This is a genomic window from Streptomyces sp. NPDC056347 (genome assembly GCF_042262625.1).
Taxonomy (GTDB): Bacteria; Actinomycetota; Actinomycetes; order Streptomycetales; family Streptomycetaceae; genus Streptomyces.
In genome coordinates this window covers 1-50007 of the sequence record NZ_JBHJQP010000035.1, presented here as the reverse complement: position 1 = coordinate 50007, position 50007 = coordinate 1, and the positions used below count along the sequence as shown (strand labels likewise).

42 protein-coding genes are annotated in these 50007 nt (G+C 71.4%); 26 read left to right on the top strand and 16 right to left on the bottom strand.

What is annotated here, in order from left to right; genetic code table 11:
* Positions 1-158: 158 nt before the first annotated feature.
* The 8 genes from ACFCV8_RS11370 to ACFCV8_RS11335 form a co-directional block, all read right to left on the bottom strand.
* Complete coding sequence (locus ACFCV8_RS11370; protein WP_376685068.1) at positions 159-584, bottom strand: rhodanese-like domain-containing protein; 426 nt, start codon at positions 582-584, stop codon at positions 159-161.
* The gene (locus tag ACFCV8_RS11365; protein WP_376685067.1) at positions 581-1168 is read right to left on the bottom strand and encodes a cysteine dioxygenase; all 588 of its coding nucleotides are present in this window, start codon (positions 1166-1168) and stop codon (positions 581-583) included. Before ACFCV8_RS11365 ends, ACFCV8_RS11370 begins: the two co-directional genes overlap by 4 nt.
* Positions 1169-1271: 103 nt before the next feature.
* Positions 1272-1343, bottom strand: coding sequence for a putative leader peptide (locus ACFCV8_RS11360; protein ID WP_309544753.1), 72 nt, complete (start codon positions 1341-1343; stop codon positions 1272-1274).
* Between the two features lie 47 nt (positions 1344-1390).
* Positions 1391-3004: an FAD-dependent monooxygenase gene (locus ACFCV8_RS11355; protein ID WP_376685066.1), complete on the bottom strand. Its 1614-nt coding sequence runs from the start codon at positions 3002-3004 to the stop codon at positions 1391-1393.
* Positions 3005-3213: 209 nt separating this feature from the next.
* On the bottom strand, positions 3214-4113 hold the full coding sequence (locus ACFCV8_RS11350) for an amino acid ABC transporter permease (protein ID WP_376685065.1): 900 nt from the start codon (positions 4111-4113) through the stop codon (positions 3214-3216).
* Entirely contained in the window at positions 4110-4775 is a 666-nt protein-coding gene (locus ACFCV8_RS11345; RefSeq protein WP_376685064.1) for an amino acid ABC transporter permease, read from the bottom strand. Before ACFCV8_RS11345 ends, ACFCV8_RS11350 begins: the two co-directional genes overlap by 4 nt.
* Positions 4776-4850: 75 nt before the next feature.
* Positions 4851-5684 (bottom strand): glutamate ABC transporter substrate-binding protein, encoded by an 834-nt coding sequence (locus ACFCV8_RS11340; protein ID WP_376685063.1) that lies wholly within the window; start codon positions 5682-5684, stop codon positions 4851-4853.
* 70 nt (positions 5685-5754) lie between these two features.
* Positions 5755-6540: an amino acid ABC transporter ATP-binding protein gene (locus tag ACFCV8_RS11335; protein WP_376685062.1), complete on the bottom strand. Its 786-nt coding sequence runs from the start codon at positions 6538-6540 to the stop codon at positions 5755-5757.
* A gap of 359 nt (positions 6541-6899) precedes the next feature.
* Between ACFCV8_RS11335 and ACFCV8_RS11330 the strand changes: the two genes are divergently transcribed.
* Positions 6900-7592, top strand: coding sequence for a response regulator transcription factor (locus tag ACFCV8_RS11330; protein WP_376685061.1), 693 nt, complete (start codon positions 6900-6902; stop codon positions 7590-7592).
* Between the two features lie 15 nt (positions 7593-7607).
* Positions 7608-9002, top strand: coding sequence for an ATP-binding protein (locus ACFCV8_RS11325; RefSeq protein WP_376685060.1), 1395 nt, complete (start codon positions 7608-7610; stop codon positions 9000-9002).
* 6 nt (positions 9003-9008) lie between these two features.
* On the opposite strand, the gene ACFCV8_RS11320 is transcribed toward ACFCV8_RS11325, so the two are convergent.
* Positions 9009-10007, bottom strand: coding sequence for a TAXI family TRAP transporter solute-binding subunit (locus tag ACFCV8_RS11320; protein WP_376685059.1), 999 nt, complete (start codon positions 10005-10007; stop codon positions 9009-9011).
* Between the two features lie 129 nt (positions 10008-10136).
* Here ACFCV8_RS11320 and miaB point away from each other — a divergent pair, with 129 nt between their 5' ends.
* Both miaB and ACFCV8_RS11310 read left to right on the top strand, forming a co-directional pair.
* Complete coding sequence (gene miaB, locus ACFCV8_RS11315; protein WP_376685070.1) at positions 10137-11630, top strand: tRNA (N6-isopentenyl adenosine(37)-C2)-methylthiotransferase MiaB; 1494 nt, start codon at positions 10137-10139, stop codon at positions 11628-11630.
* Between the two features lie 54 nt (positions 11631-11684).
* Positions 11685-12401, top strand: a complete 717-nt coding sequence (locus ACFCV8_RS11310; protein ID WP_376685058.1) for a class III extradiol dioxygenase subunit B-like domain-containing protein — start codon at positions 11685-11687, stop codon at positions 12399-12401.
* Positions 12402-12500: 99 nt separating this feature from the next.
* Here the strand turns inward: ACFCV8_RS11310 and ACFCV8_RS11305 are convergent, their stop codons facing one another.
* A complete protein-coding gene (locus ACFCV8_RS11305) occupies positions 12501-12737 on the bottom strand; it encodes an antitoxin (RefSeq protein ID WP_376685057.1) in 237 nt (78 codons plus the stop codon).
* A 182-nt stretch (positions 12738-12919) separates the two neighbouring features.
* Between ACFCV8_RS11305 and miaA the strand changes: the two genes are divergently transcribed.
* The 6 genes from miaA to hflX all read left to right on the top strand — a co-directional run bounded on the left by miaA (position 12920) and on the right by hflX (position 20921).
* Positions 12920-13858 (top strand): tRNA (adenosine(37)-N6)-dimethylallyltransferase MiaA, encoded by a 939-nt coding sequence (gene miaA, locus ACFCV8_RS11300; protein WP_376685056.1) that lies wholly within the window; start codon positions 12920-12922, stop codon positions 13856-13858.
* A gap of 107 nt (positions 13859-13965) precedes the next feature.
* Positions 13966-14403, top strand: coding sequence for a hypothetical protein (locus ACFCV8_RS11295; protein WP_376685069.1), 438 nt, complete (start codon positions 13966-13968; stop codon positions 14401-14403).
* A gap of 76 nt (positions 14404-14479) precedes the next feature.
* Entirely contained in the window at positions 14480-15352 is an 873-nt protein-coding gene (gene dapF / locus ACFCV8_RS11290) for a diaminopimelate epimerase (RefSeq protein WP_376685055.1), read from the top strand.
* A gap of 188 nt (positions 15353-15540) precedes the next feature.
* Positions 15541-17688: a RelA/SpoT family protein gene (locus ACFCV8_RS11285; protein WP_376685054.1), complete on the top strand. Its 2148-nt coding sequence runs from the start codon at positions 15541-15543 to the stop codon at positions 17686-17688.
* A gap of 115 nt (positions 17689-17803) precedes the next feature.
* Complete coding sequence (locus tag ACFCV8_RS11280; protein WP_376685053.1) at positions 17804-19258, top strand: M1 family metallopeptidase; 1455 nt, start codon at positions 17804-17806, stop codon at positions 19256-19258.
* A 142-nt stretch (positions 19259-19400) separates the two neighbouring features.
* Entirely contained in the window at positions 19401-20921 is a 1521-nt protein-coding gene (gene hflX / locus ACFCV8_RS11275) for a GTPase HflX (protein ID WP_376685052.1), read from the top strand.
* Positions 20922-21003: 82 nt separating this feature from the next.
* On the opposite strand, the gene ACFCV8_RS11270 is transcribed toward hflX, so the two are convergent.
* Together ACFCV8_RS11270 and ACFCV8_RS11265 are read right to left on the bottom strand one after the other, a co-directional pair.
* Positions 21004-22173, bottom strand: coding sequence for a trypsin-like serine peptidase (locus tag ACFCV8_RS11270; protein WP_376685051.1), 1170 nt, complete (start codon positions 22171-22173; stop codon positions 21004-21006).
* Positions 22174-22405: 232 nt separating this feature from the next.
* Positions 22406-23617, bottom strand: a complete 1212-nt coding sequence (locus ACFCV8_RS11265) for a trypsin-like serine peptidase (protein WP_376685050.1) — start codon at positions 23615-23617, stop codon at positions 22406-22408.
* A 330-nt stretch (positions 23618-23947) separates the two neighbouring features.
* Between ACFCV8_RS11265 and ACFCV8_RS11260 the strand changes: the two genes are divergently transcribed.
* From ACFCV8_RS11260 to ACFCV8_RS11240, 5 genes are read left to right on the top strand one after another with little or no spacing between them, the layout of a single operon-like run.
* The gene (locus ACFCV8_RS11260) at positions 23948-25327 is read left to right on the top strand and encodes a diaminobutyrate--2-oxoglutarate transaminase family protein (protein WP_376685049.1); all 1380 of its coding nucleotides are present in this window, start codon (positions 23948-23950) and stop codon (positions 25325-25327) included.
* Between the two features lie 29 nt (positions 25328-25356).
* Positions 25357-27252, top strand: a complete 1896-nt coding sequence (locus ACFCV8_RS11255; protein WP_376685048.1) for an IucA/IucC family protein — start codon at positions 25357-25359, stop codon at positions 27250-27252.
* A 42-nt stretch (positions 27253-27294) separates the two neighbouring features.
* Complete coding sequence (locus ACFCV8_RS11250) at positions 27295-28050, top strand: GNAT family N-acetyltransferase (protein ID WP_376685047.1); 756 nt, start codon at positions 27295-27297, stop codon at positions 28048-28050.
* 60 nt (positions 28051-28110) lie between these two features.
* Positions 28111-29970: an IucA/IucC family protein gene (locus ACFCV8_RS11245; RefSeq protein ID WP_376685046.1), complete on the top strand. Its 1860-nt coding sequence runs from the start codon at positions 28111-28113 to the stop codon at positions 29968-29970.
* 38 nt (positions 29971-30008) lie between these two features.
* Positions 30009-31979, top strand: coding sequence for an ATP-dependent DNA helicase (locus ACFCV8_RS11240; RefSeq protein WP_376685045.1), 1971 nt, complete (start codon positions 30009-30011; stop codon positions 31977-31979).
* A gap of 99 nt (positions 31980-32078) precedes the next feature.
* On the opposite strand, the gene lexA is transcribed toward ACFCV8_RS11240, so the two are convergent.
* Positions 32079-32873, bottom strand: coding sequence for a transcriptional repressor LexA (gene lexA, locus ACFCV8_RS11235; protein WP_376685044.1), 795 nt, complete (start codon positions 32871-32873; stop codon positions 32079-32081).
* Positions 32874-33363: 490 nt separating this feature from the next.
* Here lexA and nrdR point away from each other — a divergent pair, with 490 nt between their 5' ends.
* From nrdR to ACFCV8_RS11215, 4 genes are all read left to right on the top strand, one after another.
* A complete protein-coding gene (nrdR, locus tag ACFCV8_RS11230) occupies positions 33364-33870 on the top strand; it encodes a transcriptional regulator NrdR (protein WP_376685043.1) in 507 nt (168 codons plus the stop codon).
* A 161-nt stretch (positions 33871-34031) separates the two neighbouring features.
* Positions 34032-36926 (top strand): vitamin B12-dependent ribonucleotide reductase, encoded by a 2895-nt coding sequence (locus ACFCV8_RS11225; RefSeq protein ID WP_376685042.1) that lies wholly within the window; start codon positions 34032-34034, stop codon positions 36924-36926.
* 126 nt (positions 36927-37052) lie between these two features.
* Positions 37053-37496 carry a helix-turn-helix transcriptional regulator gene (locus ACFCV8_RS11220; protein WP_376685041.1) on the top strand — a complete coding sequence of 148 codons (444 nt, stop codon included), beginning with the start codon at positions 37053-37055 and terminating at the stop codon, positions 37494-37496.
* A gap of 85 nt (positions 37497-37581) precedes the next feature.
* Positions 37582-39972 (top strand): ATP-binding cassette domain-containing protein, encoded by a 2391-nt coding sequence (locus tag ACFCV8_RS11215; RefSeq protein WP_376685040.1) that lies wholly within the window; start codon positions 37582-37584, stop codon positions 39970-39972.
* A 69-nt stretch (positions 39973-40041) separates the two neighbouring features.
* On the opposite strand, the gene ACFCV8_RS11210 is transcribed toward ACFCV8_RS11215, so the two are convergent.
* Positions 40042-40578, bottom strand: coding sequence for a TerD family protein (locus tag ACFCV8_RS11210; protein WP_376685039.1), 537 nt, complete (start codon positions 40576-40578; stop codon positions 40042-40044).
* 167 nt (positions 40579-40745) lie between these two features.
* Entirely contained in the window at positions 40746-41702 is a 957-nt protein-coding gene (locus ACFCV8_RS11205) for a DUF1152 domain-containing protein (RefSeq protein WP_376685038.1), read from the bottom strand.
* An 89-nt stretch (positions 41703-41791) separates the two neighbouring features.
* On the opposite strand from ACFCV8_RS11205, the gene ACFCV8_RS11200 reads away from it, so the two are divergent.
* Positions 41792-42397: a YdbC family protein gene (locus ACFCV8_RS11200; RefSeq protein WP_376685037.1), complete on the top strand. Its 606-nt coding sequence runs from the start codon at positions 41792-41794 to the stop codon at positions 42395-42397.
* Positions 42398-42456: 59 nt separating this feature from the next.
* Here ACFCV8_RS11200 and ACFCV8_RS11195 read toward each other — a convergent pair whose 3' ends face one another.
* Positions 42457-43128: a TetR/AcrR family transcriptional regulator gene (locus tag ACFCV8_RS11195; protein WP_376685036.1), complete on the bottom strand. Its 672-nt coding sequence runs from the start codon at positions 43126-43128 to the stop codon at positions 42457-42459.
* A gap of 83 nt (positions 43129-43211) precedes the next feature.
* Here ACFCV8_RS11195 and ACFCV8_RS11190 point away from each other — a divergent pair, with 83 nt between their 5' ends.
* From ACFCV8_RS11190 to ACFCV8_RS11165, 6 genes are all read left to right on the top strand, one after another.
* Entirely contained in the window at positions 43212-44822 is a 1611-nt protein-coding gene (locus ACFCV8_RS11190; RefSeq protein ID WP_376685035.1) for an ABC-F family ATP-binding cassette domain-containing protein, read from the top strand.
* A 55-nt stretch (positions 44823-44877) separates the two neighbouring features.
* Entirely contained in the window at positions 44878-45537 is a 660-nt protein-coding gene (locus ACFCV8_RS11185) for a histidine phosphatase family protein (protein ID WP_376685034.1), read from the top strand.
* A 12-nt stretch (positions 45538-45549) separates the two neighbouring features.
* Positions 45550-46452: an ADP-ribosylglycohydrolase family protein gene (locus tag ACFCV8_RS11180; protein WP_376685033.1), complete on the top strand. Its 903-nt coding sequence runs from the start codon at positions 45550-45552 to the stop codon at positions 46450-46452.
* 223 nt (positions 46453-46675) lie between these two features.
* Positions 46676-48397, top strand: a complete 1722-nt coding sequence (locus tag ACFCV8_RS11175; protein WP_376685032.1) for a DUF4153 domain-containing protein — start codon at positions 46676-46678, stop codon at positions 48395-48397.
* A gap of 50 nt (positions 48398-48447) precedes the next feature.
* On the top strand, positions 48448-49158 hold the full coding sequence (locus ACFCV8_RS11170; protein ID WP_376685031.1) for a ribonuclease HII: 711 nt from the start codon (positions 48448-48450) through the stop codon (positions 49156-49158).
* 59 nt (positions 49159-49217) lie between these two features.
* The gene (locus tag ACFCV8_RS11165) at positions 49218-49814 is read left to right on the top strand and encodes a hypothetical protein (RefSeq protein ID WP_376685030.1); all 597 of its coding nucleotides are present in this window, start codon (positions 49218-49220) and stop codon (positions 49812-49814) included.
* The last annotated feature ends 193 nt before the right edge of the window (positions 49815-50007 follow it).

Genomic DNA, 50007 nt, shown 5'->3' with positions numbered 1-50007 from the left:
GGAGCGGGCCGGACCTCGGGGGCCCGGCCCGCTCCGTCGCGTACCGGTTCTCGTGTACCGGCCTTCACGTACCGCTCCGTCACGCACCGGCTCTGCGCATCTGCTCTGCGCATCGGCTCTCGCGTACCGGCCCTTGCGCGCCGGTTACGAACCGGCCGTCACGTCTCGACGACGGGGAGGCCTGCCGCGCGCCAGGCCTGGAAGCCGCCGATCAGGTCGGTCGCCCGGTGCAGTCCCAGCCGGTGCAGGGAGGCGGCGGCGAGGCTCGACGCGTACCCCTCGTTGCAGATGATCACGATCGGGAGATCATGCCCGACCGCCTGCCGCGCCCGGTGGCTGCCCTGCGGATCGAGCCGCCATTCCAGCTCGTTGCGCTCGACGACCAGCGCGCCCGGGATCAGACCGTCGCGTTCCCGCAGCTCCGCGTACCGGATGTCCACGAGCAGCGCACCGTCGTGGGCGGCGGCCGCCGCCTCCCGCGGACCGACCCTGACGAATCCGGACCGGACCCGTTCCAGCAGCTCGTCGATCCCGACCGGCTCCGGGCCGTCCCGGCGTCCGTCGTCGTTCACCCCGTCGCTCATCGCCAGTCCTCCGGCTGCTCGATCTGCTCAAGCCGGAGCAGATCGCCCGTGCGGCTGTAGCGCCGGATCCGCGGCAGCGGCGGATAGTACGCGTGGACGGAGACGGCGTGCTTCGCGGCGGACTCGTTCAGCACCTCATGGACGTGGTGGCGGCCGAACGCACGCCCCTGCCCGGCGGCCAGCTCCCGTGTGCGGTCGATGCCCTCGGTCAGTTCCAGCGTCTTCCAGCCGTCGGTGGGCAGCCGGGCGGCCAGCGACCGTTCCCTGAGGGTGCCCGCCGCCGTGATGAAGGCGCCGATCGAGTCGGCGTGGTCGTGCCAGCCGGTGCCCGTCCCCGGCGGCCAGCCGATCAGCCAGGCCTCGCTGCCACCGGGGCCGTCGAGCTGCACCCAGGTACGGCCCTCGGGAGCGAGGGGGAGCGAGGCGACGATCGCGGGGTCGGCGGCGACGCGGCGTACGAAGTCGAGCAGCTCCGCAGCCGTCGGACCGGCACCGGCACCGGAATCGCTGTCCGCGTTCCCGGCGGCGGGAGCGGACGTCGGCCGGGGCACAGCGGTCACGGAGGCGGCACCGGACGCGGGCATGGCTACGGAAGGTGATGCGGAAGAAGACACGGAGACCGTCCTGAGGGTTCGCGAAGACACCCGCCCGTACGGCAGCACGTACGGCGGGGCGAGGAAGGGCGATTCAGCAGGACGGACGACACACGCAGCCCGCATAGCGGACCAGGTCCATATGGACCCTCCGCCACAGGCGCACATCGGTGTCGGTCACGTTCCGGAGTACACCATGCGTCTCCGCACCGGTCAATCGATGTCCGCGGTCTGGTCGGGACGTACGGGAGAGGGCTCCGCCGCGCCGCGCACTGCTTCCGCCGCCGCGGCGAGCTCCCGGGGCAGCACCCCGCCGAACGAGGCGACCAGGTGGCCGTCCGGCCTCACCAGCAGGACGGTGTGGGCCGATGCCCCCGGGTAGCTCTCGGTCACCAGCAGTTCCCCCTTCATCGGCAGCGCGCCGACCGCCTCGGCCAGGCGGGGCATGACACCGGCCGTCATCCAGTGGCGCCGGTCCCACACCCCGGTGCCGGGAGCCACCAGCACGACCAGCAGCCGTCCCTGCCCCAGCCGTTCCCTCAGCCGCGCCGTCGTACCGTCGGGAGCCGTGACCCGTACATCGGTCACCGGCGCACCGGGGGGCGTACTCACAGAGATGTGCGCCTCCGTGCGCGGGGGCGCGAGGGGCGAATGCGAGTACGAAGGGGGCGCTCCGAGAGCGCCGCAGCCCAGGTGTCCGTCGGTGAGCAGCGAGTCGTGTCCCCGCGTGCTGCCCGGGACCAGGGTCCGCAGCCCTCCGCCGCCGCGCAGTATCGGCAGCGACTGGTCCGCGGCGCGCAGCCGGGCGGCGACCGCCGCCCGGCGCTCGGCCTGGTAGCTGTCGAGCAGCACGTCGGAGTCGCCGTGGTGCCAGACCTCGGCCAGCTTCCAGGCCAGGTTCTCGACGTCCCGCAGCCCCTCGTCGAGTCCCTGGGTGCCCAGCGCACCCAGCAGATGCGCGGCGTCCCCGGCCAGGAACGCCCGGTCGGCCCGCCAGCGCAGGGCGAGCCGGTGGTGCAGCGTGTACACGCCGGTGTCCAGCAGCTCGTACGGAGGTGTCTCCCCGCACCAGCCCGCCAGGGTGTCCCGGACCCGGGTGATCAGCGCGTCCGGGGTGACCAGTTCACCGCGCGGCGGAAGCAGCCAGTCCAGTCGCCAGAGGCCGTCCGGCAGCGGCCGCGCCGTCACCTCGGCGCCGCCGCCGCGCCACGGGGGCAGCCGGTGCAGCACGGCCCGCCCCGGCCAGGGAAGCTCGGTGCGCAGTGCGGCCACGGCATGCCGCTCCACCGCCGTACGGCCCGGGAACCGGATGCCGAGGAGCTTGCGGACGGTGGACCGGGCGCCGTCGCAGCCCACCAGATGGCTTCCGCGCCACCAGGTCGCGTTGGGCTCCCTGGTATGCACCGTGACCCCGGTCGCGTCCTGCTCCAGGGTGTCGATCCGGCTGTACGGGGCCACCTGTACCAGTTCGTGCGCGGTGACCGCGTCCCGCAGCCCGCGCGTCAGGAAGTGCTGCGGCAGATGGACGGGGGCCGGGATCCGGCCGCCCTCGGGGGCGTCCTCGCCGATCGTCAGCTCGCGTACCAGCTGCTTGCGGCGCATCGACCGCCACCCCGACCAGCGCGCGCCTTCCTGCCCCAGCGCCTTGCCGCCCAGACGCTCCACCAGCGCCGCGGTGTCCTCGCGCAGCACGACGGTGCGCGCGGGCCTGGTCTCGTCCCTGCCCGGGTCCTCGTCGAGCAGCACACAGCGCACCCCCTGCGCCGCGAGCGCCAGCGACAGCGCGAGGCCGACGGGCCCGGCGCCGACGATGATCACCGGGTCCACGGGGCACCTCCTCGGATCCGTACGGACGGTGCCGGGGAGACAGGGCGAACAGGGTCGGCGGGCGACGGCGGTGTGGCGGTGGGTGCGGGGGGCGCGATCACAGAACGTATGCAACCTACTGCCGGTTCCCGCGTCAAGCGACACCGGACGGCGCAGAGGGGCGGCGGCCGACCGGCCACCGCCCCTCGGGCACAGCGTGCGACGGAACGTCAGGCGGCGTGCCCTTCATCGGCGATGAGCGACGGCTCGCCGACAGTCGGGGACGCGCCCCCCGGTGCGGTGCCCTTGTTCTTCTTCGCGCGCCGGAGCCACCGCTCCAGCCAGCTGGCGAAGGAGGTGAGCGCGAAGTTCACCAGCACGAAGATCACAGCGACGACGGTGAAGCACGCGATGGTGTTGGCGCCGTAGTTCGCGCTCATCGGGCGGACCGAGGCCAGCAGCTCGCTGAAGGTCATCATGGCGCCACCGAGCGCGGTGTCCTTCATGATGACGACGAGCTGGCTGACGATCGCCGGCAGCATGGCCGTCACCGCCTGCGGCAGCAGCACGGACATCATGATCTGGCTCTTGCGCATGCCGAGCGCCTTGGCGGCCTCCGCCTGGCCCTTCGGCAGGGTCTCGATCCCGGCCCGCACGATCTCCGCGAGCACCGAGAAGTTGTACAGCACCAGACCGGTCACCACGGCGTACAGCGGGCGCACATCGGTGTCGATGGTGGTGTACTCCGCGTACACGGCGTTCGCGACGATCATCAGGATGAGCACCGGGACGGCGCGGAAGAGTTCCACGACGATTCCGGCCGGAACCCGCACCCAGCGGTGCTCCGACAGGCGGCCGACACCGAACAGGGCACCCAGCGGCAGCGCGATGAGCAGCGCGAAGAACGCCGCCTTGAGCGTGTTCTGGAGCCCCGGCCAGATGTACGTCTCCCACGGCTGGACGCTGGTGAAGAACGGCTTCCACTTGATCCAGTCGAGCTGGTGCTTCTCGTCCAGGCTGGTGTAGACCCACCACAGCAGGGCGGCGGCGGCCAGTACGAACAGCACCGTGTAGAGGATGTTGCGCTGCTTGGCGCGCGGTCCCTGGGCGTCGTAGAGGACGGAACTCATCGCTTCACCGCCACCTTCTTGCTCACCCAGCCGAGGATCAGGCCGGTCGGGAGGGTCAGGACGACGAAGCCCAGCGCGAAGACCAGCGAGATCAGGATCAGCTGGGCCTCGTTCTCGATCATGCCCTTCATCAGGTACGAGGCCTCGGCGACACCGATCGCGGAGGCGACCGTGGTGTTCTTCGTCAGCGCGATCAGTACGTTGGACAACGGGTTGACCACCGCACGGAACGCCTGGGGAAGAATGATCAGCCGCAGCACCTGGGTGAAGCTCAGCCCGAGCGCACGTGCCGCCTCGGCCTGGCCGACCGGCACCGTGTTGATGCCGGAACGCAGCGCCTCGCAGACGAAGGCGGCCGTGTAGGCGATCATGGCGAGCACGGCCAGCCGGAAGTTGATGGTGTCGGTGTCGTCGCCACCGAGCGCGACGCCCAGCGTCTGGTACAGGCCGAGCGACGAGAACACGATGAGCACGGTCAGCGGAATGTTCCGGACCACGTTCACGTACGCGGTGGCGAAGCCGCGCATCAGGGGGACCGGGCTGACCTTCATTCCGGCCAGTAGCGTTCCCCATATCAGGGAGCCGAGGGCGGAGAGGACGGTGAGCTGCACCGTCACCCAGAAGGCCCCCAGCAGGTCATAACCTTCAAGAAAGTCGAACACGATCTCCCGCGCTTCCGCGTGTCGGAGGGCACGGCGCGCCGTCGTTCAAGGACGGCGCGCCCGGTCAGCCCTGCATCACTTGACGATGTTGCCGATCTTCGGGGCGGGCTCGTTCTTGTAGTTCGCCGGGCCGAAGTTGTCCTTCACGGCCTTCTCCCACGAACCGTCCGAGACCATCTTGGTGAGGGCGTCGTTGATCTTCTTCTTGAGGTCGGCGTCGCCCTTCTTCAGGCCGATGCCGTAGTTCTCGTTGGTCATCTTGAAGCCGGCCAGCTTGAACTTGCCCTGGAAATCCTTCTGCGAGGCATAGCCCGCCAGGATGCTGTCATCGGTCGTCAGGGCGTCGATGACCTTGTTCTCCAGGCCGGTCAGGCACTCCGAGTAGCCGCCGTACGTCTGGAGGTCGGCCTTCGGGGCCAGCTTGTCCTTGACGTTCTGGGCCGAGGTCGAGCCGGCGACCGAACACAGCTTCTTGTTGTTCAGGTCGGCCGGCGACTTGATCGAGTCGTCGTCGGCGCGGACCAGGATGTCCTGGTGGGCGAGGAGGTACGGGCCCGCGAAGTCGACCTTCTTCAGACGCTCGTCGTTGATCGAGTAGGAGGCGGCGATGAACTTCACGTCACCGCGGTCGATCGCGGTCTCGCGGTCGGCGCTCTTGGTCTCCTTGAAGACGATGTCCTCGGCCTTGTAGCCGAGCTCCTTGGCGACGTACGTGGCGACGTCGACGTCGAAGCCGGCGTACTTGCCGTCGGGGGTCTTCAGGCCGAGACCGGGCTGGTCGATCTTGATGCCGATGGTGATCTTCTTGCTGTCGCCCGAGCCGCCGTCCTTGTCGGATCCACAGGCGGTGGCGGTGACGGCGAGAGCGAGCACGGCGGCCGAGGCGGCGGTGACCTTACGAAGCTGCATGGTGGATTTCCCTAGGTTTTGACGCGATGTGAGTGATCAGCCGGTGCGGGCCCGGTGGGCGCGGGAGCGATCAGTGATGCAGGATCTTCGAGAGGAAGTCCTTGGCCCGGTCGCTGCGCGGGTTGCTGAAGAACTGGTCGGGCGTGGCCTCTTCGACGATCTTTCCGTCGGCCATGAAGACGACCCGGTTCGCGGCCGAACGCGCGAAGCCCATCTCATGGGTGACGACGACCATCGTCATGCCGTCCCGCGCGAGCTGCTGCATGACCTCCAGCACCTCGTTGATCATCTCCGGGTCGAGAGCCGACGTCGGCTCGTCGAAGAGGATCACCTTCGGGTCCATCGCCAGCGCCCGCGCGATGGCCACACGTTGCTGCTGTCCGCCGGAGAGCTGGGCGGGGTACTTGTCGGCCTGAGTGGCCACGCCCACCCGCTCCAGCAGCGAACGGGCCTTCTCCTCGGCGGCCTTCTTGTCGGTCTTGCGGACCTTGATCTGACCCAGCATCACGTTCTCGAGCACGGTCTTGTGCGCGAAGAGATTGAACGACTGGAAGACCATGCCGACATCGGCACGCAGCTTGGCCAGCTCCCTGCCCTCCTGGGGCAGCGGCTTGCCGTCGATCGTGATGGCGCCCGAGTCGATCGTCTCCAAGCGGTTGATCGTGCGGCACAGTGTGGACTTCCCGGACCCGGAGGGCCCGATGACGACCACGACCTCGCCACGGGCGATGGTCAGATCGATGTCCTGGAGCACATGCAGCGCGCCGAAGTGCTTGTTGATGTTGCTCAGTACGACAAGGTCGTCCGCCGCGGGCGCGGCGTCCTCGGCGCCCTTCGTGACTGAAACTCCGCTCATCGGCTTCTTGCTCCGTCCTCCTCGGTTGGAAGGACCATAGGGAGGCGGTGCTACCACCGTCATTACATCTGAGCGGAAATTGAGGATAACAATGAGGACAACGATCCGGGGGCGGACGGACACGGGGCGTGAACGAGCGACCCCTGGCCGCTTTCCCGGCGTACCGGCTGGATAACAGATGGCCGGAAGCGGCGGGCGGCTCTTGACTGGGTGGCCCCTCATCGGAGTGGATGCCCTGGTACGTCCTGCCGTGAAACACCCCGGTACGGGGAAGTGACGAGGAACGTACCGAGACCGCACCGATCATCAGCCGGCCCCCGCCGGCCCCCCGTGCATCGGCACACCCGGAGGAGGAGGCCATGAGACTGCTGCTCGTCGAGGACGACAACCACGTCGCGGCGGCCCTCTCCGCCATCCTGGCCCGGCACGGCTTCCGGGTCGTGCACGCACGCAGCGGCGAGGAGGCGCTCCAGGCGCTGCTGCCCGCCGAGACGGAGCCGTTCGGAGTGGTCCTGCTCGACCTCGGCCTGCCCGACCAGGACGGATACGAGGTGTGCGGGAAGATCCGCAAGCGCACCTCCACCCCGGTCATCATGGTGACCGCGCGCTCCGACGTGCGCTCACGCATCCACGGCCTCAACCTCGGCGCCGACGACTACGTCGTCAAGCCGTACGACACCGGCGAGCTCCTCGCCCGCATCCACGCCGTCAGCCGGCGCAACACGAGCGGCGAGGACACCGCCTCGACGCCCGTCGCCGCGCTGCGACTGGGCCATGTGCAGATCGAGCTGCCGACCCGCCGGGTCAGCGTCGGCGGGGTCGAAGTCCAGCTCACCCGCAAGGAGTTCGACCTGCTCGCGCTGCTCGCCCAGCGTCCCGGCGTGGTGTTCCGCCGGGAGCAGATCATCAGCGAGGTGTGGCGTACGAGCTGGGAGGGCACGGGGCGCACGCTCGAAGTGCACGTCGCCTCCCTGCGCTCCAAGCTGCGGCTGCCCGCACTGATCGAGACGGTGCGCGGGGTCGGCTACCGGCTCGTCGCGCCGCCCGGGTAGAGGCGTACGTCCCAGGTGCGTACCCGGCTCCTTCCCCTGCTCATCGTGCTCATGGCGGGCGTGCTGCTCGCCCTCGGCTTCCCGCTGGCCGCGAGCGTGGCGGGGGCCCAGCAGCAGAGCGTCGTCATCGACCGCATCGACGACACGGCACGCTTCGCCGCGCTCGCGCAGTTCATCACCGAACGCGGGGACGGGTACGACGAACGCCGCCGCACCCTGCGCAACGAACTCGACACCTACGCCGCGGTCTACGGCATCCGCGCCGGGGTCTTCTACCGCGACGACTCCGCCATGGCCAAGGCCCCGGCCGGCTGGCAGCTCCCGATCGAGGGGGAGGGGCGGGAGGCGTTCAAGGAGGCCCTGCTCGGGCGGCGCAGCCACGATCCGCCGCAGGTCTGGCCGTGGCAGGACGGCCGGGTCGTGGTCGCCTCACCCGTCGTACGGGACGGCGACGTCGTCGCCGTCGTGGTCCTCGACTCGCCCGCCGCCGAGCTGCGCGCCCGCACCCTGCGCGGCTGGCTGGTGATCGCGGCGGGCGAGGCGGTCGCGATGCTGGTGGCGGTGGGAGCCGCGATACGGCTCACCGGCTGGGTGCTGCTGCCGGTGCGGACCCTGGACGCGGCCACCCACGACATCGCCAGCGGGCGGATGCGCTCGCGGGTGGTGTCCTCCGGCGGCCCGCCGGAACTCAGGCGCCTGGCGCGGTCGTTCAACGAGATGGCGGACAACGTCGAGAACGTGCTGGAGCAGCAGCGCGCCTTCGTCGCCGACGCCTCGCACCAGCTGCGCAACCCCCTTGCCGCGCTGCTGCTGCGGATCGAGCTCCTCGCGCTCGAACTGCCCGAGGGCAACGAGGAGATCGCCTCCGTGCGCACCGAGGGCAAGCGCCTGGCCCAGGTCCTCGACGACCTGCTCGACCTGGCGCTGGCCGAGCACGCCGCGGCCGACCTGCAGCTCACGGACATCGGTGCGCTCACCGCGGAGCGCGTCGCCTCCTGGCGGCCGCTCGCCGACGAGAAGGGCGTACGGCTCCGGGCGGAGGGCTCGTCCGCGGTGACCGCGTGGATGGACCCCATCGCCCTGTCCAGCGCCCTGGACGCGATCATCGACAACGCCCTGAAGTTCACCCCCGCGAAGGAGGAGGTCGTCGTCACGGTCTCCTCCGGCCCCGACGACGTCACGGTCGTCGTCGCCGACCGCGGCCCCGGCCTCACCGCCCAGGAGATGGAGCGCATCGGCGACCGCTTCTGGCGCAGCACCCGGCACCAGAACATCCGGGGGTCCGGCCTCGGGCTCTCCATCGCGCAGGCGCTCCTGGCGGCGGGCGGCGGCTTCGTCGGCTACGCGGCCCACGAGCCGCACGGGCTGCGCGTGACGGTCACGGTGCCCCGCAACGGTCCGCGGGGCTGAGCCGGATCAGGGCTTGACCGAGCGGTAGTAGCGGCTGGCGCCCTCGTGCAGCGGCAGCGGATCCGTGTAGATCGCCGTACGCAGGTCCACCAGCTGGGCCGCGTGCACCTCGCGCCCGATCCGGTCCCGGCTGTCGATCACGGTCCGGGTGAACGCCTCGGTCAGCGCCGGGTTCGAACGCTCCGTGGTCACCAGCACATTGGCGACCGCGACCGTCGGCACCGCCTGGCCCTGCTGCACATTGCGGTACGCGTCGGCGGGCATCGTGGCCGAACGGTAGTAGCGCGCGGAGCCGCCCACCGCCTGAAGCTCCTTGATCAGCGAGGCCTCCAGCGGCACCAGCCGGATCCTGAACCGGTTCGACAGCTCCTGCACGGCGGTGGTGGGCAGCCCGCCGGACCAGAAGAAGGCCTGCAGCCGCCCGCTCTCCAGCTCGGCCGGCATGGTGTCGATGCCCGAGGGCACCGGGACGACGTCGTCGGCGGGGTCGAGCCCCGCCGCCGTCATCAGCCGGTCGGCCACGAGCCGCACCCCCGAGCCCTGCTGCCCCACCCCGACCCGCTTGCCGCGCAGATCGGCGACCCGGTGCACGTCGGAGTCGCGGGGCACGACCAGCTGGATGTAGTCGTCGTACAGCCGCACACAGCCCCGCAGCGTGTTGGCGCCGGGCTTGCCGTCGCGCAGATAGGTGGCGAGGGCGTCGGCGGTGGCGATGGTGAAATCGGCCTTTCCGGTGGCCACCCGTGCGATGTTCTGCTGCGAGCCCTCACTGGTCTGCAGCTCTATCGACACCTTCGGCAGATCCCGGGCGAGATCCCCCATGAGGCGCTCGCCGTAGCGCTGGTAGACGCCGCTGCGTACGCCGGTGCTGAAGGTCACCGTGCCGGTCGGCTCGGGCGTCCCGAACGGCGACACCCACCACAGCAGCAGCCCGGACACCACGGCGACGGCGGCGCACGCCTGGAGAACACGTCGTCCGCCGACGCGGGAGAGGGCCTGGAGCATGGCGCGATCCTGCCAGCCCGCCCCCGCGATGACCAGGGCTGCCGCCCGACGGTCGGGTATCCCACACGGGGCCCCCGGCGCAGCCCTTACCCTGGACGGGTGAGCGGCAACGACGTGGCTGGTGGAGTAGTGGACGGTTTGAAAACGTACGAGGTGCGCACCTACGGGTGCCAGATGAACGTCCACGACTCCGAGCGGCTGTCGGGGCTGCTGGAGGGCGCCGGTTACGTACGCGCCGCCGAGGGCTCCGACGGCGACGCGGACGTCGTCGTCTTCAACACCTGCGCGGTCCGGGAGAACGCCGACAACAAGCTCTACGGGAACCTCGGCCGGCTCGCCCCGATGAAGACCAGGCGCCCCGGCATGCAGATCGCCGTCGGCGGCTGCCTGGCGCAGAAGGACCGCGACACCATCGTCCGGCGTGCCCCCTGGGTCGACGTCGTCTTCGGTACGCACAACATCGGCAAGCTGCCCGTGCTGCTGGAGCGCGCCCGGATCCAGGAGGAGGCGCAGATCGAGATCGCCGAGTCCCTGGAGGCCTTCCCCTCCACGCTCCCCACCCGGCGCGAGTCCGCCTACGCGGCGTGGGTCTCGATCTCCGTCGGCTGCAACAACACCTGCACCTTCTGCATCGTCCCCGCACTGCGCGGCAAGGAGAAGGACCGTCGCACCGGCGACATCCTCGCCGAGATCGAGGCCCTGGTGTCCGAGGGCGTCTCGGAGATCACCCTGCTCGGCCAGAACGTCAACGCGTACGGCTCCGACATCGGCGACCGCGAGGCCTTCTCCAAGCTGCTGCGCGCCTGCGGGAGGATCGAAGGACTGGAACGGGTCCGCTTCACCTCGCCGCACCCCCGCGACTTCACGGACGACGTGATCGCCGCGATGGCCGAGACCCCCAACGTGATGCCGCAGCTGCACATGCCGCTGCAGTCCGGCTCCGACACGGTGCTGCGGGCGATGCGCCGCTCCTACCGGCAGGAACGCTTCCTCGGCATCATCGAGAAGGTGCGCGCCGCGATGCCCGACGCCGCCATCTCCACCGACATCATCGTGGGCTTCCCCGGCGAGACCGAGGAGGACTTCGAGCAGACCATGCACACGGTCCGCGAGGCGCGGTTCGCCAACGCCTTCACCTTCCAGTACTCCAAGCGGCCCGGGACGCCCGCCGCCGAGATGGAGGGGCAGATCCCCAAGGAGGTCGTGCAGGAGCGCTACATGCGCCTGTCGGCCCTCCAGGAGGAGATCTCCTGGGAGGAGAACAAGAAGCAGGTCGGCCGGACGCTGGAGATCATGGTCGCGGAGGGCGAGGGCCGCAAGGACGGCGCCACCCACCGCCTCTCCGGCCGGGCCCCCGACAACCGACTGGTCCACTTCACCAAGCCGGAGCAGGAGGTGCGGCCCGGCGACGTGGTGACCGTCAAGATCACCTACGCCGCCCCGCACCACCTGCTCGCCGAAGGCACGCCGGTGGCCGTGCGGCGGACCCGCGCCGGGGACGCCTGGGAGAAGCGCAACGCGGCCGAGGCCGCCAAGCCGGCCGGCGTGATGCTCGGGCTGCCTGGCATCGGGGCCCCCGCGCCGCTGCCCGCCGCCGCGGCCCCCGGCTGCGGCTGCGACTGACCCCGCGGGACGCGGCGGCGGAGCGCGCCGGGGCCACGCAGTACGCTGCCCCCCATGCTTGTCGCCGCCGCAGTCTGCCCCTGCCCGCCCCTGCTGGTACCCGAGGTCGCCGCCGGCGCCGCGCCCGAGCTCGACGCCGTGCGGGACGCCTGCGCCGAGGCAGTCGGTGTGCTGGCCGCCGCGCGCCCAGGGCTGCTGGTCGTGGTGGGGCCCGCCGGCCCCTCGGGACGCGGTCCGCACGCGGAAGGGGTCACCGGCAGCTTCCGGGGCTTCGGCGTCGACCTCGGCGTACGGCTCGGTCGCGATCCGGGTGGGGCGGCGCCGGATTCGCTCCCGCCGTCCCTCGCGGTCGGTGCCTGGCTGCTGTCCCGTGCGCGGTGGGAGGGCGTTCCGGTCGAGGGGCTGGGCGTGGAGGAGACGCTGGAGACCGGTCGCTGCGTGGCGGCGGGACGCGACCTGGCCGCCCGGGCGGACCGGGTGGCGCTGCTGGTGATGGGCGACGGCAGTGCCTGCCGCACGCTGAAGGCCCCCGGATATCTGGACGAGCGCGCCGAGGCCTTCGACGCGGCCGCCGCCCGCGCGCTGGGCGCCGCGGACCCCGAGGCGCTGATCGCGCTGGACGCGGCGCTGGCGCACGAACTCAAGGCGGCGGGCCGGGCACCCTGGCAGGTGCTCGCGGGGGCGGCACAGGGGGCGGCCGGGCCGACCGGGCGGCTGCTGTGCGAGGAGGCGCCGTACGGCGTGGGCTACCTGGTCGCTGCCTGGTCCTGAGTCCGAGGCGCCCGGGAACGCCCGGCGGACGGCCGCGCGGACCATCGCCGCCGGGCCGTCCGCCGGTCCTGCCCGGCTCGTGGCCGGTTCGTGCCGGGATCAGGAGGCCGGTGGCGTGCCGCCCTCGTTCTTGTGGGCCAGGCGCTCGACCGCGTCCTTGGCCTTCCGCGTGCCGGACTCGATCTTCTCGCTGTACTTGCCCTTGGTCTTTTCGTCGACCGTCCGTGCGGCCTTGTCGAGCCCCTGGTCGATCTTGCCCCCGTGCTGATGCGCGAGTTCGCCGACCTTTTCCTTGGCGGGGCCCAGCTTCGCCTTCAAAGTGTCCAGGAAGCCCATCGGGCACCTTCTCTGCTGGGGGACCACGGTCGAGTGCTTCTTCAAAACTGTGAAAAAACACCCATATGTAGTTGTGATTCTACTGGTGCGTGCAGGTGAGCGCGTCATCCGGGGGTTCAGGGGGGAGGGCGAAGAAGCTCACTCGTTCGGGAAGCGGCCCGGAGGTTTGCGAGACTGTGGCGGTGAGAAGCTCAGCTCCCGCACCGCGGGTCATCACCGTCGTCGGCCCCACGGCGGCCGGAAAGTCCGACCTGGGGGTATTCCTCGCCCAGCAGCTCGACGGCGAGGTCGTCAACGCCGACTCCATGCAGCTCTACCGCGGAATGGACATCGGCACCGCGAAGCTGACCCTCGCCGAGCGGGCCTCGGTCCCGCACCACCTGCTGGACATCTGGGACGTCACCCAGGCCGCCAGCGTCGCCGAGTACCAGCGGCTGGCCCGGGCCGAGATCGACCGGCTGCTCGCCGCGGGCCGCACCCCCGTCCTGGTCGGCGGCTCCGGCCTCTACGTGAAGGGCACCATCGACGCCCTGGAGTTCCCCGGTACGGACCCGGAGGTCCGGGCCGCGCTGGAGGCCGAGCTGGCCGAACACGGCTCCGGCGCCCTGCACGCCCGCCTCACCGCCGCCGACCCCGAGGCGGGCCGCGCCATCCTGCCGGGCAACGGCCGCCGCATCGTCCGGGCCCTCGAAGTCATCGAGATCACCGGCAAACCCTTCACCGCCAACCTTCCCGGCGAGGAGCCGGTCTACGACACCGTCCAGATCGGCGTCGACGTGGCCCGCCCCGAGCTCGACGAACGGATCACCCTCAGGGTCGACCGGATGTGGGCCGCCGGACTCGTGGACGAGGTACGCGCGCTGGAGGCGCGGGGCCTGCGCGAGGGGCGGACCGCCTCCCGGGCGCTGGGCTACCAGCAGGTGCTCGCCGCCCTGGCCGGGGAGTGCACCGAGGAAGAGGCGCGGGCCGAGACCGTGCGCGCCACCAAACGGTTCGCCCGCCGCCAGGACTCCTGGTTCCGCCGCGACCCGCGGGTCCACTGGCTCAGCGGCGCCGCCGAGGACCGCGGGGAACTCCCGGGCAAGGCGCTGGCGTTGGTCGAACGAGCGGTTACAGCCTGATCACGTGATGGCATCGGGAAGCCCTGCCCGTCATTTCGGTGCCCCGGAGCGTGCCATCATCGAGCATCGATCGACCAGTGGAGTCCGAGTTGGGAGGGCGCGTGGCGATGGAGGCCGGCCCTCGCGACACAGAGCAGGACGCACCGGACGCGTTGCACGGAGCGGACCGTCTGAGCCCCGACGGGCCGGACGAGATCGAGGCGACCCCCGAGGTCGAGGTCGAGCTGCGGCCGGCGCGCCGGCTGCGTATCTGGCAGCTGGCCCCGATCGTCATGCTCGCCGCGGTGGGCTCACTGATGTTCGCCTTCCCGCTGGCCTTCGAGTTCGGCGACGGCGGCGCGGTCGTGGCCATGCTGGGCCTGCTGATCAGCTGCTGCGCCGCGGGCTGGGGCATGATGGCCGCCCGCCGGGTGGGGTACACCTGGCCCGGACTGCCGGAGCGGGGCTCCGGTGAGCGGCCCGACTGGCGGGTGATCGCCCTGTACGTGGCCGTCTGCGGCACGCTGGTCGCGCTGGCGATCTGGCGCGTGGCCCGGCTGCGCTGACAGGCGCGCACGGCCCCTGCCGCGGCCGGGCGGACCGACGTCGGCATCGTCCGTCGAGGTTTCGTACAGTTGCTCCGTGAGCACCTCGCAGATCGCCTTCCTCAAGGGTCACGGCACCGAGAACGACTTCGTGATCATTCCCGACCCGGACAACGCCCTCGACCTGCCCGCGTCCGCGGTCGCCCGGCTCTGCGACCGCCGCGCCGGAATCGGCGGCGACGGTCTGCTGCACGTCGTACGGTCCGCCGCGCACCCGGAGGCGCGGGACATGGCGGACGAGGCCGAGTGGTTCATGGACTACCGCAATGCCGACGGCTCGATCGCCGAGATGTGCGGCAACGGTGTACGGGTCTTCGCCGGCTACCTCCAGCGCGCCGGACATGCCGGGGCGGGCGACCTCGCCGTGGCGACCCGGGGCGGCGTGAAGCGGGTCCACATCGCCAAGGACGGCGCCATCACGGTCTCCATGGGGCGCGCGCGGCTGCCCGGGGACGGGGTCACCGTCAGCCTCGACGGCCGCAGCTGGGCCACCCGTAACGTGAACATGGGCAACCCCCACGCGGTCGCCTTCGTCGAGGACCTGGCACACGCCGGGGACCTGCTCTCCGTGCCGCCCTACAGCCCCGCGGCGGTCTACCCCGAGGGCGTGAACATCGAGTTCGTGGTGGACCGCGGGCCGCGTCACGTCGCGATGCGGGTCCATGAGCGGGGCTCCGGCGAGACCCGCTCCTGCGGCACGGGCGCCTGCGCCGTGGCCGTCGCCGCCGCCCGCAGGGACGGCGCCGACCCCGCGCTGACCGGCACCCCCGTCACGTACACCGTCGACCTGCCCGGCGGTACGCTCGTGATCACCGAGCGGCCCGACGGCGAGATCGAGATGACCGGTCCGGCCGAGATCGTCGCCGAGGGCCACCTCGACCCCGCCTGGGCCGAGGCACTGACCGGCTGACGGGAGCGGCCGACGAGCCCGGTCCGGACCAAACAACGGGCTTTGGATCTTCGCTCGAACGGGTGATCCGTTTCACGCTGGGCGAGAGCGGGACTCCGCCACGTGGTGGGCTCGGTAGCATCAAGCACCGGCCCGGAGGCGCGACCGCGCACTCCCACCGCCGGTCGACGTCGCCGGAGGTGCCCCCCATGAGTGCAGAGGCCGCCAGCCCAGGTGCCCCCATCCGCAGACGGGCCCGTCCCCGGATCGACCTGCGCAGGCTCGGCCGCGTCGCGCTGCTCGGTCCCGCCTCCCGCGACCGGCTGCCCGACGCCATCGGCCATGTGGCCGAGGCCCATCGGGCCCACCACCCGGACGCGGACCTCTCGATCCTGCACCGGGCCTACGTACTCGCCGAGTCCTCGCACCGCGGCCAGATGCGCAAGAGCGGTGAGCCGTACATCACGCACCCGCTCGCGGTCACGCTGATCCTCGCCCAGCTCGGCGCCGAGACGACGACGCTCACCGCCTCGCTCCTCCACGACACCGTCGAGGACACCGACGTGACCCTCGATCAGGTGCGGGATCAGTTCGGCGACGAGGTCCGCTATCTCGTCGACGGCGTCACCAAACTGGAGAAGGTCGACTACGGGGCGGCCGCCGAGCCGGAGACCTTCCGCAAGATGCTGGTCGCCACCGGGGACGACGTCCGGGTCATGTCGATCAAGCTCGCCGACCGGCTGCACAACATGCGCACCCTCGGCGTGATGCGGCCCGAGAAACAGGCCAGGATCGCCAAGGTCACCCGCGACGTACTGATCCCGCTGGCCGAACGGCTCGGCGTGCAGGCCCTCAAGACCGAGCTGGAGGACCTGGTCTTCGCGATCCTCCATCCCGAGGAGTACGAACGGACCCGGGCGCTGATCGCCGCCGCGACCGCCCGTCAGGACGGCTCCGCGACGGCCCGTCAGGACCCGCTCGCGGCCGTCACGCAGTCCGTCACGGCCGTGCTGCGCGAAGCCGGAATCCCGGCCGAAGTCCTCATCCGGCCGCGTCACTTCGTCTCCGTGCACCGGGTCGGCCTCAAACGCGGTGAGCTGCGCGGCACCGACTTCGGCCGGCTGCTCGTGCTCGTCGGCGAGGACGCCGACTGCTACGCGGTCCTCGGCGAGCTGCACACCTGTTTCACCCCGGTGGTCTCCGAGTTCAAGGACTTCATCGCCGCCCCCAAGTTCAACCTGTACCAGTCCCTGCACACCGCCGTCGTCGGCGCGGACGGGGCGGTCGTCGAGGTCCTCATCCGCACCCACCGCATGCACAAGGTCGCCGAGGCCGGTGTCATCGCCCTCGGTAATCCGTACGCCTCCGACGGCACCCCCGGCCCCCAGCCCGCGGAACCCGCCGACGGCGAGCGCGCCGACCCCACCCGTCCCGGCTGGCTCTCGCGGCTCCTCGAATGGCAGCAGTCCGCCCCGGATCCCGACACCTTCTGGACCACGCTCCGCGCCGACCTGGCCCAGGACCGCGAGATCACGGTCTTCCGGACCGACGGGGGCACGCTCGGGCTGCCCGCCGGAGCCAGCTGCGTCGACGCCGCCTACGCGCAGTACGGCGACGCGGCACACCACTGCATCGGCGCCCGGGTCAACGGCCGCCTGGCCACCCTCGGCACCGTGCTCAAAGACGGCGACACCGTGCAGCCGCTGCTCGCCGAGGACACCGTGTCCGGCCCCTCGCCCGACTGGCTCGACCACGCCCGCACCCCCGCCGCCCGCATCGCCATCAGCGGCTGGCTGGACACCCACCCCGAGGACACCCGGAGCCCGCACGGTGCCCGCCCCGCACGGGCCGGGGCCGGACAGCCCCCGCAGGGCCACGCCAGGACCGCCTCGGCCGAGCCCGCCGGTGCCGCGCCGACCGTGACCGGCCGGCCGGATGCCCCCGTACGGCTCGCGGGCTGCTGCACACCCGTGCCCCCCGACGACGTCACCGGGTTCGTCGTGCACGGCGGCGCGGTCACCGTGCACCGGCTGAAGTGCTCCACCGTCACCCGGATGCGATCCGCCGGACGGACGCCGGTGGGGGTGAGCTGGGGCGAGGCCACCGAGTGCCGGGTCACCCTGGTCGCCGAGTCCTTCGGCCGCCCCCGGCTGCTCGCCGACCTGACCGAAGCCATCGCCACGGCCGAAGCGGCGATCATCTCCGCCACCGTGGAACCCCCCAGCCAGCAGCGGGTCCGCCACACCTACACCCTGCAACTGCCCGACGCGTCCGGACTGCCCGCCCTGATGCGCGCCATGCGCGAGGTGCCCGGGGTGTACGACGTGAGCCGCGCCCACCGCCCCGTCGCCGTCTGATCCCACCGGCCCGGGGCCATCCGCCACAGTGCCCCCATCCGCCACAGCGCTCTCATTCGGGTGGCGCGGCGCGCGCCGCGCCTGTCCGGCGGGACGTCGCTGGTAGCGGTAGTCCATGCCGTTCATCTCCCGCCGGCTGCGGGCCGCCCTGCTGGCCGCCGCATCCGCCACCCTGGTCGCAGCCACCCTCCCCTCGCCCGTGCCGCTCGGCATCGGCGATCCGCTCTTCCCCGAGCTCGGCAACCCCGGCTACGACGTCCGCTCCTACGACATCGCGTTCACGTACCGCGGCGACAACAGCAAGCCGCTGGAAGCCGTCACCAGGATCGACGCGCGGACCACCGAGCCGCTGGACCGGATCAACCTCGACTTCGCCCGGGGCACCGTCCGCTCCGTCGACGTCAACGGCCTGCGCGCCGAGTTCGCCCTCAAGGACGAGGACCTGGTCATCCAGCCGGTGGGCAGGCTCCCCGCCGGAGTGCCGGTCCGGATCACCGTCCACCACACCAGCGACCCGACCGGCGCCGCGGACAGTGGCGGATGGGTGCGTACCGCCGACGGGCTGGCGATGGCCAATCAGGCCGACGCGGCGCACCGGGTCTTCCCCAGCAACGACCACCCCGCCGACAAGGCGTACTTCACCTTCCGGGTCACCGCCCCGCAGGACCTCACCGTGGTGGCCAACGGGCTGCCCACCGGGGCGGTCCGGCACGGCGCCGACACCACCTGGACGTACCGCACCGCCCATCCCATGGCCACCGAACTGGCCCAGGTCTCCATCGGGCGCTCGGCCGTCCTGCACCGGACCGGCCCGCACGGACTCCCGGTGCGCGACGTGGTGCCCGCCGCCGACCGCGAGCGCCTCGAACCCCGCCTGAGCCGGACCCCGGCCCAGCTGGAATGGATGGAGGAACAGGTCGGCCGCTACCCCTTCGAGGCGTACGGGCTGCTGGTCGCCGACACCCGGACCGGATTCGAGCTGGAGACCCAGACGCTCTCGCTCTTCGAGCGGGCCCTGTTCCTTGAGGAGCACTACCCCGACTGGTATGTCGACTCGATCATGGTGCACGAGCTGGCCCACCAGTGGTTCGGCGACAGCGTCGCGCCCCGGCGCTGGTCCGACCTGTGGCAGAACGAGGGACACGCCACCTGGTACGAGGCCCGCTACGCCGAGGAGCACGGCGGCCCGTCGCTGGAGAGCCGGATGCGCACGGCCTACACCCGGTCCGACGGCTGGCGCGCCGCGGGCGGCCCCCCGGCCCGCCCCGACGCCCCGGTCCCCGGGGAGAAGATCAGCCTGTTCCGGCCGGTGGTGTACGACGGCAGCGCGCTGGTGCTCTACGCGCTGCGCCAGGAGATCGGGCAGGACGCCTTCGACCGGCTGGAGCGGAGCTGGGTACGCAGGCACCGGGACGGCGACGCCGGCACCGAGGACTTCGTCCGGCTGGCGTCGCGGACCGCGGGCCGGGACCTGGCCGGGTTCCTCGACGCCTGGCTGTACGGGACGAAGACCCCGCCGATGCCGGGACACCCGGACTGGCACAGCGACGCACCGGCCCGGCAGCGGTAAACCGGGATGACTGGCGAGGGCGGCGCGTGCCACTATCGACGGGTCGCCGCGGCGGCCGGACCGGAGAATTCCCGTCGGGAATCTTCGGAAGGAGTCACGCGTTGTGACTGACGTAACGGATTTCCAACGACGTAAGGATCCAATGACCTCCTCTTCTTCCCTTCCCCAGGACGCGCAGGACGCGCAGAGCGCTACGGAGAACACGACCGAGAGCCTCACCGAGAGCCTTCGGGCCGACGCCCTGATGGAAGAGGACGTCGCCTGGAGCCACGAGATCGACGGAGAGCGGGACGGCGAGCAGTTCGACCGCTCCGAGCGCGCCGCGCTGCGGCGTGTGGCCGGGCTCTCCACCGAGCTCGAGGACGTCACCGAGGTCGAGTACCGACAGCTGCGCCTGGAGCGCGTGGTGCTGGTCGGTGTCTGGACGTCGGGGACCGTGCGTGACGCGGAGAACTCCCTCGCGGAGCTGGCCGCACTGGCGGAGACGGCCGGTGCCCAGGTGCTCGACGCCGTCTTCCAGCGCCGCGACAAGCCCGACCCGGCCACCTACATCGGTTCGGGCAAGGCGCTGGAGCTGCGTGACATCGTCCTCGAGTCCGGGGCCGACACCGTCGTCTGCGACGGTGAGCTCAGCCCCGGCCAGCTGATCCACCTGGAAGACATCGTCAAGGTAAAGGTGGTCGACCGGACCGCCCTGATCCTCGACATCTTCGCCCAGCACGCCAAGTCCCGTGAGGGCAAGGCGCAGGTCTCGCTGGCCCAGATGCAGTACATGCTGCCGCGGCTGCGCGGCTGGGGTCAGTCGCTCTCCCGTCAGATGGGCGGCGGCGGTTCCAGCGGCGGCGGGGGCATGGCCACACGCGGCCCCGGTGAGACCAAGATCGAGACGGACCGGCGCCGGATCCGCGAGAAGATGGCGAAGATGCGCCGGGAGATCGCGGAGCTGAAGACGAGCCGCGAGATCAAGCGCCAGGAGCGCAAGCGCAACAAGGTGCCGTCGGTCGCCATCGCCGGTTACACCAACGCGGGCAAGTCCTCCTTGCTCAACCGGCTGACCGGGGCGGGCGTCCTGGTGGAGAACGCGCTGTTCGCCACCCTGGACCCGACCGTGCGCCGGGCCGAGACGCCGAGCGGCCGGCTCTACACCCTGGCCGACACCGTCGGGTTCGTACGGCATCTGCCGCACCACCTCGTCGAGGCGTTCCGCTCCACGATGGAGGAGGTCGGTGACTCCGACCTGATCCTGCACGTGGTGGACGGTTCCCATCCGGCGCCGGAGGAGCAGCTCGCCGCGGTGCGCGAGGTGATCCGCGAGGTCGGCGCGGTGGACGTGCCCGAGATCGTGGTGATCAACAAGGCGGACGCGGCCGATCCGCTGGTGCTCCAGCGGCTGCTGCGCATCGAGCGGCACGCCATCGCCGTCTCGGCGCGCACCGGTGCCGGCATCGACGAGCTGCTCCGGCTCGTCGACACCGAGCTGCCGAGGCCGTCGGTCGAGGTCGAGGCGCTCGTGCCGTACATCCAGGGCGGACTGATCTCCCGGGTGCACGCGGAGGGCGAGATGGTCTCCGAGGAGCACACCTCGGAGGGCACCTTGATCAAGGCGCGGGTGCACGAGGAGCTGGCGGCCGAGCTCTCCTCGTTCGTCGCCGTGGCGCACTGACCGCCGCAGGGCACCGCCCGACAGTGAGCCGAAGGCCCGCCCCCGGCAGGGGACGGGCCTTCGGCCTGTGCGGTGAGAGGGCCTACCGGCCGGCGAACTGCTTGCTCGTGGCGTCGAAGGCGGCCTTCGCACCCGGGCCCAGCCGGGGACCGGCGAGCCAGCCCGAAGTCACCGGGCCGATCGAGGTGTTGGAGACCAGCACGGACTTGCCGTCACGGCCCGCGACGAACCAGCCACCGCCGGACGAGCCGCCGGTCATGGTGCAGCCGATGCGGTACATCGCCGGGGTGTTCGGGCTGATCGAGAGCCGCCCGGGCCGGTCGACGCACTTGTGCATGATCAGGCCGTCGTACGGGGGAGCGGCCGGGTAGCCCCAGGCCCCCATGGCGCTGATCCGGGTGGCCTCCGGGGCGTCGAACTCGACCTCCAGGGCATTGCCCACGGTCTCTTCCAGGGACTTGGTTCCCTGCTCCGGCTTCACGTGCAGCACCGCGTAGTCGTAGGGTGCGCCCTCGCCCCCGGTGGGGCCGCCGTCCTTGATCCATTCCCCGGACGTGGTCGCCCAGTCCGCCCAGTACGCGCCGTACGGGGCGACCTCCTGAGGCTGGGCGTTCTGCAGCGCGGCGGCGGACTTGCCCTTGTCGTTGTAGGCGGGCACGAAGACGATGTTGCGGTACCAGCCGCCCTTCGAACCGGCGTGCACACAGTGCCCGGCGGTCCACACCAGGTTGGACTTCCCCGGGTTCTGCGGGTCCTTGACGACCGTGCCCGAGCAGACCATGGAGCCCTCGGGGGAGTCGAAGAACACCTTGCCGACCGGAGCCGCGTAGTCGTGGTACGGCGTCTTCTCGCGCTCGGCCTGCACCGGCTCGGGCTCCGGGTCGGAGACACCCTGGCCGCCGGTGACGTCCCCGGCGGCCATCGTCTTCGCCGGGTCCTTGGCCGACTTCATGCGCTCGGGCTTCCACAGCCCCTCGATGACCGGGTTGACGAAGTCCTTGGCCTCACGCAGCCACTTGTCCTTGTCCCAGTTCTTCCACTCGCCGTTCTTCCACTTCTCCGGGTCGACGCCGTGCTTCTTCAGCTTGTCGGCCAGCCCGTCGGGCAGCGAACCGCCGCTGTCGTGACCGGCCGTGGCGCCGGCCGAGGGCTTGGCGGCCGCGTCGTCCTCCTCCGGGCCGCAGGCCGTCGCCGTCAGCGCGAGCGCGGCGACGAGGCCGGTCGCTGCGAGCAGTGGACGTATGGATCGCATGGAACGTATTCCCCCTGAATAACCTGAATTGCCATGAGCGTGTCATACGGTTCGCCGACCGGACGGGCGGCCGCCGATGACGCAGGGGCCCACCCTACGACGGACCGGGGTGTGCTCCGCGCCGCTTCGGCAGGGGGCGCCCGACGCGAAGACCCCCGGCGCGACATCCGCGCGCCGGGGGCCCTGGCGTACCGTCAACTCCGCCGGAACGAGCGGCGGCAGCGGTACGGCGTCACTGTCCCGCGTACTTCTTGCTCACCGATTCGTAGACACCCTTGGCCACGTCGCCGAAGCGCGGGCCGGCCAGCCAGCCGGCGGTCACCGGGCCGATGGAGGTGTTCGAGACCAGCGCGGGCTTGCCGTCCTGGCCGGTGGCGACCCAGCCGCCGCCGGACGAGCCGCCGGTCATGGAGCAGCCGATGCGGTACATCGTCGGGTCCTGCGCGGTCAGCGAGAGCCGGCCCGGCCTGTCCTCGCACTGGAACGCCTTCTGGCCGTCGTACGGCGGGGCCGCCGGGAATCCGGTCGCCGTCATGCCGCTGATCTTCGGTACGGCCGGGGCGTTGAACTCGACGGGCAGCGCCGCACCGACCGTCTCCTCCAGGGACTTGCCCGTCGCGCCCTTCTCCGGCGTCACGTGCAGCACCGCGAAGTCGTACGGCGCGCCCTGCCCGCCCATCGAGGACCCCTGCGAGATCCACTGGTCGGACGTCTGCGCCCAGGTGCCCCACCACACACCGTAGGGAGCGATCTGCTCCTTGGTCGCCTTCTCCAGCTCGGCCGTCGGCAGGCCCTGGTTGTTGTACGACGGCACGAAGGCGATGTTGCGGTACCAGCCGCCCTTCTTGCCCGCGTGCACGCAGTGCCCGGCAGTCCAGACCAGGTTGGACTTCCCGGGGTGCGCCGGGTCCGTGACCACGGTCGCGGAGCAGACCATGGTGCCCTCGGGGCTGTCGAAGAGCAGCTTCCCGGACGCCGGGGCGCTGTCGTGGTACGGCGTCGCAACGCCCTTGGCCCGGACCGGCACGGGCGTCGGGTCCGTCACGCCCGTGTCGCCGGAGATGTCGTTGTCGACCGGCTTCTCGGGGGACTTGTCCGCGTCCCGCATCCGGTCCGGGTCCCAGAGGCCCTCGATGATCGGGTTGACGAAGTCCTTGGCCTCACGCAGCCAGGTCTCCTTGTCCCAGTTCTTCCACTCGCCGTTCTTCCACTGGTCGAGATCGATCCCGTGTTCCTTGAGGCGGTTCTTCAGATCGTCCGGGATCTTGATCTTGCCGTCCGAGGACGGGTCGGCGGAGACGCTCGACGCGCCGCTCGCGTCGTCCTCCTCGGGCCCGCAGGCGGTGGCGGTCAGTACGAGGGCCGCGGCCACGGCGGCCACGGCGAGCACCGGCCGCCGCCCCCTGCCCTGACGCGTGACGAGATCCGGTCGAACGAGTCGCATGTGGTGATCCCCCTGGGACTTCCGTAACTCAACACTTCGGTACAGCACTTCGGCGGTGCCCCGAGCCGACCGCTCCGAACACCCCATGGACGGCCGGACGGGTGTCCGGACTCCTGTGCGGCCCCCACTATGCCGGTGCCGATGGGGACGGTGACCGGCAGGTCCACGGTTCCGCGGCCGCAAGGATCTTCCGATTTACCCGTGATCCGCCGCGTTCGGCGTCGTTGGTACGTGCGGGAGAGCCGGGAACCGTGTTCGTCCCCCACACCTTGTCCGCGCGTCGGCGTGCCGATGTGCAACGCAACCGTTACAGCAGGAGGACCGAAAGCCGTGGCCGTGACCGAATCAGCCCCGGTGGCAGCACCGGCGGTGCACGAAGGGATTCTGCGCCGCCAGTCCCTGCGCGAATCCGCCGCCCGGACCTACGCGCGCTCGCTGCCGATCGTGCCGGTACGGGCCCGTGGACTGACCATCGAGGGAGCGGACGGGCGGCGGTATCTCGACTGTCTCTCCGGCGCGGGCACCCTGGCGCTCGGGCACAACCACCCGGTCGTCCTGGAAGCGATCAAAAAGGTGATCGACTCGGGCGCGCCGCTGCATGTGCTCGATCTCGCCACCCCGGTCAAGGACGCCTTCACCACGGAGCTGTTCGCCACCCTGCCCCGGCAGCTCGCCGAGAACGCCCGGATCCAGTTCTGCGGACCGGCGGGCACCGACGCGGTCGAGGCGGCGTTCAAGCTGGTCCGCGGCGCGACCGGACGCAACGGCCTGTTCGCCTTCACCGGCGCCTACCACGGGATGACGGCGGGGGCGCTCGCCGCGTCCGGCGGCGCCGAGGACGCGACGGTGACGCGGCTGCCGTTCCCGCTCGACTACCGCTGCCCCTTCGGCGTCGGCGGGGAGCGCGGGGCCGAGATCGCCGCCCGGTGGACCGAGAACCTCCTGGACGACCCCAAGTCCGGCACCCCGCTGCCCGCCGGGATGATCCTTGAACCCGTACAGGGCGAGGGCGGGGTGAATCCGGCCCCCGACGCGTGGGTGCGCCGGATGCGCGAGATCACCGAGTCCCGCTCCGTCCCGCTGATCGCCGACGAGGTCCAGACCGGCGTCGGCCGCACCGGCGCCTTCTGGGCGGTCGAGCACAGCGGGATCGTGCCCGACGTGATGGTGCTCTCCAAGGCGATCGGCGGCTCCCTCCCGCTCGCCGTGATCGTCTACCGCGCCGAACTCGACACCTGGCGGCCCGGCGCCCACGCGGGCACCTTCCGGGGCAACCAACTGGCGATGGCCGCGGGCACGGCCACCCTCGCCTACGTACGGGAGAACCGTCTCGCCGAGCGCGCCGCCACGCTCGGCGCCCGCATGCTGGCCCGCCTGCGGGCACTGGCCGCCGACCACCCCACCATCGGCGACGTACGCGGACGAGGCCTGATGATCGGGATCGAGCTGGTCGACCCGGAGGCCGACGCGCCCGGCGACGGCCCGGAATCCCCACCAGCCCCCGCCCTCGCCGCCGCCGTCCAGCAGGAGTGCCTGCGCCGCGGGCTCATCGTCGAGATCGGCGGACGCCACTCCGCCGTCGTCCGCCTCCTCCCGCCCCTGACCCTCACCGACGAACAGGCGACGGCGGTCGTGGACCGCCTCGCCGACGCCCTGGCGGCCGCCGAGCGGCTGCCGCACCGCCGGATCACGACCGGGTCGGTCCGCTGACCCCGGACGCCCTCACGAGAAAGACCACCGTGAACCCCACCCCCACCCCCACCCCCCACGGCGACGGAGCTTCCCCCACTCCGCAGCGAGGAAAGGCCCGGGCCGCCGGGCCGCTCGTCCTCGAACAGTCCGTCGTGCCGCGCCAGATGACGGCCCCGCCCGAGGAGAGCCGCACCGCCTCGGCCCCGGACCCCGGCGAGGCACCGGCCGACCCGCTCGACCACCCGGACCCGTACCGCGCGGCCGACACGGCGGGCACCGAGAACCTGCTGCGCTGCTGGGTCCGGGAGACCGGCCCGGCCGGACCGGACGGACCCACGCTCCGCATCCCCCTCCCCGCCAGCGGAACGGCCCTGCTGGTCCCCGTCCTCCACTGGTCGGCCACCGGCTGGCACCGCTTCGGCCCGCCCGCCCTGGAAGGGGCGCCGGAAGGAGCGCCGCCCGCCGACGCCGTCACCGTCGCCGCCCTCCTGGGCCGTGAGGCCGACCGCGACCACGGCGCCGACATGGTGGCCCGCGTGGCCGATTCGGTACGACGTACCGCGGGCTTCATCGCCGAACGGCGCCGCGCCCCGCACGCCCCGGCCGGCAGCGACCTCTTCCTCACCGCCGAACAGTCCCTGCTGCTCGGCCACCCGCTCCACCCCACCCCCAAGAGCCGCGAAGGGCTCTCCGAGGCCGAATCCCGGCTCTACTCACCCGAGTCGCACGGCTCCTTCCCGCTGCACTGGATGGCCGTCGACCGCTCCGTACTCGCCACCGACTCCGCCTGGACCGACAAGGGCCGCCCGATGCCCGCCGAGGAACTGGTCGCCGCCCACGCCGAAGGGCTACGACTTCCGCACGGCACCGCACCGCTGCCCCTGCACCCCTGGCAGGCCCGCGAACTGCGCCACCGCCCCGAGGTGGCCGCCCTGCTCGACGCCGGACACCTGCACGACCTGGGACCGTACGGTGAGCACTGGCACCCCACCTCCTCGGTCCGCACCGTGCACCGGCCCGGCGCCGACGTCATGCTCAAGCTCTCCCTGGGCGTCCGCATCACCAACTCCCGCCGGGAGAACCTCCGCAAGGAACTCCACCGCGGCGTCGAGGTCCACCGGCTGCTGCGCAGCGGGCTCGCCACCGAGTGGCAGGCCGCCCACCCGGACTTCGACATCGTCCGCGACCCCGCCTGGCTCGCCGTCGACGGCCCGGACGGCACCCCCGTCCGCGGCCTCGACGTGATCCTGCGGCACAACCCGTTCGGGCCGCTGGACGACGCCGTCTGCGTCGCGGCCCTCACCGCGCCGCGCCCCTGGCCGGGCCGGACGGGCATGCACACGCGCCTGGCCCGGATCGTGCACGCGCTGGCGGTCGTCACCGGCCGGAGCACCGGCGCGGTCGCCGCCGAGTGGTTCCTGCGCTACCTGGACCGCGTCGTACGCCCGGTGCTCTGGCTCGACGGCCGGGCCGGGGTGGCCCTCGAAGCGCACCAGCAGAACACCCTGGTGCTCCTGGACCGCGAGGGCTGGCCGGTCGGCGGCCGGTACCGCGACAACCAGGGCTACTACTTCCGGGAGTCCTACCGCGCGGCGCTGGAGGACCGGCTCCCCGGCATCGGAGCGCTCAGCGACACCTTCGTCACCGACGCGGTCACCGACGAGCGGTTCGCCTACTACCTCGGCATCAACCATGTGTTCGGCCTGATCGGGGCGTTCGGCGCCGAGCGGCTCGCCGACGAGCGCGTACTGATCGCGGCCTTCCGCCGGTTCCTCGTCTCGGCCGCCGGCCTGGGCTCCCCGCTCCCCGCGCTTCTGCTGGACAAGTCCCACCTGCGCTGCAAGGCCAATCTGCTGACCCGGATGCACGGTCTGGACGAACTGGTCGGCCCGGTCGACACCCAGTCCGTCTACATCACCATGGCCAACCCCCTGCACGCCTGAGGCAGACCGTCCATCGTCCGACCACGAGAGGAGAACGCCCCCGTGGCTCCCGCCGACGCGTACGCCGACGCCGGAAGCGGCCCCGCCCCACCGGCCGACACCGGCGCCGACGACACCCTGGACCTGGAACTTCCCGGGGAACTCCTCGCCCTGCTCGGCGAGGACGCCCCGACCGCGGGGAACGACCGGAACCGGGGGGCCGGCGCGGGGCCGACGGCGGCCCGCTCCGAACTGCTCGACCGCCCGGCCGACTGGCGCCCCGTCGCCACGTCGGCCGGGGTGTTCCAGCTCGTCCCCGTACGGCTGGAGCGTGACCTGGCCGTACTCAGCCGCTGGATGAACGATCCCGCGGTCGCGGCCTTCTGGGAGCTCGCCGGGCCCGAGGCCGTCACGGCCGCCCATCTGCTCCCGCAGCTCGACGGCGACGGGCGCAGCGTGCCCTGCCTCGGCGTGCTCGGGGGCGTCCCCATGAGCTACTGGGAGATCTACCGCGCGGATCTCGACCCGCTGGCCCGCCACTACCCGGCCCGCCCGCACGACACCGGAATCCACCTGCTCATCGGCGGTGTGAACGACCGCGGCCACGGCATCGGCACCACCCTGCTGCGGGCCGTCGCCGACCTCGTGCTCGACCACCGCCCCCGGTGCGCGCGGGTGGTGGCGGAACCCGACCTGCGCAACACCCCGTCCGTCTCCGCCTTCCTGAGCGCCGGCTTCCGCTTCTCCGCGGAGCTCGAACTCCCCGAGAAGCAAGCCGCCCTGATGGTCCGCGACCGAATCCATCGTGCCCAGCTGTGAACGAACCGTTGCCCCACTCGCCCCGCTCGAACCCCATGGGTTCCATACCGAGGAGTCCCCGTGCCGAAATACCCAGAGAGCCGTGATCCGGCGGACTTCGCCGACCTGCTCCGCACACCGGAACTGAACCGCGAGATCTGGGACCGGGCCGCCGCCCGGATGCTCGCCAAGATGCTCGGACAGTTCGCCTACGAGGAAGTCATCGAGCCGGTCCGGCAGGACGACGCGAGCGATACGTTCACCCTGGCCCTGGACGACGGCGGGAGCCTCGTCTTCCGCGCCCGGCGGGGCGTGTACGGAAGCTGGCACGTCGTCCCGGACTCCGTCCTGGAGACCCCCGTGAGCACCCCGGGGGCATCGGACGAGGCCGCCGCTCCCTTCCGTGACCCGCTCCGCTTCCTCGTCCGTGCCCGTCACCTCCTCGGCATCGACGGCGCCACCCTCGGCCATCTCATCCGCGAGATCACCACCACCCTCGGCGCCGACGCCCGCCTCGACCACACCGCGCTCACCGTCGCCGAGCTGGCCGACCTCGACTACGCCGAGCTGGAGGGGCACCAGACCGGCCACCCCTGGCTGGTCGCGAACAAGGGCCGCCTCGGCCTCTCCGCCGCCGACGCCACGCGCTACACCCCCGAGGCCCGCACGCCCCTCACCCTGCCGTGGATCGCCGTCTCCACCACGATCGCCGCCTACCGCGGAGCCGCCGGACTGACCGGCCCGGAGCAGCTGTACGCCCACGAGCTCGACCCCTCGGTCCGCGCCTCCTTCGACGCCGTGCTCCGTGCCCGCGGTCTCGACCCGGACGGGTATCTCCTCCTCCCCGTGCACCCCTGGCAGTGGGACGAATGGATCGTTCCGCTCTTCGCCCCCGCCATCGCCGCCGGCGAGATCGTGCCGCTGCACGCCGACCCGGACCTCAGGCTGCCCCAGCAGTCCATCCGGACCTTCAGCAACGTGGCCCGCCCCGACCGGCACTCGGTCAAGCTGCCGCTGTCGATCCTCAACACCCTGGTCTGGCGCGGCCTGCCGACCGAGCGGACCCTCGCCGCCCCCGCCGTCACCACCTGGGTCCACGGCCTGCGCGACCAGGACGCCTTCCTCCGCGACACCTGCGGGGTCATCCTGCTCGGCGAGGTCGCCTCCGTCACGGTCGAGCACCCGCTCTACGACCACCTCCCCGAGGCCCCGTACCAGTTCAAGGAGATCCTCGGCGCGATCTGGCGCGAACCCCTGGGCCCCCGGCTCGCCCCCGGTGAGCGGGCCCGGACCCTCGCCTCACTGCTCCACACCGACCCGAGCGGCCGCGCCTTCACCGCCGAGCTCGTCGACCGCTCCGGACTCACCCCCACCGCCTGGCTGGCCCGCCTCTTCGCCGCCCTGCTCCCGCCGCTGCTCCACTTCCTCTACCGGTACGGCACGGTCTTCTCCCCGCACGGCGAGAACGCCATCGTGGTCTTCGACGAGCGGGACGTACCGGCACGCCTGGCGATCAAGGACTTCGTCGACGACGTGAACATCAGCGCCCGGCCGCTGCCGGAGCACGAGCCGATGCCCGAGGACGTGCGCCGCGTCCTGCTCACCGAGGAACCCGGCTTCCTCACCCAGTTCATCCACTCCGGGCTCTTCATCGGAGTGTTCCGCTTCCTTTCGGCGCTGTGCGAGGAGCAGCTGGGTGTTCCGGAGGGCGATTTCTGGTCACTTGTCCGGGCCGAGATCCTGCGCCACCACGCCCGATTCCCGGAGCTCAAGGACCGGTTCGAGCTGTTCGACCTGCTCACCCCCGAGATCGAACGCCTCTGTCTGAACCGTAACCGGCTGCACGTCGACGGTTACCGGGACCGTTCCGAGCGCCCGCACGCCGCCGTCCACGGGACCGTGCCCAACCCGCTCCATCCGGCTGCCGGAGTCCGGGAGTGACCGCTGTTGTCAGTGGCGACCCGTACGCTGGTCGGGCTATGACGAAGCCATCCCTTCCCGAGCTCCTGCACGCCGCCGTGACCGCCGTCGGCGGTGCGGAACGCCCCGGTCAGGCCGCCATGGCCGAGGCCGTCGCCGCGGCCGTGGACGACCAATCCCATCTGCTCGTCCAGGCCGGCACCGGCACCGGAAAGTCCCTCGGCTACCTGGTGCCCGCGCTCGCGCACGGGGAGCGGGTCGTGGTCGCCACGGCGACCCTGGCGCTCCAGCGCCAGCTGGTGGAGCGTGACCTTCCGCGTACGGTCGACGCCCTGCATCCGCTGCTGCGCCGTCGCCCCCAGTTCGCCATGCTCAAGGGCCGGTCGAACTACCTGTGCCTGCACCGGCTCCACGAAGGGGTGCCGCAGGACGAGGAGGAGGGGCTCTTCGACCCGTTCGAGGCCGCCGCCCCGTCGAGCAAGCTGGGCCAGGACCTGATCCGGCTGCGGGACTGGTCGGACGAGACGGAGACCGGCGACCGCGACGACCTCACCCCGGGCGTCTCCGACCGGGCCTGGGCGCAGGTGTCCGTCTCCTCGCGCGAGTGTCTGTCCGCCTCGAAGTGCGCGTACGGGGCCGAGTGCTTCGCGGAGGCGGCCCGGGAGCGGGCCAAGCTCGCCGATGTCGTCGTCACCAATCACGCCCTTCTCGCCATCGACGCCATCGAGGGCGCCCCGGTGCTCCCGCAGCACGAGGTGCTGATCATCGACGAGGCCCACGAGCTGGTCTCCCGGGTGACCGGCGTGGCCACCGGCGAGCTCACCCCCGGCCAGGTCAACCGGGCGGTCCGCCGTGCGGCGAAGCTGGTCAACGAGAAGGCGGCCGACGCGCTGCAGACGGCCTCGGAGGGCTTCGAGCGGGTGATGGAGCTGGCGCTCCCCGGCCGGCTGGAGGAGATCCCCGAGGATCTGAACTACGCGCTGCTGGCCCTGCGTGACGCCGCGCGCACGGTGATCTCCGCCCTGGGCGCGACCCGTGACAAGTCCGTCCAGGACGAGGACGCCGTGCGCAAGCAGGCCCTGGCCTCGGTGGAGTCGATCCACGGCGTCGCCGAGCGGATCACCCACGGCTCGGAGTACGACGTCGTCTGGTACGAGCGCCACGACCGTTTCGGGGCCTCGCTGCGGGTCGCCCCGCTCTCCGTCTCGGGGCTGCTGCGCGAGAAGCTCTTCACGGAGCGGTCCGTCGTGCTGACCTCGGCCACGCTGAAGCTCGGCGGGGACTTCAACGGGGTGGGCGCCTCGCTCGGGCTCGCTCCGGAGGGCGTCGAGGGCGAGGACCTCCCGCAGTGGAAGGGGCTGGACGTCGGCTCGCCGTTCGACTACCCCAGGCAGGGCATCCTCTACGTCGCCCGGCATCTGGCCACACCGGGCCGGGAGGGCTCGCGCACCGACATGCTGGACGAGCTCTCCGAGCTGGTCGAGGCGGCGGGCGGGCGTACGCTCGGGCTGTTCTCCTCGATGCGGGCGGCCCAGGCCGCCGCGGAGGAGCTGCGCGGCCGGCTGGACAAGCCGATCCTGCTCCAGGGCGAGGAGACCCTCGGCGAGCTGATCAAGAATTTCGCGGCCGACCCCGAGACCTGTCTCTTCGGCACGCTCTCGCTCTGGCAGGGCGTCGATGTGCCGGGGGCCAGCTGCCAGCTGGTGGTCATGGACCGCATCCCCTTCCCGCGCCCGGACGATCCGCTGATGAGCGCGCGCCAGAAGGCGGTAGAGGAGGGGGGCGGCAACGGCTTCATGGCCGTCGCGGCCACGCACGCGGCGCTGCTGATGGCCCAGGGAGCCGGTCGGCTCGTCCGGGCGACGGGGGACAAGGGCGTGGTCGCCGTACTCGATCCACGTTTGGCCAACGCCCGGTACGGGAGCTATCTGCGGGCCTCGCTGCCCGATTTCTGGTACACGACCGACCGCAACCAGGCGCGTCGCTCGCTCGCGGCGATCGATGCGGCGGCCAAGGCGGAGGGCCGGTAGGCCGCACCGGCGGGCCGCTGCCGGCGGCACGGCCGCGGGCATGAGCGAACCCCGGGATCGGCGCAGTGGATCCCGGGGCCCGGTCGGAGAGGGCGGGCCTCACACCCGCCGCAGCACCGCCACCACCTTGCCGAGGATCGTCGCTTCGTCACCCGGGATCGGCTGGTACGCGGCATTGTGCGGGAGCAGCCAGACATGGCCGTCCTCCCGCTTGAAGCGCTTGACGGTGGCCTCGCCGTCCAGCATGGCGGCCACGATGTCGCCGTTCTCCGCGACGGGCTGGCGACGGACGGTGACCCAGTCACCGTCACAGATGGCCGCCTCGATCATCGAATCGCCGACGACCTTGAGAACGAACAGCTCACCGTCACCGACGAGCTGGCGGGGGAGGGGGAAGACGTCCTCGACCGACTCCTCGGCGAGGATGGGACCGCCCGCCGCGATCCGGCCGACCAGCGGCACGTACGACGCCGCGGGCTTGCCGGTCGTGTCCGTGGGCTGCGAGCTGGGCTGGTCCGAGCCGCGGACCTCGTACGCACGCGGTCGGTGGGGGTCGCGGCGCAGGAAGCCCTTCCGCTCCAGGGCCATCAGCTGATGGGCCACGGACGACGTGCTGGAGAGGCCCACCGCCTGGCCGATCTCCCGCATGGAGGGGGGATAGCCGCGCCGCTGCACGGAGTCCCGGATCACCTCGATGACGCGCCTCTGCCGGTCTGTGAGCCCCGAGCTGTCGGCCCGGATTCCGGGAGGTCGACCGGGCAGGGAGCGCGCGGGGCGCGCGGACTCCGGTCCCTCCATGTTCGTGACTGAGTCATTCATGGCATGCACCGGCTCGAATCGGCCCTGGGAGCGGTCCTGGGCGGTGATGGTGGCACTGTCTGCGGTGGTGGTCACGTCGGCCCCTCTCGAATGGTCTCCCTGGCTGGACAACGGTAGTGGCTTTCGAAAGGTTGCGCCAAACACACGTTCGAGTGAAAAAGGAATAAAAGTCTGCCGCGTATTCCCTGCCAGGTGTATGCGAGAGGCTGTTTCCCGGAATTCCCCCCGCGCCCGTCCGGCGTGGCGGGCGGGCGCGCCGACCGCCGCCGGGGTGTCCGTCCGAGTGTGCCGGGCGGGACCCGCGATGCCGGCCGCCGCGCCGTTCCCGTACCCTCTAACGCGGCCGCTACGCTGCCTGCCGACCGCTCGTGACGAGCGACACGCGGTAGGGCCGAATGCGGGACCAAACCCAAGATCTAGTGGTTGGATTGCTCCGGCCGCCCAGAAGTTGTGGTCCTCGGTCCGTCGAGGGTGTGGCCATCGCCTATGCTTGTGACAGCTTCGAGGGGCCCCGGCGGGTCCTGGTGAGGCTATTCAGTCGTGCTGTGAAGGAGGGTTGGGAGCCATGCACTGCCCCTTCTGCAGGCACCCCGACAGCCGGGTCGTCGACAGTCGCACCACCGATGACGGCACGTCGATCCGACGCCGCCGCCAGTGCCCCGACTGCTCCCGCCGTTTCACGACGGTGGAGACCTGTTCGCTGATGGTGGTGAAGCGCAGCGGCGTGACCGAGCCCTTCAGCCGGACCAAGGTCATCTCCGGCGTACGCAAGGCGTGCCAGGGGCGGCCGGTCACCGAGGACGCCCTCGCCAAGCTCGGCCAGCGGGTCGAGGAGGCGGTGCGGGCGACCGGCAGCGCCGAGCTGACCACGCACGACGTGGGCCTGGCCATCCTCGGCCCCCTGCGGGAACTCGACCTCGTCGCGTACCTGCGCTTCGCGTCCGTGTACCGGGCGTTCGACACGCTCGAAGACTTCGAGGCCGCCATCGCGGAGCTCCGTGAGCGGCGGCCTTCCGTGGAAGCGGGAGGCGGGGCCGTGGAGGTCCCCGTTCCCGCCACTGCCGCCGACTGATCCACACCGGCCGGTCGACGCGATCACGCGGGATCGGCCGCAGGGCGGCTTCATAGACCTGCCTCGGGCGCTCTGGGTGGCGTTCGAGGCATCAGAGACAGACAGTGCCCCGGGAAGTTCTGGGCACTTCAGGGTGTTTTTGCCCACATATGGGAGGCGGCATGACAGAGACGGCGAGCGGCCCGGCACGGGGTTCCCGCACCAAGGGAGCCAAGTCGAGCAAGGGGCTGCGCATCGAGCGCATCCACACCACCCCCGGCGTGCATCCGTACGACGAGGTGGCGTGGGAGCGTCGTGACGTCGTCATGACCAACTGGCGCGACGGCTCGATCAACTTCGAGCAGCGTGGCGTCGAGTTCCCCGACTTCTGGTCGGTGAACGCGGTCAACATCGTCACCAGCAAGTACTTCCGCGGGGCCGTCGGCACCCCGCAGCGCGAAACCGGTCTGCGGCAGCTGATCGACCGGATCGTGAAGACGTACCGCAAGGCCGGCGAGGACTACAGCTACTTCGCCTCCCCCGCGGACGCCGAGATCTTCGAGCACGAGCTGGCGTACGCCCTCCTGCACCAGATCTTCAGCTTCAACTCCCCGGTGTGGTTCAACGTCGGGACGCCCCAGCCGCAGCAGGTCTCGGCCTGCTTCATCCTGTCCGTCGACGACTCCATGGAGTCGATCCTCGACTGGTACAAGGAAGAGGGCATGATCTTCAAGGGCGGCTCCGGCGCCGGCCTGAACCTCTCCCGGATCCGCTCCTCCAAGGAGCTGCTGTCCTCCGGCGGCAATGCCTCCGGTCCGGTCTCCTTCATGCGCGGTGCCGACGCCTCCGCCGGAACGATCAAGTCCGGCGGCGCCACCCGGCGCGCGGCCAAGATGGTCATCCTCGACGTCGACCACCCCGACATCGAGAACTTCATCGAGACCAAGGTGAAGGAGGAGGAGAAGATCCGCGCCCTGCGTGACGCGGGCTTCGACATGGACCTGGGCGGCGACGACATCACGTCCGTCCAGTACCAGAACGCCAACAACTCGGTCCGGGTCAACGACGAGTTCATGAAGGCGGTCGAGACCGGCGGCAAGTTCGGGCTGCGCGCCCGCATGACCGGTGACGTCATCGAGGAGGTCGACGCCAAGTCGCTCTTCCGCAAGATGGCCGAGGCCGCCTGGGCCTGTGCCGACCCCGGCATCCAGTACGACGACACGATCAACCACTGGCACACCTGCCCGGAGTCCGGCCGGATCAACGGCTCGAACCCCTGCTCCGAGTACATGCACCTGGACAACACCTCGTGCAACCTCGCCTCGCTGAACCTGATGAAGTTCCTCAAGGACGACGGCGAGGGCAACCAGTCCTTCGACGTCGAGCGCTTCGCCAAGGTCGTCGAGCTGGTCATCACCGCGATGGACGTCTCCATCTGCTTCGCCGACTTCCCGACCCAGAAGATCGGTGAGAACACCCGCGCCTTCCGCCAGCTCGGCATCGGCTACGCCAACCTCGGCGCCCTGCTGATGGCGACCGGCCACGCCTACGACAGCGACGGCGGCCGCGCCCTCGCCGGTGCCATCACCTCGCTGATGACGGGTACGTCGTACAAGCGCTCCGCCGAGCTCGCCGCGGTCGTCGGCCCGTACGACGGCTACGCCCGCAACGCCGAGCCGCACCAGCGCGTCATGAAGCAGCACGCCGACGCCAACGCCGCCGCCGTCCACACGGACGACCTGGACAATCCGATCTGGGCCGCCGCGACGGAGGCCTGGCAGGACGTGCTCCGCCTCGGTGCGAAGAACGGTTTCCGCAACGCGCAGGCCTCGGTCATCGCGCCGACCGGCACCATCGGTCTCGCGATGTCCTGCGACACCACCGGCCTGGAGCCCGACCTCGCCCTGGTCAAGTTCAAGAAGCTGGTCGGCGGCGGCTCGATGCAGATCGTCAACGGCACCGTCCCGCAGGCCCTGCGCCGCCTGGGCTACCCGGAGGAGCAGATCGAGGCGGTCGTCGCCCACATCGCCGAGCACGGCAATGTGATCGACGCCCCCGGTCTGAAGACCGAGCACTACGAGGTCTTCGACTGCGCGATGGGCGAGCGCTCCATCTCCGCGATGGGCCACGTCCGCATGATGGCCGCGATCCAGCCGTGGATCTCCGGCGCGCTGTCCAAGACGGTGAACCTGCCGGAGACGGCCACCGTCGAGGACGTCGAGGAGGTCTACTTCGAGGCGTGGAAGATGGGCGTCAAGGCGCTCGCCATCTACCGCGACAACTGCAAGGTCGGCCAGCCCCTCTCCGCGAAGACCAAGGAGAAGGAGAAGGCGGAGGTCACGGCCAAGGCCGAGGAGACCATCCGTACCGCGGTCGAGAAGGTCGTCGAGTACCGCCCGGTCCGCAAGCGCCTCCCCAAGGGCCGTCCCGGCATCACCACCTCCTTCACGGTGGGCGGCGCCGAGGGCTACATGACCGCCAACTCCTACCCGGACGACGGTCTCGGAGAGGTCTTCCTGAAGATGTCCAAGCAGGGCTCCACCCTCGCGGGCATGATGGACGCCTTCTCCATCGCCGTCTCGGTCGGTCTGCAGTACGGCGTACCGCTGGAGACCTACGTCTCGAAGTTCACCAACATGCGCTTCGAGCCGGCCGGAATGACGGACGACCCGGACGTGCGGATGGCGCAGTCGATCGTCGACTACATCTTCCGCCGCCTCGCGCTGGACTTCCTTCCCTTCGAGACCCGCTCCGCGCTCGGCATCCACTCGGCCGAGGAGCGCCAGCGCCACCTCGACACCGGTTCGTACGAGCCCTCGCTCGACGACGAGGAGCTGGACATCGAGAGCCTGGCCCAGTCCGCCCCGGTGCGGACGGAGCCGCTGAAGGCGGTGGCCGCGGTGCAGGAGGCGGCGAAGCCCGCCCCGAAGACCGCGCACACCTCGGCGGAGCTCGTCGAGATGCAGCTCGGGATCAGCGCGGACGCCCCGCTCTGCTTCTCCTGCGGCACCAAGATGCAGCGTGCCGGTTCCTGCTACATCTGCGAGGGCTGCGGCTCGACCAGCGGTTGCAGCTGACATCCGCACACATCCCGGACACCGGGTGAGGAGGGCGCCGGCAACTGGTCGGCGCCCTCCGGCGTACCCGGCCCCGGGCCCGCGCGCGGCGGGCGACTGTCCGAGCGGTGTGGCACGATCACGCAGATGACCAGCAGACCCGATGAGACCCGGCGACTGCGCGACCTCGCGCGGCTGCGCCGTGTCCGCGACCGCATCGACCGGGACTTCGCGCAGCCGCTGGACGTCGAGGCACTGGCCCGTGGCGCGCACATGTCGGCAGGGCATCTGAGCCGCGCTTTCCGGCAGGCGTACGGGGAGTCTCCGTACGGGTATCTGATGACGCGGCGCATCGAGCGGGCGATGGCGCTGCTGCGGCGCGGCGACCTCGGCGTCACCGAGGTCTGCTTCATGGTCGGCTGCTCGTCGCTGGGCACCTTCAGCACGCGTTTCACCGAGCTGGTGGGCATGCCGCCCAGCGCGTACCGGCGTGAGGCCGCGCGTGCCACGGAGGGGATGCCGTCGTGCGTGGCGAAGCAGGTCACCAGACCGGTCAGGAATCGAGAAGCACGGCCACCGGTCCGCGACTAGCGTGCCGTGCATGGGCATCCACGACGCACGTGGGCTTCCCGCCGCACCCGGGAGGCTCCGCCCGACGGACGGAGACACGACAAGCATGGCCAAGAGGACGGACACGCCGTCGCCCGAGAGGCACGCCGCCGACAGCCACGACATGATCCGTGTGCACGGCGCGCGCGTGAACAACCTCAAGGACGTCAGCATCGAGATCCCGAAGCGCCGTCTGACGGTGTTCACCGGAGTCTCCGGCTCGGGCAAGAGCTCGCTGGTGTTCGGCACCATCGCCGCCGAGTCGCAGCGGCTGATCAACGAGACGTACAGCGCCTTCGTGCAGGGCTTCATGCCGAGCCTGGCGCGGCCCGAGGTCGATGTCCTCGACGGGCTGACGACCGTGATCACCGTCGACCAGCAGCGGCTCGGCGCGGACCCGCGGTCCACGGTCGGCACCGCCACCGACGTCAACGCGATGCTGCGCATCCTCTTCAGCCGGCTCGGCAAGCCGTACATCGGATCGCCGCAGGCATTCTCCTTCAATGTCGCGTCGGTCCGGGCCAGCGGAGCGTTCAAGGTCGACCGGGGAGCCGACCGGACCAGGACCGTGAAGCGGACCTTCACCCGTACCGGCGGCATGTGCACCCACTGCGAGGGCCGCGGCACGGTCTCGGACATCGACCTGAGCCAGCTGTACGACGACACCAAGTCGCTCTCCGAAGGCGCCTTCACCATCCCCGGCTGGAAGTCGGACAGCTTCTGGACGGTACGGGTCTACGCCGAGTCCGGCCTCCTCGACCCGGACAAGCCGATCCGGGAGTTCAGCAAGAAGGAGATGCGGGACTTCCTGTACCGGGAGCCGACCAAGGTGAAGGTCGAGGGCGTCAACCTCACCTACGAGGGACTGATCCCCAAGATCCAGAAGTCCTTCCTCTCCAAGGACAAGGAAGCGTTGCAGCCGCACATCCGGGAGTTCGTGGAGCGGGCGGTCGCCTTCACCACCTGCCCGGCGTGCGAGGGGACCCGGCTGAGCGAGGAGGCCCGCTCCTCGAAGATCGGGGAGCTGGGCATCGCCGACGTCTGCGCGATGCAGACCAGCGACGTCGCCGAGTGGGTGCGCGGCCTGGAAGCCCCATCGGCGGCCCCGCTGCTCGCCGCGCTCCGGCAGACCCTGGACTCGTTCGTGGAGATCGGGCTCGGCTACCTCTCGCTCGACCGGCCCTCGGGCACGCTGTCCGGCGGCGAGGCGCAGCGCGTCAAGATGATCCGCCACCTCGGCTCCTCGCTCACCGATGTCACCTACGTCTTCGACGAGCCCACCATCGGCCTGCACCCGCACGACATCCAGCGGATGAACGGCCTGCTGCTGAGGCTGCGGGACAAGGGCAACACCGTGCTCGTCGTGGAGCACAAGCCGCAGACCATCGCCGTCGCCGACCATGTCGTCGACCTCGGTCCCGGGGCCGGCCCGGCAGGCGGCACCGTCTGCTTCGAGGGAACCGTCGAGGGACTGAGGTCCGGCGGCACGGTCACCGGCCGCCATCTCGACGACCGCGCGGCGCTCAAGGACACCGTGCGCGAGCCCACCGGGGCGCTGAGGATCCGAGGTGCGAGCACCCACAACCTCCAGGGCGTCGATGTCGACATCCCGCTCGGCGTGCTCACCGTCGTCACCGGTGTGGCGGGGTCCGGCAAGAGCTCGCTCGTGCACGGGTCGATGCCCGAGGGCACGGAGGCGGTGTCGGTCGACCAGAGCGCCATCCGCGGCTCGCGGCGGAGCAATCCGGCGACGTACACCGGACTGCTCGACTCGATCCGTAAGGCGTTCGCGAAGGCCAACGGTGTGAAGCCCGCGCTGTTCAGCCCCAACTCCGAGGGCGCCTGCCCGGGCTGCAACGGGGCGGGCGTCGTCTACACCGACCTGGCGATGATGGCGGGGGTGGCGACGCCCTGCGAGGAGTGCGAGGGGAAGCGGTTCCAGGCGTCGGTGCTGGACCATCTCTTCGGCGGCCGTGACATCAGCGAGGTGCTCGCGATGCCGGTGGCCGAGGCCGAGGAGTTCTTCGGCGCGGGGGAGGCGCGCATTCCGGCCGCACACCGCATCCTGCGGCGGCTCGTGGACGTCGGGCTCGGCTACCTCAGCCTCGGCCAGCCGCTCACCACGCTCTCCGGCGGCGAGCGGCAGCGCCTCAGGCTGGCGACACACATGGCCGACAAGGGCGGTGTGTACGTCCTCGACGAACCGACCACCGGCCTCCACCTCGCCGATGTCGAGCAACTGCTCGGCCTGCTGGACCGGCTCGTCGACTCGGGCAAGTCGGTCATCGTCGTCGAGCACCACCAGGCGGTGATGGCGCACGCGGACTGGATCATCGACCTGGGGCCCGGTGCCGGGCACGACGGCGGCCGGATCGTCTTCGAGGGCACCCCGGCCGATCTGGTGGCGGCCGGCGCCACCCTCACCGGCGAGCACCTGGCGCGGTACGTCGGAGCCTGACCGGCCGGGGCCCTGACCAGGACCCCGCGCCCCGGTCAGGGCCCCGGCGGTGCCCCCGCTCGCGCCGCCTCACGCTTCGGGCGTACGGCTGCCCATCGTCGCGGCGAACGAGTCCGGATCGCCGTCGAAGCCCCGGAGGCCGCGGTGGAACACCCAGGCCCCGGAGGCGTCGCGGGCGAATTCGGCCACGATCGCCGCGGTGGACGCGCCGACCGTGGAGAAGTCGTCCTCCGCCAGGACGGTGTAGCCCTCCCGGATCTGAACCCCCGTGTTCGCTATCTCGGCGAACGTCCGGTGTCCGTCACGCTGTTGGATGGCGACACCGACGAGCACCCGGGAGTAGGCGCTCGACAGGCGGTCCAGCTCCAGCGTCATCTCCTCGTCGAAGCCGAAGCCCTGACCGGTCCGGCTGTCGCGGTTGAGGGTGATGGTGCCGTCCGGCGAGCGGCTGTCGAAATGCACCAGGTACGCCGGGCTGCCGTACGGCGCTTCGGCGAGGTAGGTGGCGGCGATGATGTCGAGGTCGTGGGCCGGGGCTCCCGAGGGGCTGGGATCCCATTTGAGCCTGACTTCGGCCTTGTCGATGTCCTTGTTGGGGGTGCTCATCAAACTTGCCTCCCTGGCTTTCCGCTGGGCCGTCGGGCCGCTGACATCACCCGATCATGTCCGCAACGGGCCGTGGAGCCAACCGAATCGGGACCGGGCGTCGGAATCGGGCCATCGCGGTCCCGGTGCGACCTGGGCAGGCGTGTGTGCGGGAGCGGTCGGCGGGGTCAGTGCGGGATACGGCGCGGCGGCCGCTGTACGACCTCGTCGCGGAACTCCTCGATGGCGCTGCTGACCTGACGGATCAGATGAGTGTCTTCGATCCGGTCGAGATAGTGGCAGTTGCGGGCCACGCCCTCCAGCTCGAAGGCGAAGCAGAGTGACATCAGGGGATTGATGAAGAGCTCGCTGCCGCGGGTGCGTGAGGTGAAGCGGACATCACCGAAAGAACCCTGGACGGCGGCGGCGATCGAGCCGTTCACGATGCTGGGATGGTCGGGGGTGTGGTGCCGGGCGTGCGCCACGGCATCGACGTAGAGCGCGCCCTCGCGCGTGGTGCGCGAGAGCGAGAACGCGCCGAGGTACGCGCCGTCCCGTTCGAGTGCGGCGATGTTCTCCAGGACGAGCCCGTGGCTGACCCCGTGGTACGCGTCGACGCCGAAGCCTATGGATACGACGAGACGCTCCGGCACCTCGATCGCGCTGAGCGCGGCGACGCTGGTCAGGTCCTCCTCGGGAGTGCCGAGCCCGGACTCGTTGCCGCGCATCAGGATGTCCGTACCGCCGTCCACCAGGACGACGGCGTCGATGTCGTACCGCTCGATGAGCGCTCGGTAGGCGGCGCGCAGCGGTTGCACGCCGACCCGGGAGAAGGCGTGGACCGTGCACGGATAGCGGTGCAGTTCCAGCCACTGGGCGAGTGTCCGCTCCGGGAAGTACGCCTGGTGCGGGGACGTTTCGGGGGTGATGACGGCGACGTCGGGGGCGAGCCAGGCGTCGGCGGGGAGTCCTTCGAGGGCGCTGAACGACAGATTGGCGAGTTGTACGTGCTTGCCCTGGTGGAGGAGGGAGAGCGCGAGGGGGAGCCCCGCGTAGATGTCGAAGCCGCCGCCCGCGCCCGCGACGAGAACGCGCTCCGCGGAGTCGAGCCGGTTGAACAGCGGGTTGGTGTGCAGCGATGCCATGGCGGTCATTCTGCGGCCCGGGGCGGCCGGTTCGGAGTTGCTCGGTCCGGGCGTGACACGTGCCACGCCGGGCGCCGTACGATGGCGCGGTGCTGGTGAAGTGGATTCGTTGCACCGTGGTGGACCGCCGAGGCTTCGAGCGGGGGCAGCGGAAGTGGGCAGGGCTGCTGGGCGAGCCCGGATTCCGGGGGCAGGGCGGCGGATGGAGCCGACGCCACCCGGACGTGGCCCATGTCTTCTCCTTCTGGGACAACCGCGTCTTCTACGACTCGTTCATGGCGCGTGCGCACGACGCCCTGGCCGCCGAGCAGTCGGGTACGTACAGCACCGCACAGGTCAAGCTCTTCCAGCACCGCTTCGATGTGAAGACCGGGTTCGAGCCGCGGTTCACCGATGCGGATGTGGTCCGGGTGGCGCACAGCAGGGTGCGCGAGGACCGGGTGGACCACTTCGCGCTGATGCAGGAGCGGGTGTGGAATCCGGCGATGGCGGGATCGCCGGGCATGCTGCGCGGGGTGTTCGGGGAGGCGCCGGGGCAGGAGTTCCTCGTGCTGTCGATGTGGCAGTCGAGCGCCGAGCGCGGCAAGTACCGGGCCGGGAGTGTAGAACGGCTGACGCAGCGGGCGCAGACCGAGGACGACGTGCTGGAACTGGCGGGCGACGTCGTGCAGTTGGAACCGTCGTGGACGGTCTGACCGGTCCGACGGCGGGGGCCGGGCGGCCCCGGTGAGCCGGAGGCGTCGCGCTCCCTCCATCAGGCTGATTCCTTCGGGGTGTTGAAGACTCCGGCCCGCGCGGCCGCCAGCGCCGCCGCCGCGGACCGGTCGGCCATCTCGCTCCCGACCGGCTCGCGGGTGATGAACAGCCCGAGGAACAGGGGCGAGACCACGGCTCTGACCAGGGCTCCCGAATCCGTGCACCGGTCCAGCTCCTGCCGGGCGACGGCGCGCGCGACGACGGCCTCGCAGCGGGCGAACCGCTCGGTGTAGAAGGCGCGCAGCGCCTCGGCGGCGCGCTCGGACTGGAAGGCGGCGGCGATGAACGCGGTGGGCGCGGCCGCCGCGACCGGGTCCTCGAACGAGGCGGCCGTCAGCCGCGCCAGGGCGCGCAGATCCCCCTCCAGGCTTCCGGTGTCGGGCGGGGTCCAGCTGTCCTCACCGGCCAGGTCCAGGGCGTCCGCGACCAGTCCCTCGAGGTTTCCCCAGCGGCGGTAGAGGGTCGTCTTGTGGATGCCGGAGTGCTCCGCGACGTACTCGACGGTGAGGCCGGGGTAGCCGTGCTCCGCCAGCCCCGTGAGGACCGCGTCGCGCACCGCGGCGCGGGTGCGGGCGGTTCTGCCGCCGGGGCGGCGGGTGCCGGGCGCGGCGGGCGGCTCGGTGCGCGACGCGGTCTGGTCGGTCTCCGGGGTGTTTCGCTGCTCGGTCAATTGCTACTCCCGTTGTGTTAATGGTTCCCAGTGTGTCACACTCGCCTTAACGCGACAATGATTGCGTTAGATCGGAGGCTTCCTTGTCCAGCCAGATCGTTCTGCGTGAAGTGACCGTGTCCCGGGGTGAGAGGCTGCTGCTCGACGATGTGTCGCTGGCCGTGCGCCCGGGGGAGCGGATCGGCATCGTGGGGGAGAACGGCGCGGGGAAGACGACCCTGCTCCGGCTTCTCGCGGGGCTCGAACGCCCCGACTCCGGGAGTGCGTTCACGGCCGCCGATCGCGGCACCGGCCTGCTGCCCCAGACCCCGAGGCTGCCGCCCGGGCGTACGGTCCGGGACGCCGTCGACGACGCGCTCGCGGAACTGCGCGTGATGGAAAGGGAGCTGCGGTCCGCCGAGGCGGCGCTCGGCGCTGCCGGCGACACCGCGCTCGCCGCGTACGGTGATCTGCTCACCGCGTTCGAACTGCGCGGGGGATACGAGGCCGATGCCCGCGTCGACAAGGCGATGCACGGCCTGGGCCTCGCACACATAGAGCACTTCAGGAAGCTCGGCAGCCTCTCCGGCGGCGAGCAGGCGAGGCTTGGCCTGGCTTGTCTGATCGCCGCCCGCCCCGAGGTGATGCTGCTCGACGAACCCACCAACCATCTCGACGAAGCCGCACTGGACTGGCTGGAGGGCGAGCTGTGCGCCCACTCCGGCACGGTGATCGCCGTGTCCCACGACCGGACCTTCCTGGAGCGGGTCGCCACCGCGGTCCTGGAAGTCGATGCCGACCGGCGGACGGTCGTGCGCCACGGTGGCGGCTACGCCGGATTCCGCGCCGGGCAGCAGGCCGCGCGGCAGCGCTGGGAGCAGTCCTACGCCCAGTGGTGCGAGGAGACCGGGCAACTGGAGGAGTACGCGACGACGACCGCCCACGGAGTCGCCGTCGGCCGCGCCATCAAGGACAACAACAAAATGGCGTACGACCGCGCCGCGGGCCGGGTTCAGGCCTCGGTCTCCGGCCGGGTCCGCAACGCCCGCAAGAGACTGGAACGGCTGAGGTCGCATCCCGTTCCCAGACCGCCCGAGCCCCTGCGCTTCGCCACCCTGCCCACGGCGGGTGCGACCGGGGGCGAACTGGTCTCCCTGACGGACATCCGGGTGGGCGACAGACTCGCCGTCGAGCGGCTCTCCGTCACGGCGAGCGACCGGCTCCTGATCCACGGCGGCAACGGCGCGGGAAAGTCCACGCTGCTCCGGGTCATGGCCGGTGTGCTCGAACCGGACGCCGGCCGTGTGGCCCGGAGGGGCGCGATCGGATACCTCGCCCAGGAGATCCCGGTGCATCGGCCGACGGAGCCCGTGCTCACGGCGTTCGGCCGGGGGCTGCCGCTCACCGAGGACGAGCGGGCGGACCTGCTCCTCTCGTTCGGGCTGTTCCGCTCCCGGGACCTCGGGGTGCCCGTCGGCTCGCTCTCGGCGGGCCAGCGCAGAAGACTGGCCCTCGCCCGCCTCCTGGCCCGGCCCGCGGACCTGCTGCTGCTCGACGAACCGGCCAACCACCTGGCGCTCGGGCTCGTACAGGAGCTGGAGGAGGCACTCACCCACTGGCCGGGCGCGCTCGTGGTGGTCTCGCACGACCGGCAGCTGCGCCGCCGCTTCACCGGCGACGCCATCAGGATGGAGGCCGGGCGGCTGTGTGGCTGAGATCCGGCCGCCCGCCCACGGGAGGCGACACGGGACAGCCCTTAGGGTCGGGTACATGGCACGACCGCAACGCATTGTCCTCGTCCGGCACGGGGAGTCCGAGGGCAACGCCGACGACACGGTGTACGAGCGCGAACCCGATCATGCGCTGAGGCTCACCTCGACCGGGCGGAGGCAGGCCCGGGAGACGGGCGCCGGGCTTCGCGAGCTGTTCGAAGGCGAGCGGGTCAGCGTCTATGTCTCGCCCTACCGCCGCACCCACGAGACCTTCCGGGCCCTCGACCTGGACCTGGAGCGGGTGCGGGTTCGCGAGGAGCCGCGCCTGCGGGAGCAGGACTGGGGGAACTGGCAGGACCGCGACGACGTACGTCTGCAGAAGGCCTACCGCGACGCGTACGGGCACTTCTTCTACCGCTTCGCCCAGGGGGAGTCCGGGGCCGATGTGTACGACCGGGTCGGAGCCTTCCTGGAGAGCCTGCACCGGAGCTTCGAGGACCCCGACCACCCGCAGAACGTCCTGCTGGTCACACACGGGCTGACCATGCGTCTGTTCTGTATGCGCTGGTTCCACTGGTCGGTCGCCGAATTCGAATCACTGTCCAATCCGGGCAACGGGGAAACCCGGACGCTGACCCTCGGAGCGGACGGGCGCTACACCCTTGACCGGCCGTTCGAGCGCTGGCGCACCCCTGAGCCGTACGGCATCACCGGATAGAGTGGAAGGGCGATGACGACCGCTGAATCGGCCTCCGGCCAACGCTTCGAACGGGCCCTTGCCAGCCTGCGCGGGCTCTCCATGGGAGACGCACTGGGCTCCCAGTTCTTCGTGCCCGCCAACTATCCGCTGCTCAAGCAGCGCACCCTCCCGCCCGCTCCGTGGCAGTGGACGGACGACACCGAGATGGCGTGCTCGGTGCTGGCCGTGCTCGTGCGGCACGAGCGGATCGACCAGGACGCGCTCGCCCACTCCTTCGCCGACCACCACGACTTCGACCGCGGATACGGCCCCGCCGTGAACCGCCTGCTCAGACTGGTCCGGGAAGGCAGCGACTGGCGGGAGCTGGCGTCCGCGCTGTTCAACGGCCAGGGGTCCTGGGGCAACGGCTCGGCGATGCGCATCGCCCCGCTCGGTGCCTGGTACGCGGACGACCCGGAGCAGGCCACGCACCAGGCCGAGATCTCCTCGTACACCACGCACCAGCACCGCGAAGCGGTGATGGGAGCGATGGCCGTCGCGGCGGCCGCCTCACTGGCCGCCTCGCCGAGCGGTCCGCCCACCCCGGGGGAACTGCTCGACGGCGTCATCGCGCTCGTACCGCGCAGCGCCGTCGGAGCCGGTCTGCGCCGCGCCCGCGACATGCTCGACTACGCCGACACCGGCACGGTCGCGGCGGTGCTCGGCAATGGCCGGCGCACCAGCGCGCACGACACCGTTCCGTTCGCCCTCTGGTCGGCGGCGCGGAGCCTCGGTGACTTCGAGCAGGCCTTCTGGACGACCGCGCAGGCCGGCGGAGACGTCGACACGACCTGCGCGATCGTCGGCGGAATCGTCGCGGCGGGCAAGGCCGGCGCACCCCCCGCCGAGTGGACGGCACGGACCGAGGAACTGCCCGACTGGCTCCCGCGGTAGCGCGCGAGCACCGGCCGCGCCACCGACTGTCACGGTACTGCCACAGCTTCCCCCTGCCTGGTCCGGAACAGCGGGGGGCGGCTACTCTTTCGGCCACGCCGCCGCCGATGATCATCCAGACGGGCGCGCGCCGAAGAGATACGCCGGGGTGCCCCAGCCGCTGCCCTGTGGACGCTGTGCGCGAAGGGCGATGCGTGCGGCCCTCCGGCAGGGGAGGGGTCCCATGTCCGATCACACTTCACCAAGACCCGGGCCGTCCGACGGCCCCGAGCCGCCGGACTCGGTGGAACGCACCGGAACACCCCAGCAGGACACGCCGGCGAAGGCGCAGCCCGAACCCCCCGGCACCGCCGCCGAGCCGCCGAGAACGTCGGCGTATGCCCGACAGAACGTGCCGCAGCACCCGGCCGACCCCTGGCGACGGCACCACCCGCAGCCCCAGCCCTCCGCGGTGTCGAAGCTGCGCCCCGCCGAACCCGCCGTCATCAGCGCCGCGACGCTCTGCTGCGCCGTCGCCGCCGCGGTGCTCAGCGCTCTGTTGCTGGGTGACGGACTTGGCGTGAACGCGCTGATCGTCGCGGTACCCGCAGCGCTCGGGGCCCATTTCGCCGCTCGGACGGCCGGGCGCCGCCTCCGCCCGTGGACGGCCGTCTGGGCGCTCGGCGGACTGGCGCTGCTCGCCGTTCCGGCGCTCCGGGACGCGGGCTGGCCGGTCTTCCTGGCCGTGGTGTCGGCCCTCGCGCTCGGCTCCCTCGCCCTGCACGGCAGCCGCGGCTGGCTCGGCGTCTTCCTCGGTTCGCTGGGGCTGCTCTGTGCTGTCGCCGACGGACTGGCCTGGGGCGGACGGGGCGTGCGCTCCCGGCTGAACGGCTCCCAGAAGCGGCTGGGAGGCGTGATCCGCAGTCTCGGGGTCGCCGTCGTCCTGCTCGTCGTGTTCGGCGCGCTATTCGCGAGCGCCGACGCCGCCTTCGCCGATGTGCTCGGCAGCCTGATGCCGGATGTCTCGGTCAGCGACAGCCCGTGGCGGCTGCTCCTCTTCGTGACCGGCCTGGCCGGCGCGCTCGCCGCCGGGTACGCCGCGGCCGCGCCGGTGCGCTGGGACGGCATCACCGTCCGCCCGGGCAAGGCCCGTGGGCGACTGGAGTGGGCCCTGCCGCTCATCGTGCTGGACCTGCTGTTCGCCGTCTTCGTCACGGTCCAGCTCACCGTGCTGCTCGGCGGGTACGACAAGGTGATGGCGGCGACCGACCTCAGCTATTCCGCGTACGCCCGCCAGGGCTTCTGGCAGCTCCTCTGGGCCACCGTGCTCACCCTGTTGGTGATCGCGCTCGCGCTGCGCTGGGCCCCGCGCGGGCGGGACGGCGACCGCACGCTCGTCCGCGCCGTGCTCGGTACGCTGTGCCTGCTCACCCTGACCGTCGTGGCCTCCGCCCTGCGGCGGATGGACCTCTACGTCGACGCCTACGGCCTGACCCGGCTGCGTATCTCCGTGGCCGCCGTGGAACTCTGGCTGGGCGTGGTGATCGCCCTGATCATGGCCGCCGGGTTCTTCGGCGCCCGGCTGCTGCCGCGCGCCGTCGCGGCCAGCGCCGCCGTCGGCGTCCTCGCGTTCGGCCTGATCTCGCCCGACGGCCTGATCGCGGAACAGAACGTCCACCGGTACCGCGCCGACCGGTCGATCGACGTCGACTATCTCGGCGGCCTCTCGGCGGACGCCGTACCGGCCCTGGACAAGCTGCCCGAGCCGCTGCGTTCCTGTGCTCTCAGGGACATCGAGCGGTCACTGGACGAGGGCGACGCCCCCTGGTACGCCACCAGCTGGGGCGAGGCGCGGGCCCGGGACATTCTGCGAAAGCGCGGCGCCGACGTCGCCGAGGAGTACTGCGACCCGTTGCGCACCGGCGGGCGTGGCGTGGACGAGAGCGATCCCTACGACCCGTACTGACCGACCCGGGGTGTCGTCGAAGTCCCCGTCGGCGTACGCTGACAGGCGCCATGCCGTACGAACCACCCACGCACACCGTCGAGCGCTCACTGCGCGCCACCACCGGTGCCAAGACCGTCGCCGGTGTCGATGAGGTCGGGCGCGGAGCATGGGCGGGACCGGTCACCGTGTGCGCGGCCGTCACCGGCCTCCGCCGACCTCCCGCCGGACTCACCGACTCCAAGCTGATCAGCCCCAGACGCCGCGCGGAGCTGGCGCCGGTGCTGGAGCGCTGGGTCACCGCGTTCGGCCTCGGCGACGCCTCTCCTCAGGAGATCGACGAGCTCGGGATGACGGCCGCGCTGCGCCTCGCCGCCGTGCGCGCCCTGGAGTCCCTGCCGGTGCGACCGGACGCGGTGATCCTCGACGGCAAACACGACTACCTGGGACAGCCGTGGAAGGTCCGCACCGTGATCAAGGGCGACCAGTCCTGCATCGCGGTCGCGGCCGCCTCGGTGATCGCGAAGGTCCACCGGGACACGATGATGGCCGAACTGGGCGCGGAGTCCGGCGAGTACGCGGATTTCGCCTTCGGGGCGAACGCCGGCTACCCGTCGCCCGTGCACCGGGCCGCGCTGGAGGAGCGGGGGCCTACACCCCACCACCGGCTTTCGTGGTCCTATCTCGACGCGCTGCCCAGGTGGCAGCACCTGAAAAAGGTCCGCTTCTCCGCCGAGGCGGCTGCACTGGAAAGCGGGGGCCAGCTCGGCTTCGATTTCTGATCGGGCACATGTGCCCACCCGCCGATGCCCCCGCGTCGGCGTTCGACAGACAACCACCCATGCCTCTCATCCCCGAGGAGCCTCAGATTCCCGAGAGCGCCCAGGGTCCTCGCGCCAATGCGTCGACCCCCCGTCCCGTACCCGGCCCGCGTTCCGCGGCAACACCGCGTCCCGGTCACCCTGTACCCGGCCCCGCGAAGCCCGCGCCCCCGGCGCCGCGCCCGCAGCCGACCTCCGACCGCCCCAGGACGGACCGGCCGGAGAATCGTTCCGCACCGCAGCTCCAGCTGATCCCCGCCTCGGCGGACGGCGCGCTGGACGCCGCCGACGAAGCGCTGGACCTGCTGCTCGACTCCGGCCGCGCGCCGGGCGACGTCCTGGTGCTCACCACCGGAGAGCAGCACCCGTGGGCCACGCACGAACTCTCCTTCGGAGAGGCCGCCTACTGGGCGCACCACGAGGCCGGTGACGACGTCTTCTTCGCCGGTGCCGCCTCCGTGGACCGCGTCGGCACCCGCCCGGTGGTGATCGTCGCCGTCAACGGCGATGACGCCGTCGCCGATGTACTGACCGGCGCGCGGGAACGCGCCGGAGCGCTGCTGATCGTCTGCGGCGATCCGCAGCGGGTCGACGCGGTGCTCGGCGCCGGGGTCTGACCCCGCCGATCCGCGAGGAACCCGGGGCCGTGGCGGTCCGGTGGTCCGAGAGGACGGCCGGGCGCGCGGCCACGGGTCAGCGGGCCGCGGGGGGGGGGCCCCCGGGGGGCCCCCCCCCCCCCGGGAGCCGCGGCGCCCGCGGCCGGGCCCGGGGGGGGGGGCCGGGGGCGGCGGGGCCCCCCCCGGCGGCGGG

Excerpts from the sequence above, each read along its gene's own strand:
- ACFCV8_RS11370 (WP_376685068.1), bottom strand. The coding sequence starts at position 584 with ATGAGCGACGGGGTGAACGACGACGGACGCCGGGACGGCCCGGAGCCG.
- ACFCV8_RS11365 (WP_376685067.1), bottom strand. The coding sequence starts at position 1,168 with ATGCCCGCGTCCGGTGCCGCCTCCGTGACCGCTGTGCCCCGGCCGACG.
- ACFCV8_RS11350 (WP_376685065.1), bottom strand. The coding sequence starts at position 4,113 with ATGAGTTCCGTCCTCTACGACGCCCAGGGACCGCGCGCCAAGCAGCGC.
- ACFCV8_RS11340 (WP_376685063.1), bottom strand. The coding sequence starts at position 5,684 with ATGCAGCTTCGTAAGGTCACCGCCGCCTCGGCCGCCGTGCTCGCTCTC.
- ACFCV8_RS11335 (WP_376685062.1), bottom strand. The coding sequence starts at position 6,540 with ATGAGCGGAGTTTCAGTCACGAAGGGCGCCGAGGACGCCGCGCCCGCG.
- ACFCV8_RS11330 (WP_376685061.1), top strand. The coding sequence starts at position 6,900 with ATGAGACTGCTGCTCGTCGAGGACGACAACCACGTCGCGGCGGCCCTC.
- ACFCV8_RS11320 (WP_376685059.1), bottom strand. The coding sequence starts at position 10,007 with ATGCTCCAGGCCCTCTCCCGCGTCGGCGGACGACGTGTTCTCCAGGCG.
- ACFCV8_RS11310 (WP_376685058.1), top strand. The coding sequence starts at position 11,685 with ATGCTTGTCGCCGCCGCAGTCTGCCCCTGCCCGCCCCTGCTGGTACCC.
- ACFCV8_RS11305 (WP_376685057.1), bottom strand. The coding sequence starts at position 12,737 with ATGGGCTTCCTGGACACTTTGAAGGCGAAGCTGGGCCCCGCCAAGGAA.
- ACFCV8_RS11295 (WP_376685069.1), top strand. The coding sequence starts at position 13,966 with ATGGAGGCCGGCCCTCGCGACACAGAGCAGGACGCACCGGACGCGTTG.
- ACFCV8_RS11285 (WP_376685054.1), top strand. The coding sequence starts at position 15,541 with ATGAGTGCAGAGGCCGCCAGCCCAGGTGCCCCCATCCGCAGACGGGCC.
- ACFCV8_RS11280 (WP_376685053.1), top strand. The coding sequence starts at position 17,804 with ATGCCGTTCATCTCCCGCCGGCTGCGGGCCGCCCTGCTGGCCGCCGCA.
- hflX (WP_376685052.1), top strand. The coding sequence starts at position 19,401 with ATGACCTCCTCTTCTTCCCTTCCCCAGGACGCGCAGGACGCGCAGAGC.
- ACFCV8_RS11270 (WP_376685051.1), bottom strand. The coding sequence starts at position 22,173 with ATGCGATCCATACGTCCACTGCTCGCAGCGACCGGCCTCGTCGCCGCG.
- ACFCV8_RS11265 (WP_376685050.1), bottom strand. The coding sequence starts at position 23,617 with ATGCGACTCGTTCGACCGGATCTCGTCACGCGTCAGGGCAGGGGGCGG.
- ACFCV8_RS11240 (WP_376685045.1), top strand. The coding sequence starts at position 30,009 with ATGACGAAGCCATCCCTTCCCGAGCTCCTGCACGCCGCCGTGACCGCC.
- nrdR (WP_376685043.1), top strand. The coding sequence starts at position 33,364 with ATGCACTGCCCCTTCTGCAGGCACCCCGACAGCCGGGTCGTCGACAGT.
- ACFCV8_RS11225 (WP_376685042.1), top strand. The coding sequence starts at position 34,032 with ATGACAGAGACGGCGAGCGGCCCGGCACGGGGTTCCCGCACCAAGGGA.
- ACFCV8_RS11220 (WP_376685041.1), top strand. The coding sequence starts at position 37,053 with ATGACCAGCAGACCCGATGAGACCCGGCGACTGCGCGACCTCGCGCGG.
- ACFCV8_RS11215 (WP_376685040.1), top strand. The coding sequence starts at position 37,582 with ATGGCCAAGAGGACGGACACGCCGTCGCCCGAGAGGCACGCCGCCGAC.
- ACFCV8_RS11210 (WP_376685039.1), bottom strand. The coding sequence starts at position 40,578 with ATGAGCACCCCCAACAAGGACATCGACAAGGCCGAAGTCAGGCTCAAA.
- ACFCV8_RS11205 (WP_376685038.1), bottom strand. The coding sequence starts at position 41,702 with ATGGCATCGCTGCACACCAACCCGCTGTTCAACCGGCTCGACTCCGCG.
- ACFCV8_RS11185 (WP_376685034.1), top strand. The coding sequence starts at position 44,878 with ATGGCACGACCGCAACGCATTGTCCTCGTCCGGCACGGGGAGTCCGAG.
- ACFCV8_RS11180 (WP_376685033.1), top strand. The coding sequence starts at position 45,550 with ATGACGACCGCTGAATCGGCCTCCGGCCAACGCTTCGAACGGGCCCTT.
- ACFCV8_RS11175 (WP_376685032.1), top strand. The coding sequence starts at position 46,676 with ATGTCCGATCACACTTCACCAAGACCCGGGCCGTCCGACGGCCCCGAG.
- ACFCV8_RS11170 (WP_376685031.1), top strand. The coding sequence starts at position 48,448 with ATGCCGTACGAACCACCCACGCACACCGTCGAGCGCTCACTGCGCGCC.
- ACFCV8_RS11165 (WP_376685030.1), top strand. The coding sequence starts at position 49,218 with ATGCCTCTCATCCCCGAGGAGCCTCAGATTCCCGAGAGCGCCCAGGGT.